61 protein-coding genes and 1 other annotated feature (1 of these 62 running past the window's edge) are annotated in these 57,671 nt (G+C 42.4%); of the genes, 9 read left to right on the plus strand and 52 right to left on the minus strand.

What is annotated here, in order from left to right; translation table 11 throughout:
- On the plus strand, positions 1-347 hold the end of the coding sequence (locus ACFQ2J_RS03905; RefSeq protein ID WP_386056759.1) for a citrate/2-methylcitrate synthase. 730 nt of this gene lie to the left of the window's left edge; only the last 347 of its 1,077 coding nucleotides appear in the window; its start codon lies beyond the left edge, outside the window; the stop codon is at positions 345-347.
- A gap of 272 nt (positions 348-619) precedes the next feature.
- On the opposite strand, the gene ACFQ2J_RS03910 is transcribed toward ACFQ2J_RS03905, so the two are convergent.
- Positions 620-1,114 carry a lactoylglutathione lyase family protein gene (locus tag ACFQ2J_RS03910; RefSeq protein ID WP_386056761.1) on the minus strand — a complete coding sequence of 165 codons (495 nt, stop codon included), beginning with the start codon at positions 1,112-1,114 and terminating at the stop codon, positions 620-622.
- 119 nt (positions 1,115-1,233) lie between these two features.
- Between ACFQ2J_RS03910 and ACFQ2J_RS03915 the strand changes: the two genes are divergently transcribed.
- Complete coding sequence (locus tag ACFQ2J_RS03915; protein ID WP_386056763.1) at positions 1,234-1,569, plus strand: winged helix-turn-helix transcriptional regulator; 336 nt, start codon at positions 1,234-1,236, stop codon at positions 1,567-1,569.
- Positions 1,570-1,688: 119 nt separating this feature from the next.
- On the plus strand, positions 1,689-2,357 hold the full coding sequence (locus ACFQ2J_RS03920; protein WP_386056765.1) for a class I SAM-dependent methyltransferase: 669 nt from the start codon (positions 1,689-1,691) through the stop codon (positions 2,355-2,357).
- A 40-nt stretch (positions 2,358-2,397) separates the two neighbouring features.
- Here ACFQ2J_RS03920 and ACFQ2J_RS03925 read toward each other — a convergent pair whose 3' ends face one another.
- From ACFQ2J_RS03925 to ACFQ2J_RS03960, 8 genes are all read right to left on the minus strand, one after another.
- A complete protein-coding gene (locus ACFQ2J_RS03925) occupies positions 2,398-3,423 on the minus strand; it encodes an ABC transporter ATP-binding protein (RefSeq protein WP_386056767.1) in 1,026 nt (341 codons plus the stop codon).
- The gene (locus tag ACFQ2J_RS03930; RefSeq protein WP_386056770.1) at positions 3,416-4,411 is read right to left on the minus strand and encodes an ABC transporter ATP-binding protein; all 996 of its coding nucleotides are present in this window, start codon (positions 4,409-4,411) and stop codon (positions 3,416-3,418) included. Before ACFQ2J_RS03930 ends, ACFQ2J_RS03925 begins: the two co-directional genes overlap by 8 nt.
- Before the next feature lie 45 nt (positions 4,412-4,456).
- Positions 4,457-5,287: an ABC transporter permease gene (locus ACFQ2J_RS03935; protein ID WP_386056772.1), complete on the minus strand. Its 831-nt coding sequence runs from the start codon at positions 5,285-5,287 to the stop codon at positions 4,457-4,459.
- A gap of 27 nt (positions 5,288-5,314) precedes the next feature.
- Positions 5,315-6,259 carry an ABC transporter permease gene (locus ACFQ2J_RS03940; RefSeq protein WP_386056774.1) on the minus strand — a complete coding sequence of 315 codons (945 nt, stop codon included), beginning with the start codon at positions 6,257-6,259 and terminating at the stop codon, positions 5,315-5,317.
- A 50-nt stretch (positions 6,260-6,309) separates the two neighbouring features.
- Entirely contained in the window at positions 6,310-7,860 is a 1,551-nt protein-coding gene (locus ACFQ2J_RS03945; RefSeq protein ID WP_386056776.1) for an ABC transporter substrate-binding protein, read from the minus strand.
- A 16-nt stretch (positions 7,861-7,876) separates the two neighbouring features.
- Entirely contained in the window at positions 7,877-8,947 is a 1,071-nt protein-coding gene (locus ACFQ2J_RS03950; protein WP_386056778.1) for a serine hydrolase domain-containing protein, read from the minus strand.
- Positions 8,948-9,042: 95 nt separating this feature from the next.
- The gene (gene murQ, locus ACFQ2J_RS03955; RefSeq protein ID WP_386056780.1) at positions 9,043-9,960 is read right to left on the minus strand and encodes an N-acetylmuramic acid 6-phosphate etherase; all 918 of its coding nucleotides are present in this window, start codon (positions 9,958-9,960) and stop codon (positions 9,043-9,045) included.
- A gap of 46 nt (positions 9,961-10,006) precedes the next feature.
- Complete coding sequence (locus ACFQ2J_RS03960) at positions 10,007-11,179, minus strand: anhydro-N-acetylmuramic acid kinase (RefSeq protein WP_386056781.1); 1,173 nt, start codon at positions 11,177-11,179, stop codon at positions 10,007-10,009.
- Positions 11,180-11,387: 208 nt separating this feature from the next.
- Here ACFQ2J_RS03960 and ACFQ2J_RS03965 point away from each other — a divergent pair, with 208 nt between their 5' ends.
- Positions 11,388-12,713: an amino acid permease gene (locus ACFQ2J_RS03965; RefSeq protein ID WP_386056782.1), complete on the plus strand. Its 1,326-nt coding sequence runs from the start codon at positions 11,388-11,390 to the stop codon at positions 12,711-12,713.
- Between the two features lie 5 nt (positions 12,714-12,718).
- Here the strand turns inward: ACFQ2J_RS03965 and argS are convergent, their stop codons facing one another.
- The 10 genes from argS to ACFQ2J_RS04015 all read right to left on the minus strand — a co-directional run bounded on the left by argS (position 12,719) and on the right by ACFQ2J_RS04015 (position 23,373).
- Positions 12,719-14,392 (minus strand): arginine--tRNA ligase, encoded by a 1,674-nt coding sequence (gene argS / locus ACFQ2J_RS03970; protein ID WP_386056784.1) that lies wholly within the window; start codon positions 14,390-14,392, stop codon positions 12,719-12,721.
- A gap of 34 nt (positions 14,393-14,426) precedes the next feature.
- Positions 14,427-14,651 (minus strand) — a binding site (T-box leader).
- Positions 14,652-14,696: 45 nt separating this feature from the next.
- On the minus strand, positions 14,697-15,230 hold the full coding sequence (locus ACFQ2J_RS03975; RefSeq protein ID WP_386056786.1) for a histidine phosphatase family protein: 534 nt from the start codon (positions 15,228-15,230) through the stop codon (positions 14,697-14,699).
- A 22-nt stretch (positions 15,231-15,252) separates the two neighbouring features.
- Complete coding sequence (locus tag ACFQ2J_RS03980) at positions 15,253-15,690, minus strand: NUDIX hydrolase (RefSeq protein ID WP_386056788.1); 438 nt, start codon at positions 15,688-15,690, stop codon at positions 15,253-15,255.
- 11 nt (positions 15,691-15,701) lie between these two features.
- Positions 15,702-15,848, minus strand: a complete 147-nt coding sequence (locus tag ACFQ2J_RS03985) for a hypothetical protein (RefSeq protein ID WP_386056790.1) — start codon at positions 15,846-15,848, stop codon at positions 15,702-15,704.
- A 99-nt stretch (positions 15,849-15,947) separates the two neighbouring features.
- A complete protein-coding gene (locus ACFQ2J_RS03990) occupies positions 15,948-17,375 on the minus strand; it encodes an aldehyde dehydrogenase family protein (RefSeq protein ID WP_386056792.1) in 1,428 nt (475 codons plus the stop codon).
- Between the two features lie 67 nt (positions 17,376-17,442).
- Complete coding sequence (locus ACFQ2J_RS03995) at positions 17,443-17,949, minus strand: GyrI-like domain-containing protein (protein ID WP_386056794.1); 507 nt, start codon at positions 17,947-17,949, stop codon at positions 17,443-17,445.
- Positions 17,950-18,092: 143 nt separating this feature from the next.
- Positions 18,093-21,389 (minus strand): ABC transporter permease, encoded by a 3,297-nt coding sequence (locus ACFQ2J_RS04000; protein WP_386056795.1) that lies wholly within the window; start codon positions 21,387-21,389, stop codon positions 18,093-18,095.
- The gene (locus tag ACFQ2J_RS04005) at positions 21,382-22,077 is read right to left on the minus strand and encodes an ABC transporter ATP-binding protein (protein ID WP_386056797.1); all 696 of its coding nucleotides are present in this window, start codon (positions 22,075-22,077) and stop codon (positions 21,382-21,384) included. Before ACFQ2J_RS04005 ends, ACFQ2J_RS04000 begins: the two co-directional genes overlap by 8 nt.
- A 20-nt stretch (positions 22,078-22,097) precedes the next feature.
- On the minus strand, positions 22,098-22,808 hold the full coding sequence (locus tag ACFQ2J_RS04010) for a hypothetical protein (RefSeq protein ID WP_386056799.1): 711 nt from the start codon (positions 22,806-22,808) through the stop codon (positions 22,098-22,100).
- 4 nt (positions 22,809-22,812) lie between these two features.
- On the minus strand, positions 22,813-23,373 hold the full coding sequence (locus tag ACFQ2J_RS04015; protein ID WP_386056801.1) for a sigma-70 family RNA polymerase sigma factor: 561 nt from the start codon (positions 23,371-23,373) through the stop codon (positions 22,813-22,815).
- 245 nt (positions 23,374-23,618) lie between these two features.
- Between ACFQ2J_RS04015 and ACFQ2J_RS04020 the strand changes: the two genes are divergently transcribed.
- Positions 23,619-24,074, plus strand: coding sequence for a hypothetical protein (locus ACFQ2J_RS04020; protein WP_386056803.1), 456 nt, complete (start codon positions 23,619-23,621; stop codon positions 24,072-24,074).
- A 32-nt stretch (positions 24,075-24,106) separates the two neighbouring features.
- Here ACFQ2J_RS04020 and msrB read toward each other — a convergent pair whose 3' ends face one another.
- Positions 24,107-24,679, minus strand: coding sequence for a peptide-methionine (R)-S-oxide reductase MsrB (gene msrB / locus ACFQ2J_RS04025; RefSeq protein WP_386056805.1), 573 nt, complete (start codon positions 24,677-24,679; stop codon positions 24,107-24,109).
- 134 nt (positions 24,680-24,813) lie between these two features.
- On the opposite strand from msrB, the gene ACFQ2J_RS04030 reads away from it, so the two are divergent.
- Positions 24,814-25,095 carry a hypothetical protein gene (locus ACFQ2J_RS04030; RefSeq protein ID WP_386056806.1) on the plus strand — a complete coding sequence of 94 codons (282 nt, stop codon included), beginning with the start codon at positions 24,814-24,816 and terminating at the stop codon, positions 25,093-25,095.
- Between the two features lie 62 nt (positions 25,096-25,157).
- On the opposite strand, the gene ACFQ2J_RS04035 is transcribed toward ACFQ2J_RS04030, so the two are convergent.
- Genes ACFQ2J_RS04035 through ACFQ2J_RS04045 form a run of 3 tightly spaced genes read right to left on the minus strand, consistent with a single transcriptional unit; the run spans position 25,158 to position 27,417 of the window.
- Complete coding sequence (locus ACFQ2J_RS04035; protein WP_386056808.1) at positions 25,158-25,895, minus strand: amino acid ABC transporter ATP-binding protein; 738 nt, start codon at positions 25,893-25,895, stop codon at positions 25,158-25,160.
- A gap of 12 nt (positions 25,896-25,907) precedes the next feature.
- Positions 25,908-26,615 (minus strand): amino acid ABC transporter permease, encoded by a 708-nt coding sequence (locus tag ACFQ2J_RS04040; RefSeq protein ID WP_386056810.1) that lies wholly within the window; start codon positions 26,613-26,615, stop codon positions 25,908-25,910.
- A complete protein-coding gene (locus ACFQ2J_RS04045; RefSeq protein WP_386056812.1) occupies positions 26,599-27,417 on the minus strand; it encodes an amino acid ABC transporter substrate-binding protein in 819 nt (272 codons plus the stop codon). Before ACFQ2J_RS04045 ends, ACFQ2J_RS04040 begins: the two co-directional genes overlap by 17 nt.
- A gap of 190 nt (positions 27,418-27,607) precedes the next feature.
- Here ACFQ2J_RS04045 and ACFQ2J_RS04050 point away from each other — a divergent pair, with 190 nt between their 5' ends.
- A complete protein-coding gene (locus tag ACFQ2J_RS04050; protein WP_386056814.1) occupies positions 27,608-27,838 on the plus strand; it encodes a hypothetical protein in 231 nt (76 codons plus the stop codon).
- A 90-nt stretch (positions 27,839-27,928) separates the two neighbouring features.
- Positions 27,929-28,177, plus strand: a complete 249-nt coding sequence (locus ACFQ2J_RS04055) for a DNA alkylation repair protein (RefSeq protein WP_386056816.1) — start codon at positions 27,929-27,931, stop codon at positions 28,175-28,177.
- A 13-nt stretch (positions 28,178-28,190) separates the two neighbouring features.
- Here ACFQ2J_RS04055 and ACFQ2J_RS04060 read toward each other — a convergent pair whose 3' ends face one another.
- The 25 genes from ACFQ2J_RS04060 to ACFQ2J_RS04180 all read right to left on the minus strand — a co-directional run bounded on the left by ACFQ2J_RS04060 (position 28,191) and on the right by ACFQ2J_RS04180 (position 50,237).
- Positions 28,191-29,057 carry a CvfB family protein gene (locus ACFQ2J_RS04060; protein ID WP_386056818.1) on the minus strand — a complete coding sequence of 289 codons (867 nt, stop codon included), beginning with the start codon at positions 29,055-29,057 and terminating at the stop codon, positions 28,191-28,193.
- A 69-nt stretch (positions 29,058-29,126) separates the two neighbouring features.
- The gene (locus ACFQ2J_RS04065) at positions 29,127-29,846 is read right to left on the minus strand and encodes an SGNH/GDSL hydrolase family protein (protein WP_386056820.1); all 720 of its coding nucleotides are present in this window, start codon (positions 29,844-29,846) and stop codon (positions 29,127-29,129) included.
- An 89-nt stretch (positions 29,847-29,935) separates the two neighbouring features.
- A complete protein-coding gene (locus ACFQ2J_RS04070) occupies positions 29,936-30,028 on the minus strand; it encodes a putative holin-like toxin (RefSeq protein ID WP_386056822.1) in 93 nt (30 codons plus the stop codon).
- Between the two features lie 164 nt (positions 30,029-30,192).
- Positions 30,193-30,636 carry a hydrogenase maturation protease gene (locus ACFQ2J_RS04075; RefSeq protein ID WP_386056824.1) on the minus strand — a complete coding sequence of 148 codons (444 nt, stop codon included), beginning with the start codon at positions 30,634-30,636 and terminating at the stop codon, positions 30,193-30,195.
- Complete coding sequence (locus tag ACFQ2J_RS04080) at positions 30,636-32,045, minus strand: nickel-dependent hydrogenase large subunit (protein ID WP_386056826.1); 1,410 nt, start codon at positions 32,043-32,045, stop codon at positions 30,636-30,638. The genes ACFQ2J_RS04075 and ACFQ2J_RS04080 overlap by 1 nt, the downstream gene beginning before the upstream one ends.
- Positions 32,038-32,949, minus strand: coding sequence for a hydrogenase small subunit (locus tag ACFQ2J_RS04085; protein ID WP_386056828.1), 912 nt, complete (start codon positions 32,947-32,949; stop codon positions 32,038-32,040). The genes ACFQ2J_RS04080 and ACFQ2J_RS04085 overlap by 8 nt, the downstream gene beginning before the upstream one ends.
- Positions 32,946-33,449, minus strand: coding sequence for a cytochrome b5 (locus ACFQ2J_RS04090; protein ID WP_386056830.1), 504 nt, complete (start codon positions 33,447-33,449; stop codon positions 32,946-32,948). The genes ACFQ2J_RS04085 and ACFQ2J_RS04090 overlap by 4 nt, the downstream gene beginning before the upstream one ends.
- 52 nt (positions 33,450-33,501) lie before the next feature.
- The gene (locus tag ACFQ2J_RS04095; RefSeq protein WP_386056831.1) at positions 33,502-33,777 is read right to left on the minus strand and encodes a hypothetical protein; all 276 of its coding nucleotides are present in this window, start codon (positions 33,775-33,777) and stop codon (positions 33,502-33,504) included.
- A complete protein-coding gene (hypE, locus tag ACFQ2J_RS04100; protein WP_386056833.1) occupies positions 33,777-34,775 on the minus strand; it encodes a hydrogenase expression/formation protein HypE in 999 nt (332 codons plus the stop codon). Before hypE ends, ACFQ2J_RS04095 begins: the two co-directional genes overlap by 1 nt.
- An 11-nt stretch (positions 34,776-34,786) precedes the next feature.
- The gene (gene hypD, locus ACFQ2J_RS04105; protein WP_386056835.1) at positions 34,787-35,905 is read right to left on the minus strand and encodes a hydrogenase formation protein HypD; all 1,119 of its coding nucleotides are present in this window, start codon (positions 35,903-35,905) and stop codon (positions 34,787-34,789) included.
- Positions 35,902-36,123 carry a HypC/HybG/HupF family hydrogenase formation chaperone gene (locus tag ACFQ2J_RS04110; RefSeq protein ID WP_386056836.1) on the minus strand — a complete coding sequence of 74 codons (222 nt, stop codon included), beginning with the start codon at positions 36,121-36,123 and terminating at the stop codon, positions 35,902-35,904. Before ACFQ2J_RS04110 ends, hypD begins: the two co-directional genes overlap by 4 nt.
- Complete coding sequence (gene hypF / locus ACFQ2J_RS04115; RefSeq protein ID WP_386056838.1) at positions 36,092-38,458, minus strand: carbamoyltransferase HypF; 2,367 nt, start codon at positions 38,456-38,458, stop codon at positions 36,092-36,094. Before hypF ends, ACFQ2J_RS04110 begins: the two co-directional genes overlap by 32 nt.
- Entirely contained in the window at positions 38,401-39,084 is a 684-nt protein-coding gene (gene hypB, locus ACFQ2J_RS04120; protein ID WP_386056840.1) for a hydrogenase nickel incorporation protein HypB, read from the minus strand. Before hypB ends, hypF begins: the two co-directional genes overlap by 58 nt.
- Positions 39,077-39,328 (minus strand): hydrogenase/urease maturation nickel metallochaperone HypA, encoded by a 252-nt coding sequence (locus tag ACFQ2J_RS04125; protein WP_386056842.1) that lies wholly within the window; start codon positions 39,326-39,328, stop codon positions 39,077-39,079. The genes hypB and ACFQ2J_RS04125 overlap by 8 nt, the downstream gene beginning before the upstream one ends.
- A gap of 147 nt (positions 39,329-39,475) precedes the next feature.
- Complete coding sequence (locus tag ACFQ2J_RS04130; RefSeq protein WP_386056844.1) at positions 39,476-40,468, minus strand: LLM class flavin-dependent oxidoreductase; 993 nt, start codon at positions 40,466-40,468, stop codon at positions 39,476-39,478.
- A 14-nt stretch (positions 40,469-40,482) separates the two neighbouring features.
- Entirely contained in the window at positions 40,483-40,860 is a 378-nt protein-coding gene (locus ACFQ2J_RS04135) for a PadR family transcriptional regulator (protein ID WP_386056846.1), read from the minus strand.
- Between the two features lie 225 nt (positions 40,861-41,085).
- Positions 41,086-41,559, minus strand: coding sequence for an 8-oxo-dGTP diphosphatase (locus tag ACFQ2J_RS04140; protein ID WP_386056848.1), 474 nt, complete (start codon positions 41,557-41,559; stop codon positions 41,086-41,088).
- Positions 41,560-41,616: 57 nt separating this feature from the next.
- Positions 41,617-43,602 carry a S9 family peptidase gene (locus tag ACFQ2J_RS04145; protein ID WP_386056850.1) on the minus strand — a complete coding sequence of 662 codons (1,986 nt, stop codon included), beginning with the start codon at positions 43,600-43,602 and terminating at the stop codon, positions 41,617-41,619.
- A gap of 200 nt (positions 43,603-43,802) precedes the next feature.
- A complete protein-coding gene (locus tag ACFQ2J_RS04150; protein ID WP_386056852.1) occupies positions 43,803-44,795 on the minus strand; it encodes a zinc-binding dehydrogenase in 993 nt (330 codons plus the stop codon).
- 368 nt (positions 44,796-45,163) lie between these two features.
- Positions 45,164-45,973, minus strand: coding sequence for a LysM peptidoglycan-binding and 3D domain-containing protein (locus ACFQ2J_RS04155; RefSeq protein ID WP_386056854.1), 810 nt, complete (start codon positions 45,971-45,973; stop codon positions 45,164-45,166).
- A 248-nt stretch (positions 45,974-46,221) separates the two neighbouring features.
- Entirely contained in the window at positions 46,222-47,064 is an 843-nt protein-coding gene (locus ACFQ2J_RS04160; RefSeq protein WP_386056856.1) for a DUF1206 domain-containing protein, read from the minus strand.
- Positions 47,065-47,172: 108 nt separating this feature from the next.
- Positions 47,173-48,789: an ABC-F family ATP-binding cassette domain-containing protein gene (locus tag ACFQ2J_RS04165; RefSeq protein ID WP_386056857.1), complete on the minus strand. Its 1,617-nt coding sequence runs from the start codon at positions 48,787-48,789 to the stop codon at positions 47,173-47,175.
- Between the two features lie 137 nt (positions 48,790-48,926).
- A complete protein-coding gene (locus ACFQ2J_RS04170; RefSeq protein WP_386056859.1) occupies positions 48,927-49,130 on the minus strand; it encodes a cold-shock protein in 204 nt (67 codons plus the stop codon).
- A gap of 80 nt (positions 49,131-49,210) precedes the next feature.
- The gene (cspD, locus tag ACFQ2J_RS04175) at positions 49,211-49,411 is read right to left on the minus strand and encodes a cold-shock protein CspD (protein WP_386056861.1); all 201 of its coding nucleotides are present in this window, start codon (positions 49,409-49,411) and stop codon (positions 49,211-49,213) included.
- 277 nt (positions 49,412-49,688) lie between these two features.
- Entirely contained in the window at positions 49,689-50,237 is a 549-nt protein-coding gene (locus ACFQ2J_RS04180; protein ID WP_386056863.1) for a superoxide dismutase family protein, read from the minus strand.
- 151 nt (positions 50,238-50,388) lie between these two features.
- On the opposite strand from ACFQ2J_RS04180, the gene ACFQ2J_RS04185 reads away from it, so the two are divergent.
- Positions 50,389-51,114: a SurA N-terminal domain-containing protein gene (locus ACFQ2J_RS04185; protein ID WP_386056864.1), complete on the plus strand. Its 726-nt coding sequence runs from the start codon at positions 50,389-50,391 to the stop codon at positions 51,112-51,114.
- Positions 51,115-51,176: 62 nt separating this feature from the next.
- On the opposite strand, the gene ACFQ2J_RS04190 is transcribed toward ACFQ2J_RS04185, so the two are convergent.
- From ACFQ2J_RS04190 to ACFQ2J_RS04205, 4 genes are all read right to left on the minus strand, one after another.
- A complete protein-coding gene (locus ACFQ2J_RS04190; RefSeq protein ID WP_386056866.1) occupies positions 51,177-54,833 on the minus strand; it encodes a dynamin family protein in 3,657 nt (1,218 codons plus the stop codon).
- Between the two features lie 81 nt (positions 54,834-54,914).
- Positions 54,915-55,754 carry an alpha/beta hydrolase gene (locus ACFQ2J_RS04195; RefSeq protein ID WP_386056867.1) on the minus strand — a complete coding sequence of 280 codons (840 nt, stop codon included), beginning with the start codon at positions 55,752-55,754 and terminating at the stop codon, positions 54,915-54,917.
- Positions 55,751-56,659, minus strand: coding sequence for a gamma-glutamylcyclotransferase (locus tag ACFQ2J_RS04200; protein ID WP_386056868.1), 909 nt, complete (start codon positions 56,657-56,659; stop codon positions 55,751-55,753). The genes ACFQ2J_RS04195 and ACFQ2J_RS04200 overlap by 4 nt, the downstream gene beginning before the upstream one ends.
- Before the next feature lie 2 nt (positions 56,660-56,661).
- The gene (locus ACFQ2J_RS04205) at positions 56,662-57,642 is read right to left on the minus strand and encodes a P1 family peptidase (protein ID WP_386056870.1); all 981 of its coding nucleotides are present in this window, start codon (positions 57,640-57,642) and stop codon (positions 56,662-56,664) included.
- Between the last annotated feature and the right edge of the window lie 29 nt (positions 57,643-57,671).

The following is a 57,671-nucleotide window of genomic DNA, read 5'->3' on the forward strand; positions in this document are numbered from 1 at the left end:
GAGAAAAAATCATGGGATTCGGACATCGAGTATATAAAACGACAGATCCAAGAGCTGATGCTTTAAAAGAAGTATTAGTAAATGGTGAAAATCAGCCGGAATGGATCCAATTGGCTTTAAAAACGGAACAAGAAACCATTGAATTGCTAAAAAAACATAAACCAGGCCGAGATTTGTATGCAAACGTAGAATATTATGCTGCAGCTGTAATGAAAGCTCTGGAAATTGAACCTGAATTATTTACAGCAATATTCAGTTCAAGTCGAGTCGTTGGCTGGTGTGCGCATAGTAAAGAACAGTCGGAGAACAATGTCATATTCAGACCTAAAGCAAAATATATCGGATAATATTTAAAACCAGTAAAATTCTATACAGATTTTTACTGGTATTTTCTCATAAAATATCTCAATAACTTAAGTATACTTATATATTGAGACATGAATAAGTAATAATCAATGACTCGGTATAATAAATATTATGTAAACTAGGAAGTGGAATTGAAGGTAGGGTGCTATTTTTAGATTATTTATACTACTCCTCTCCTCTAGTTTAGAAAATTTTCAATGCAAAAAATCCGCACTACTATATAGTGCGGATTTAATAAGCGACTTATCTTCTGTTAATAAGCACCTTCAGAATAAGTCAGTTCATAACTGTGTGTGTATATTTCAAAGATATTTCCGAATGGATCTTCTACATAAACCATTTTAAAAGGCTTTTCTCCTGGATAATACTCTCGAATCGGCATTCGTTGCTTGCCACCGTGCTGCTTTATTTTCTCAACGATCCCTTCTATATCCGGGTCTTGCACACAGAAATGGAATATTCCTGTCTTCCAGTATTCAAAGTTGTTTTCTGGCTGTTCGTTCTCAGGGAATTCGAACATCTCTATTCCAATTTTATCCCCTGTAGATAAGTGAGCAATTCGGAATGCTTCCCAATCATCCCCGAAAACATCACGGCACATTTGGCCAATTGGAGTGTCGTCATTTTTTACTTCTGATGGTTGCATAATGACATACCAGCCAAACACTTCTGTATAAAATTCGATCGCCTGCTTCAAATTTGGGACAGATAATCCTATATGAGAAAATGTTCTTGGAAATGGTTGCATAAATAGATTTCCTCCTTATTAATCGTTACAACATACATTATAATGGGTGGTAAATGACTTCGTAAGTATGCACTTTTCTGTAAGACACTAACCAAAAAGTAAGAAAGGAATGGTTGCAAGTGGATGCACCATTAGATAAAGACGGAAAGTTGAAATGTTCCATTGAATATACACTCAATAAAGTTGGTGGTAAGTGGAAACCGGTCATTCTATGGCACTTAGGTGTGGATGGAACTCTGAGATATAACGAACTGAGAAGATTGCTTCCTGGCGTCTCCCATAAAGTGATGAGTCAGCAATTAAAAGAGCTGGAAAAGGATCAGTTTATCGATCGCATACAATATAATACGATCCCCCCAAAAGTTGAATATTCGATCACAGACCTCGGTAAGACCCTGATGCCTATACTTAAGTTGATGCATGATTGGGGAACGGAGCATGGATCTGAAGCTTAAATGCTAATTACCCCGTCTTCCCTCATAATCTATCGTTAAAGCGTCAACTTGCATTCTGATATATTATTTTATGTTATAATATTACTATATAAAATAATATTTCGGTTAGAGGTGATTTGATGAATGATTTTGAAAAGCGTCTGATGGATAGTTGGGATAGCAACAGCCATGCCTGGACGGAATCGATTCGCAAGGAAAAGATCGAAAGCAGAAATAAAGTGACGAATCCTGCTATCTTCCACGAAGTTCTTGCTCACAGCCCACAGAGAGTGTTGGATATAGGTTGTGGTGAAGGATGGTTGGCAAGAAAACTTGCCCAGGAAGGAATTCAGGTCGTAGGCATCGATGGCAGTAAAACTTTGATTGAGGAAGCATCTAAAGCTGGCGGGGGTACGTTCAAGACTCTTACATATGAAGCATTTGCAACAGACCCTGCTCAACTAGAATCAAAATTCGATGTAGTCCTATGCAATTTTTCTTTGCTATCAGAAGATATCCAGCCTGTGTTGAAAGCTGCAAGAGAAGTTCTCGCTGAAAACGGAACAGTGATCATTCAGACGCTGCATCCTATAACTGTCATCCAAAATGAACCTTATGAAAATGGATGGAAAATCGAGAATTTTGATGGCATGGGTGAGCGATATGTTTCTTCCATGCCATGGTATTACCGGACATTGGGGTCCTGGATTAATGAATTCAACTATGCTGGTTTGAACATCGTAGACTGTAAAGAACCAATCAATGAAGTCGGCGTCCCCCTCTCTATCCTTTTTTCGTTAAAAAGATAGAAAAAAGCTCGGCGTATGAAGTTTCCATACGCCGAGTTTTTTAATTTACAGTCTCAGGTTGCTGTTGCTTCTCTCTCTGATGTTCGAAACGTTCATCAAATAAATGGCAAGCTACCCAATGCCCTTCTTCCTTTTCCAGGAATGAAGGTTTTTCTTTTGCGCAATGATCAAACGCCATCGGACATCGCAGTCTGAACGGACAACCTGAAGGTGGATCAGATGGATCCGGTACATCACCTTGCAGGATGATTCTTTCCTTCTTCTCATCGACATCCAGTGAAGGAATCGCAGATAGCAGTGCCTGGGTGTATGGGTGCATCGGATTTTCATAAAGGACATCTGTTTCTGCAAGCTCCATCATCTGCCCGAGATACATCACGCCGACACGGTCACTCAAATGTTTGACGACATTCAAGTCATGGGAGATGAAAATGTAGGTCAAATCGAATTCTTTCTGCAATTTGATGAGCAAGTTTAAAATCTGGGATTGAATCGAAACATCCAATGCAGAGACGGATTCATCCAGAATGACGACTTTCGGTTTAAGTATAAGCGCACGGGCGATACTTATCCGTTGACGCTGTCCCCCACTGAATTCATGAGGATAACGATTCAGCTGCTCTTTGGATAAACCGACAGTCTCGATCATTTCTTCCACCATACGCAGTGCTTCTTTCCGGCCAGCAAGCTTATGTGTCATGATCGGCTCCAACAGTAGGTCACGCACCTTCATTCTTGGGTTAAGTGAACTGAAAGGATCCTGGAAGATCATTTGAATGTTCCTACGCAAGGAACGGAATTTATTTTTAGGAAGCTCCATGATATTCTCGCCATTCAAAATGACTTCTCCATCCGTTGCTTCATAGAGACGCATGATTGTACGGCCTGTGGTGGATTTTCCACAACCACTTTCTCCGACAAGTGACAATGTCTCCGTTTCTTTCACTTTGAAACTGATGTCATCTACTGCCTTCACATGCCCGACAGTACGTTTGAACACGCCGCCTTTGATTGGGAAGTACTTCTTAAGATGGTTCACTTCCAACACATATGTAGAATCATTCATGAACAGCATCCTCCTCTACATGAAGCCAGCACTTGCTTTTATGGTCGTGTTCCACTTCAATCATATCGGGTTCTTTCGTTTTACAAATATCCATAGCATAAGGGCAGCGTGTAGCAAATCTGCATCCCATCTCCTGGTATTGTGGTGGTGTCGGCACATTGCCTGGAATAGAATACAAAGATTTCCCTCTGTCTCCCAACGTCTTGATCGATTCCAATAGCCCTTGTGTATAAGGGTGCTTCGGATTTTTGAATAATTCCCTTACCGTGGTTTCTTCAACCACCTGGCCGGCGTACATGACAGCGACGCGTTCACACGTTTCGAGGATGACCCCAAGATCGTGGGTAATCATCAGAATCGATGTATCATTCGTTTCAGATAAATCGTTCATCAAGTCGAGGATCTGCGCCTGAATTGTCACGTCCAATGCAGTCGTGGGCTCATCGGCAATCAGAAGTTTCGGTTTGCAGATCAACGCCATTGCGATCATGACACGCTGTCTCATCCCACCGGATAACTGGTGAGGGTAACTTTTGAAGATTTCTTTACCTCTTGAAATTCCGACTTTTTCAAGCATTTCAAGCCCCAAGTCTCTCATTTCTTTCTTACTCAGCTTCGTATGGAAGCGAAGCACCTCCAACAGCTGATGTTCGATCGTGTACAGTGGATCGAGCGCTGTCATCGGCTCCTGGAAGATCATCGAAATTTCATTTCCGCGGACATGCTGCATTTGTCGCTTTGTCAAAGCAGTCAGGTCTTTTTCATTTTCCGTCTTCAAGGTAATGCTTCCTTCGGAAATGTTCAGAACATCGGGAAGCAGGTTCATGATTGCGAGTGATGTCAGACTCTTACCACTGCCAGATTCCCCTACGATGCCATATTTCATTTTTTTTCCTATTTTCAAATCGATGCCCTTAATGATATTGAAGTTTTGCTTTTTGGTTTTCACATCAATCGATAGATTTTCGATATCCAATACAGTACTCACATTTACTCTCTCCTTAAGAATAGCGCATTTACCTGAACCCTTCAGTTACTGTTTCAATTTAGGATCCAGAATGTCACGGAGGCTGTCACCTAGTAGGTTAAAGCAGAAAATGGTGAAAACGATCGCTCCTACCGGAAACAGGATCGTCCATGGTGCAAATTCCATGTAGGTACGGGATGCATTCAGCATGACACCCCATGATGGATTCGGCGGTTGGACTCCAAGCCCGAGGAAACTCAATGCGGCTTCTGTCAAAATTGCTCCAGATAGCGCAAGTGTCACCTGTACGATGAACGGTGCCATGATATTCGGTGTAATGTGTCTGATTATGATTTTGACTGGATGGACTCCGATTGCTACGGCGCTAGTCAAATATTCATTTTCTTTCACCGACATGACTGCAGAACGTACCAGCCTTGTGAATACAGGGGTAAATACGATTCCGATTGCAATCATCGTATTTCTCAAGTTCGGTCCCAGCACTGCGATGATTGTCAGCGCCAAAAGAATATCAGGGAAGGCAAAGAATACATCCATGACGCGCATAATGATCTGATCAATCTTCCCTTGGAAATAACCACTGATGACACCGAAGAATAAACCGGCAAGCGCTCCGATGCCTACTGCGATCAAGCCAACTTTCAAGGAGACTTGTGCGCCAAAGACGATTCTCGAGAAGATATCCCTGCCAAATTCATCGGTACCGAATAAAAACTGACTGCTAGGGGCTTCCAATGTGTGTTCTGTGAACATTTTTTCAGGTCCGTATGGTGCGATCACAGGTGCAAACACAGCGATGATGATGACGATCAACATACCAATGAAACCTGACAGCCCTACCTTGTCTTCAATTAATCGTTGTACGAATTCTTTCACGAAGATCACACTTCCTTATTTAATCACTTATTTATACGTAATTCTCGGATCCAGATAAGAATAAAGCAGATCGACAATCAGGTTGATGACGACGAATACGAATGCGATGAATAATACCGATCCCTGTACCACCGTGAAATCCCTCTGATTGATTCCTGTCAGCACGAGCTGCCCTAGACCAGGTAAAGAAAAAATTTGTTCAATGATCACAGTTCCGCCAAGCAGAACGCCTATTTGCATACCGATGATCGTCAGAATCGGGATCATTGCATTACGCAGCGCATGGTTGAAGATGACGACCCTCTCTCTTGCACCTTTAGCACGGATGGTCCGAATGAAGTCCTGTCTGAGGATTTCAAGGATGGATGAGCGAGTCATCCGCATTACCGCACCAGCCATCGATGTACCCAATACGAAGGATGGCAGGAACAATATTTGGAGATTCGTGATCGGATCTTCGAAGAAACCTACATAACCTACTGGAGGACTATAGGAGAACCATAGCGCGAGTACAAGAATCAGCACCGTCGCCAATGCGAAGTTCGGTACGGACACCCCAAGTAAAGAAACGATACGTACGGAAAAATCAGTTTTCGAGTTCCGTTTCAAACCTGCGATGATACCGAGTGGAATTGCAATGATCCATGAGATGATCGCAGCAAACAGTGTCAATTCGAACGTAAGTGCAAATCTATTCAGGATATCTGGTAGCACTTCCTTGCCAGTACGCATGGATTCACCGAAATCTCCTGTCAGAACCCCGCCGATCCAACTTAAATATTGTTCATAGATAGGCAGATTCAGACCAAATTCTTTCCTTAGCTGGGCCAGTGCTTCTGGAGTTGCATCTGTTCCCAGAATAGTGATTGCCACATCACCCGGAATGACTCTCAAGGCGAAAAAGATGACGACGGAAACTCCGAATAATACTGGTATCAACATGAAAAGTCTTCTTAAAATATATGCATACATCGTATTCACCCTTAATAAGATACGAGGCTGCCTAGGCAGCCTCGACTGTGTTATTTTTTAGTGACTTCCAAAATATCTTCTCCATCATGCGGGTATGGAGTGAACCCTTCAACAGAGTTGGAAACAGCAACATATTTCATTGGAGAAACAAGGAATAGGTTTGGAGAGTCTTCCAATAGAAGTTCCTGTGCTTCTGTATAGATTTCTTTGCGTTTTTCTTTATCAGTTGTTACTTTACCTTTTTCGACTAGTTCATCAAAATTAGTATTAGAGTAGTTCCATACGTTGGCAGATCCTTCTGTGTGGAAGAAGTAGCTCAATGCACGGTCTGGGTCTGTACCGGAACCGTTACGACCGATCAGAACATCTGCAGAAGTATTCAACCATGTATCGATGTACGCGCCCCACTCGACTTGTTCAATATCTGCATTCACACCGATTTCTGCCCACTGCTGCTTAAGGATTTGAGCTGTATCGACCATATCTGCATAAGTGGAAGCAGTAGTGATCGTGATATCAAAGCCATCAGCATAACCTGCTTCTTCAAGCAGTTGCTTCGCTTTATCCAGGTTATTGCTGTAAAGCTCATGCTCTTTTACATCAATAGACCAGTCACCCATGGAAGGAGCAACAGGCCCTGATACGACAGCGTCACCATTCCATACGATATCAGCGATGCTTTCGCGGTTTGTAGCAAGGCTCAATGCCTGTCTCACTTTTGCATCATTCAATGGTTCTACATCTACGTTGAAGCCTACGTAACTGTATTCAAGAGATTGATAGTCCTTGACAGTAAGGTTGTCCTGATTTTCCAGCAAAGATGAAGATTTCGCTGTAAGCGTTGTCAAATCTACTTCGCCAGTACGGATTGCAGATAGTCTCGCTGACTCGTCTTTCATCGTGTAGTATTCCACTTTCGAAAGCTTCGGCAGATCTTCATTGTAATAGTCTTCATTCTTTTCCAGTACGACTTTGTTGTCCGGTACCCACTCTACGAACTTGAAAGGACCAGTTCCGACAGCAACCTGCTGAAGGTCTTCATTTTCTTCTACAACTGTCTGATCCACTACTGCAGCACTTGCATTCGTCAGGTTGGATAGGAACGTTGCATCGGCAGATTTAAGATTGAACTGCACTTGATAATCTCCCAGCACTTCGATGCTTTCTACATTCGAGAAGTAGGAAGCGATGTGAGAAGCAGTTTCCTCAGCCATGATACGCTCGAAGCTGTACTTGACGTCTTCTGCAGTCATTTCATTGCCATTGTGGAAAGTAACGCCTTCACGAAGATTGAAAATATATGTACTTTCGTCTGGTTGTTCCCAATCTTTCGCAAGGTCTCCCTGTACTTCCATGTTTTCATCGAACTGAACAAGTCCACTGTACACTTGAGAATAGATTCTTACAGAGGAATGAGCTGGAGTCTTGTGTGGATCCAACCCGGCAGGTTCCTGATCGTTTGCAATCTTAAGCACTTGTTCGACAGATGAATCTCCGTCTGATTCAGCATCTGCATTATTTCCCTCATCATTGGAGCAAGCGAACAACAATGCAGCCACACTAACTAACATAAAAGTTAAAAGAAAACTTCTTTTCTTCATGATAATTTCCTCCCCCTTAATAGTAAACGATATGTTGCATAATTACTTCATGCACTTTTTTCCTGACAGGATTGATATTCTTCGGATCGGCTACATGCAAACGATTAGTCAACAACGTTACATGAAGATCTTTTTCAGGATAAAGCCATAAGGAAGTACCTGTAAAACCGGTATGCCCCACGCCTGCTGGAAATGGGTCTCCCGAGTGCCATCCGAGTCCACGATTACCTGCAATCGCTTCCATAGAAGCATGGATCAAACGTGAATCAATCAATCTCTTATCCCCCACCAAGCCCCCTTTCAAATAGATGCTTGCTAATCCTTCAAGGTCTTCTGCAGTTCCGAATAACCCTGCATGACCGGATTCTCCACCGAAAAAATAGAAAGCGTTTCCATCATTGACCTTTCCAATGATCGGTTGATCCTGAATGCGCCATGAATCGAATGTTCGATTGCGTTCGTTGCACATCTGCATTTCAATTTGATTGCCATATTCCGTAGCTGCAACGTTTTCAGTGTAAGCTACTTTATAGGATAGTTTTTTTAACTGCAACGGTTCAACCAATTCTTTCAATACAATCGCTTGAAGACTCTTTCCTTCAAGTTCCTTCAGTATTTCACCAAGCAGGATATAATTCAGATCACTATATACAACCGAGTGTTGTTCATGATGCAAAACATCCATAGAATCGAGGATGTTGAAAACAGATTTGTCTGAATGGGTGTAGAACGGTTCCCACGCCTTAAGTCCGGAAGAATGAGTGAGCAATGACTGAATGGTGATGGATGCCAGTGCTTCATTATTTTTCAAAGAAGTCAGCAGATCTCCTACCATTCCGTTTAGCTGCAGCTTCCCCTCAGTAACTTTTTTCAAGATCAGCGAGGAAGTGATGATCTTTGTCACGCTTGCCAAATCGAACACAGTGTCTTTTTCGACCGGCTCATCCGTTTCTCGATTTCTCCATCCATAGGCTTTATGAAAAATGCGTTCACCTCTATAGTTGACCAACACTACGGCACCAGGAAACGATTCATTCTGGATTTCATTTTCAAAGAGTTCATCAAGACTCGATTCAAGCGTATTCACAGCAATCCTCCTTTAATAGCGGATAAATTGTTGCACTTTTCTCAATTATATAAAATATTATGACAGAATAATAGATTAATTGTTAAAAAAATCTTTTACATCGTTTCCTTTTGACTTGTCTGGTTGACTGCATGTCGGACAAAACCACCAGCACCATCAAGCAAATCCAGTGCCTCTTTATAAGTGACATGTGTTAAAAGCATGACGATTGCAGGTTTGACGGAAAAGCTTGTTTCTTCCAGTACGGTTTCCGCTGTTTCATAATCTGCTCCGGTCGCTTCACAGACGATCTTTTTGGCACGTTCTTTCAATTTGTAGTTCGATGCGTGAACATCGACCATCAAATTACGGTAAACCTTCCCCAAACGCACCATGGATGCGGTGGAAATCATATTAAGAATCATCTTGTGTGCAGTAGCTGCTTTAAGTCTTGTAGAACCAGTCAAAATTTCAGGACCTGTCTCTACTTCGAGAGCAATGTTCACTTGCTTGCTGATTTCTGCATTGGCGTTACTCGTCAAGCTTACCGTTGTAGCTCCCAGGGAGTTCGCATAGTCCAACGCACCTTTAACGAATGGCGTCCTTCCACTAGCTGCAATACCTATGACAACATCTTTACTCGTCAGTCCTCGTTCTTTCATTTCTACCTCAGCAAGCTGTTCGTCGTCTTCCGCTCCTTCGACTGCTACCATGACCGCTCTATTTCCACCAGCTAGTACAGCCTGGACAAGATCCGCTTTAGTTGAGAATGTTGGTGGACATTCCACTGCATCCAATAAACCAATACGTCCACTCGTCCCTGCCCCTGTGTAGAACAATCTTCCTCCGGAACTGATGGAATCACATACAGCCTCTACAGTCTTTTCGATTTCAGGGAGGATCTGCTTGATCGCTTTGGGAATGAGAGTATCTTCCTCATTCATCAATGTCAATATTTCTTTGATCGACATTTGGTCCAGGTTTGCCGATTTAGGATTATACATTTCTGTTGTAAGCTTCGTAAGGTTATCCATAATCATACCATCCTATTTTTTAAAATTACTTTTTACTAGTACAGGGTCAATTGCTTCCCCAGCAAATCTTTCCCATGATCACTTCTTTATTAGCTCCTGTTGCAGAAGGTAAATTATTCGGCTGGCGATGAAAGCCTAAATATCCGAATAGCGCGAATGCAATCGCTTCTTTTGCATCACTATCGACACCAAGTTCTTTGGATGAGCCGATATGAACGTGTTCTGGTATGGAGGTTTTCATCCATTTCATCATCGTCTTGTTATGCCATCCTCCACCACTGATGTAAATTTCTCTGACATCCTCATGGTCAATATGTCTTCTCAACGAACCGCTTAATGTAAATGAAGTAAGTGCGGTGACCGTGGCCAGACGATCTTCATAGGAAAGTTCCCGCATGTCTGCTTCCGACCACAACCTCTTTGCATAATCGATGCCGAACAATTCGCGACCGGTACTCTTAGGTGGTAAAGCTGCATAATAAGGATGTTCCATCAATTCCTGTAGCCATTCGTAATCGATGGCTCCGCTTGCTGCGACCTTTCCACCTTCATCGTACGAATGCTCCCCATCGGTCATCCATGAAATGAACGCATCGATGATCATATTGCCAGGCCCTGTATCGTAAGCGACTACATCGCTTCCATCAGAATTTTTCGGAATGACCGTAAAATTAGAAATACCTCCGATATTGACGAGGATTCTTCCTGTTGAATCAGACTTCAACAATTGGTAATCAAGAAACGGTACCAGTGGAGCGCCTTGTCCATCGACAGCCATGTCCCTCGTCCGGAAATCACCGATTGTTGTTATTCCTGTTCTTTCGGCAATCACGCCGATATCTCCGATTTGTAATGTGTTCGGTCGATAATATGGATCATCTGATTTTGAAAGTGGGTCATGGAAAATCGTCTGTCCGTGTGTGCTGATCAAATCGACCTGATCCGCTTCTAGCCCAACCTCATCCAAGGCAGTAAGTATCCCATCGGCGTAAACCTCTCCTAACAGCATGTTCATCGAGGATATTTCAGGACTCTGACTGCTCGGTTTGACGATAACCTCCAGCCGCGCTTTCACTTCAGGATCATATGGAATGGTAGTGAAATGCTTAAGCTTCATGTCTATGGTATTATCTTTCATTACATCGATTACAGCGATATCCATACCGTCCAGTGATGTACCGGACATTAACCCGACTACTGTCATTTTTGGTAAGTGCATCGTCCCTCCCACCTTTCTGTTTTGATTTTCTGTAAGCGCTTTTACCTATGTATGCGACCATTATAACATAATATTTCTTAATCATTAACTAAAAATTGAAATAATATTTCAAATTAGGTTTTTGGTTTGGAATTAAAGTCATGCATGAGGATTGTAAACAAACCTCATACTGAATAGAAGAATGCTTCGAGGAAAAGGAAGGGCTGCAATGACTGAATCTGGAACAAACCAACAGAATAAAGGCTCGAAGGATTCCAGCAATGGCATGAACTGGTGGCAATTGTCGCTTATAGGAATCGGATGTACAATCGGAACCGGATTCTTTCTCGGTTCAAGCATCGGTATATTGCAGGCTGGACCATTGATTATTCTCGCTTTTCTGCTTGCAGCTACCGGAACGTATTTCATTTATGGGTTGCTTGCTGAAATGACGGCACTTGATCCGCAGGAAGGTTCATTCTGCACTTACGCTGGCAAAGCATTCGGGAGATGGGCTTCCTTCAGCAGCGGTTGGAATTATTGGTGTTCCAATGTACTGGTGATGGGAAGTCAATTGATTGCTTTGGCGACATTGACCCAATACTGGTTTCCGAACATCGAGCTTTGGATGCTTGCTGCTTTGTATGCCTCCCTTGCAACTGGAATTCTATTTCTCGGCACAGGTGGATTCGATAAGGCGGAGGATGTTTTCGCTATAATTAAAATCGCAGCTATTTTCATGTTCATCATCTTCGGAGTGCTTCTTCTCTCTGGAATGATAGACATCGAAAGACAGCCCAATTCTATTGGCAGTTCATTCTTCTTGAAGGGATTAACAGGCTTAATTACTTCGCTTCTGTTTGCATATTATGCATTCGGTGGAATTGAAGTAATTGGTATGATGGCGGTTCGATTAAAAAATACAGCAGATGCTGCAAAAGCTGGGAAAATCATGATTGTGCTGCTCGCTATAATCTATATCGCTTCGTTAAGCCTTGCAGTCCTACTGGTTCCTTTGAGTCGTTTCAATACGAACGAAAGTCCGTTCATGACCGTGTTCCGCATGTTCGACCTTCCGATCCTTCTGCACTTGTTTAATGGTGCCATCATCATTGCAGGCTTTTCGACGATGACCGCCGTGTTATACAGTGTGACCAATCTATTATTGAATTTAGCTAAAGATAAAGAAGCCCCATCCATGTTCGCGAAAAGATCGGAACACTTCAAGGGGCTTCCTCTTCATTCTTTAGTTTTGTCCGTGATAGGACTTTCCATATCCGTGGTTGCTGCATTATTGCTTCCAGGGAAGGTGTATGAGTATATTACAACCGCTGCTGGAATCCTTCTGTTATACAATTGGGTATTCATCACAGCATCATCATTCAAATTGTTGACTGGATCATTGAGAGTTTATGGATCAGGTATCACAGGTCTCCTTCTTATCATTTGTGCAATCATTGGAACAGTAGTGGAGCCTACACTTCGACCAGGCTTTTACATCAGTATGGCAGTAGTCCTTCTGATCAGCGCTATTACATGGAAGGTGCATAAGTGATTTCTTTACATGGCGTCAGGTGCTTTGATTCCCAATAAGCGTAATCCTTCTTTCAAGACTGTTTTGATCGCGAAAACGACGTTCAGTCTTTCAGGATCTTCCAGAATACGTACATTTGCATAGTACTTGTTGAATGCTTTGGATAAATCAAACAGGTACTTTGCAATTAAAGAAGGATCATAATCATTCAGCGACCGTTGAACGGCCTCCGGGAAGTCTGCCAAATATTTGATGATGCTCCAAGCTTCGTCTTCGTCGTTTAATGAGACGACATCCGTTGTAGTATAGCCACCTTTATTAAGAAGTGATGCTGCTCTGGCATGTGTATATTGGATATATGGACCTGTGTTGCCCTCGAACTTCAGCATATCTTCCAGTGAGAACTCGACATCTCCCATGCGGTGATGTTTCAGATCATGAAATATGACTGCACCTGTACCGACCTGTCTGGCAACAGCGCCTTTATCTTCAAGCTCAGGATTCTTCTCATCGATGCTTGCTTTTGCGAGCTCGATGGCGTCGTTCAGAACATCCTCCAATAACACGACCTTTCCCTTACGAGTGGACATTTTCTTGCCGTCTTTCAACATCATTCCGAATGGTACATGTTTCATTTCACTTGCCCACTCATAGCCCATTTTTTCGAGTACGACTTTGAGCTGCTGGAAGTGCAGTGTCTGTTCATTGCCGACCACATACAATGACTTTGAAAAATGGTACGTTTGGTGACGATAGATTGCTGCTGCCAAATCACGGGTTGCGTAAAGCGTCGTCCCATCCTTTTTCTTGATCAGGCAAGGTGGGTGATTTTCGCCGACAGGTACGACCATTGCGCCTTCGGAAGGTTCCAATAGCTGCTTTTCTTCCAGTTGCTTAACGACAGCTGCCATTTTATCGTTATAAAAAGCCTCACCTTGTACCGCATCAAAGGAAACGCCAAGTAGTTCATAAATTTTATTGAATTCCTTCAATGATTCCTCTCTGAACCATTTCCATAGCTTCAGTGCTTCTGCATCACCAGCTTCAAGGTCTTTGAATGCTTTTCTTCCTTCATCTTCTAGACTCGAGTTACTTTCCGCTTCTTTATGGAATTTGATGTAAAGCTCCAGTAGTTCCTTGATCGGCTGTGCTCTGACCTTTTCTGGATCTCCCCATTTCTGATAAGCAACGATCAGCTTGCCGAATTGAGTTCCCCAGTCTCCCAAGTGGTTGATACGGATAGGCTTGTACCCACACTTTTCTGCGATCAGCGCTATCGCATTTCCTATGACTGTTGAACGGAGATGCCCCATCGAAAAAGGTTTCGCGATATTCGGAGAGGATAAATCGAGCGTCATCACTTCCCCCTGACCGATATTCGCTTCACCGTAGCTTGACTGCTTAGTAGCAATTTCCTTTAACACCGCTTCTGCTATCGGTTTTCTTTTCAAGTGGATATTCAAATAACCGTTGACACTCTCTGCTTCCTCCACCCAGAGTGCATCCAAGTCTTGTGCCAGTTCTTCAGCAATTTCCTTGGGCGGTTTGCGGAACGTTTTAGCAAGCACGAAACAAGGAAATGCAAGATCACCCATATCCTCCTGTTTCGGCTTTTCAATCATCGTAAGAATGGTTTCAAAGTTCAGGCTGTCTTTCAGCTTCTTTTCAAGTTCCTCAGCAAATAAGTGTTTCACATCCATCATTATCCCTCCAAATAAAAAACTCCCGTCTCAATAAAGAGACGAGAGTTCATTTTCCCGTGGTACCACTCTAATTGATCCTATATGAATCCATACAGAATCGCTCGATTTGTTAACGAGGCAGTCCCCGGTATTTCCTACATTCATTCAGAAATACATCTCATAAGTCCGTTTCGCCATCCATCCTGTACCAGGCTTCCACCAAACCCTGATTCGCTTTGACATTCCAGGTGACTACTCTCTTAATCATCGATTGTCGTTATCGTGTTTTTAACATTATACACAATCATCTAAAAAATACCAATCAAATTTCGATTTTTTTCCATCGATAAGTTTGAACTTCTCCATTGGATAGACTATATTTCATCAGATTCCCATCCGTAGGGATTCCATTGAAATAAGCTCCAATTGCACTTGTAGTACATTTATGACCGCAAATCAATACATTTTTTTCATCACCCATGGATGATGCTTCTTCTAAAAGGTGAAAAATCCTCTTAAGAAATGTATCGATTTTCTCTACACCTCTGTAGTGTGATGTGTCGGGCAATGCTCCTTTTCGGATGACCGCTTCTTTTGGTAAGCCATCCGCTTCTCCTATATCAAAGACATCCAACCTCGCATCTACGATTGGACTTAGACCAGAAGCAATCGCTGCTGTTTGGATGGCCCTTTCCTGCGGGGAAGAGTAAACGAAATCAAAGGAGGTGGCACTCAGCAATTGCTTTAAGGTTTCCGCCTGCACCTCTCCTGCTTTATTCAATGGCAGTCCATTTCTCCCTTGCATCCTGCCAAGTCGGTTAAGTTCTGTTTCCCCATGTCTGATTACATAAATCATCGACACATCTCCGTTCCATTTCCTAGATAGTGAGTTTAAGTTGCTTTGCTGCCAATTGGACACTTTGCTTCGTCCAAGATGGGATTTCTGTCGAGTGTTGAATCTCTTCATTGGACAGCCATTTGATTTCTGATACTTCATCAGGACTTTTGATGAAGGGAGTACCTTCGAATGATAGACTCAAGAACACGACATTCAATACTTGGGTATCTTCGACTTTAAAAGCTGTACTATGTATATACTCCAGTTGATCATCCAGCCTGATACCGATTTCCTCTTCTACTTCACGGATAAGGTTTTCTTTCATAATCAGAGATGTATCTTCATCATAGTCGATCTTGCCTCCAACAAGCGAATATAGACCCCATGCATGCTCTTCTTTTTCCGATCGTTTGATGATCAGAAACTTTCCCTCGTAGTAAATTGCTGCTTCTACGTTCACTATATACAAATAATCCATTTGACCTCTCCTCACATGTCACCAATGATTTTAATCCAACCGAGAATTGAAAGGATCAGCACCACGTTCCAGAAGCCACCGAGACGATAGACCCTGGGAATAGGCAGCCATTTGGAAGCAATGTGCATCATCTTGTGTTCCCATTCCGATTTTTTCATCACAACTCCTCCTGCTAACCTATACGCGATGCTTACCTGTTTTGTTTCAAAAAAATAGAACAGGAGAAAAATCTCCTGTTCTATCAATCTGATTGTAATTTATTCTGCAGATGGCATACCTAGGATCGACTTGATTTCAAGGTATTCCTCTATACCGAAGTCGCCCCACTCACGTCCAAGCCCAGATTGTTTGTAACCTCCGAATGGTGCAGAGAAGTCAGGGCCTGCATTATTTATTTGAATACGGCCAGCTTCGATCGATGTTGCAACTTTGCGCAAGTTTTCCTGATCATAACCTACGACATAGCCTGCAAGACCATATACAGTGTCGTTCGCAATTTCAATCGCTTCATCAAGCGTATCATACGTAATCAACGTAGTCACAGGTCCGAAGATTTCTTCCTGTGCAATCACCATGTCATTTTTAACATCTGTGAATACAGTCGGTTTTGCGAAGTAACCTTTGTCGATTCCTTCAGGCTTACCAGGGCCACCGACTAATAGCGTAGCTTCTTCTGTTCCTTTTTCAATGTAAGATTGTACACGATCCCATTGTTTCTTCGAAATGATCGGTCCTACAAAGTTCTTTCCTCGTGGATCTCCGACTGGAGTGTTTTCCACTGCTGTTTTGATTGCTTCTTCAAAGTCCTTTTTCATGGAAGTAGGAATCAGTACACGAGTAGCTGCGGAACATACTTGACCACTGTTCATCGTAATGTGACCAAGTGCTGCTTTCGCTGCTTTTTCTACGTCTGCATCCTCAAGGACAACCAATGGAGACTTGCCTCCAAGTTCCAATGCGAAGTTCTTAATCGTTTCAGAAGCGTTCTGCATGATTTTCTTACCGACACCGACAGAACCTGTGAAGGAAACAAAGTCGATATCAGGATGGGAGCTGATGCCGTCACCGATTACTTCTCCAGAACCGTTGACAAGGTTGAAGACACCTTTAGGTACTCCAGCTGCATCCAATACTTCAGTAAGGATGATGGAAGCGAATGGCGTCAACTCAGAAGGTTTGACAACCATAGGGCTACCAGCAGCTAATGCACTGGCTATTTTTGTTGAAATTTGGTTCGTAGGGAAGTTCCAAGGTGTAATCAATCCGCTTACGCCTACTGTTTCTTTAACGATTACGTGATTGCCGCGGTCTTCCATGAAAGAGAAGTCTTTCAAAGATTTTGCAGCTTGTGAGAAGTGCATGTATCCCATGTTGTAATGGACTCTTTCAGAAATCTTAAGTGGAGAACCAAGTTCATCTGTGATCGTTTCAATGAAGTCGTCTTTGCGCTTTTCATATTCCTGGGCGATTCTCTCCAGCAATTCGATACGTTCTTCCTTGGAAGTCTTAGAGAAAGACGGCAATGCTGCTTTTGCTGCTTCAACCGCTTTGTCCAAATCTTCCTTCGTACCTAGACTGATCGTTCCCATGACTTCTTCCGTCGCAGGATTGATCACGTCTTCTGTCTCGTTACCTGTAGATTCTACCCATTCACCATTGATGTAGTGTTTAAGATGTTTTCTCATATGAACATAGCTCCTTTATAAAAAATTGTTAGTTTGCATTGACCTTGATAGAGCATGTAACCGATTATTACTGATTTGAAACCTGACTGATCTTCTCAATAGGAATCAGTATTTCAAAGTGAGGATCTTCCAAATCCCTGTTATGGGGATAGCGTTCGTGCTTGACCGGCAGCTTATCGAACACCTTTCCATCCACATGGACGTATGGCTTGTAACCGTTTTCACCCATCCATAAAAAAATAGATTCATAGGTTTGGCCGATATTCTGTCCTTTTTGGTGCTGGACAGTAAGATACGTCATTCTGGGTACGAAGAATTCAACCATATCCTCAGGGACATGTTGATCTTCGGTAACTTCATACGCAGAATAGTGAACAAAACCATCCGGACGCAGATGATAGGATAAACCGAGCTGCGTCTCGGGATTTACAGCAAAGTCGAGTTCATTTACGCGGTCACTCATACGATAAATGACTTCCTTCAATGAACCTACCTCTGCATAACTTCCTTCCCACTTGTACCCTAATGCACGATAGCCTGGGATTTCTGCTATTTTCCAATCTTGGGATTCCATGCCCTCACCCCTTACAATACACATTTTTCACGCAAAGGTCAAAAAGCGTCATACATCAGTTTCTACATAAGTTACTTATTTCCCTTCAAAAATTCTAATTTTCTAAAAAAAATGACACACCTCTATGTGATGTGTCGAATCAATCAATTGAATTCGATGACAGTTGGATCATAGATACCTGCTGTTTCATGGTCCAAATAAAGTACATATTCATCAACGTTCTCTGGAATTTCATAAGTCAATTCACCAATGAACGTCGTTTCACCTATAAGAACAGTGCTATTCCACGTTCCGCGCTCAATAATGTTTACGGTTTTTCTGATGTATTTCTCCCCTTTACTATCAATGACAAGGAAGTGGTTCGGAATGAAGTTCATACGTCCTGTACTTGTTTTAGTAAACTCTATTTTCACACTAAGAAGTTTATTCGTGTCCTTCTCAGGTGCCAGAGCTTCAGGAGGGCTGACCTCTTCTACCGTGAAATGATAACTGCTTTCCACTTCTCTGTCCCCAAAAGATTTTGCAGGATCCACTACTTCCTCTCCAGCTTTGAAAGTATCTGCAGTTTCTTTAAGTAAGTCTATTGCATTAGCGTCTTCATTAATAGACTCCTCTTTATTCTGATCCTCAACTTCCTCTTCATCCTCTTTCGTTTTTTCATCCTGGAAGACTTCTACATCTCCGCTTGTACCCTGGACACTTGTGCTGTCTGATGTTTCTGATTTCGCTGACTGATTACTGATATCAGGTATTGCGAAAACAAGCAGTGCAACGATTCCTGCGCTTAAAGCCGCTCCTCCAGCGCCAAGCACATAGCGGATAATCTTTTCAGATCGCTTAGAATTGCTTATTCCACCATGGAAGCCTTGACCAGGTGTAATTCTCATTGCACCAATTGCCGGCAAAAGAGCTCCGATCATTCCGGTAATGATCGGTATCAGCGTTGTAGCTGATAGGAATAGCCATGAGTCCTGAGGGTATTGCCCATACACGAGTCGGATCATACCGATTGCAAGCGTGAATCCTACGACGGCAGCAATGATTCCATTTGCTGCACCTTCCCATACAATCAATCTGCTGATCGTTCCATTCCGCCACCCCAGCGATTTAAGGACTGCAAATTCCGGTCGCCTTTCAGCAACATTCTGCCACATGATTTCTGTCGTGGTAAGGATCGCGATCAACAGTGCTACACCCATCGCCAAATAATGCATCGAACCTACTTCCATCGCGGTGAACTCACCGAGCCACGTCGTGTACATAACTCCCTGCAGACGGAAGGTGATGAATAGAAGTACGATCAACATACTTGTCGGCAGTGCAATAGAAATGACAGAAAGACAGGTACGTTTCCATTGCGTCAGCATCTGGTTGATTCCCATACCAATCAGTGATGACGAACCGACGAATCTCCGCTTCCTTTTCGAAACTTCTCCTGATTTCATCGCTTCCGTAGGAGAAATTCTTCGGACGAGAATCGCAGGGATGACGGAACCTGATAAGTAGATGATCAGACCGAACAATGCAATGAATATCAATCTGGCAATCGATGTTTGTATGTCTTCAGTAGCGTAAATCACTCCTAAGATGGACCAGCTTACCATCGATACGAAAACACCTAGAATGAGTGCTTCGATCATCAGCATCCGGCTCAGCTTATCAGGTCTCCATCCTAGGGATAGGAGAACTGCAAACTCCTTTTTCCTCGCATACATCATAATGAGGTTGGAAGAGAACACATAAACGACTGCTACCGCAATGACACAGGCAATCAGATTGGACAACCCGAATTTGGATTCTTTGAAAATCGTGATGGAAGAACCGAGTTTGATCCATGGCTGTTCCACCCAGCCAATCGAAGGCTGTTCTCCAGATGCAGGAATGTGAGTGACTGCAGGTTGTGGAGACGAACCGAGTGTGATATCCACGATTAATCCGGTTTCCTTTTCAATCTTTGTGGCGATGGCATTCAGCTTCTTCTCATTTTCTTCACTGATCACGTCTACACCAGCCACTTTCACCCGTATGGAAGAAATCGGATCCTCCCCAAGTATTTCAGCAGCGGCATCAAGCGTTGTCAGCATCAATGGTGGCTTAGTCAGAAAACCATACGGATTATCCAAAGGCTTCAATTGGGTTGGCGGATTAACAGGCTGCTGGTTCTTATCCATCACCAATTTGGCTGTTGATGGGAAGTAGGTTTCCATTGGAAGCTCATTCAATGGATCCTTGGAAATATCAAGCTTAGAAGGGTCGAATACACCTTTGAAGTCAAAACGAACTCTTGGCATGTCTCTTGTAGATGCACCATTCCCTTTTCCAAAAAACTCTACAGGTCGATATGCATGTTCAACAGGGTGCATAGACTCCTCAGGAAGTGTAAATGGTCGTACCTGATAAGCATATGGCCAGCGTTCGTTGAAGGGGCTGGTCACTTCCTGGTAGTCTACTGGTGTAGGTTTGTAAACGATCCAGCTGAAATCATCAGAGCTTGATACTTCGCTTGAGTTCTGCTTAATCATTTCGATGCGCTGTTCATGAACGTCCTCACTGGTAAAAGTAAATTCATCTACTACGTTAGCTTCAATATCATCTAAATAAGCCTTGCCACCGTTATCCTCCATTTTTTTAACTGTTTCCTGGCTTTCTTCAGCGCCGAAAGGAAGGTTCAACCGGGCGATTTTATATGAAGATGAATTATCAACAAAAGACTTACTGCTCAATATGACAGGTATTCGGTTATCTACCAACCCGTCCCCTACATCTCTTTTACTGATTTCGGTACTTCCTTCAAAAAATGCATTCGTCTCATCCGTTTCTGTAATCATGGAATCATCAAGTCCAACGAGGGCTGCTTCAGCCTCTGGGTCTACCGCTGCGATCAGAACTTCGATTGACGATCCAAGTTCACCTGAAAAGCGGCTGATACCGTATTCCCTCGTATAAGCTGCTAAAGGCTCATCAATGCCGCCTCCAACTGCAAAATAAGAATCCACTTCAATTTTATGAACGTTGGCACCATTTGAGGTCTCATGTGTTCTCGTAAACCGGTAAATGCCTGGCTCCTTGTAGTCCACTTTTTTGACTGTCGTGCCATACATTGTATAACCGATCATTGAAATTGGAGCGGCAATTGCAATGTCTTCCATGTTCTTGATTGATTCATATTGATCTAAAGAAATTCCTTCATGTAGACCACTCAAATAATTGGGCTCAAGAAGGTTCCTATCTTCGGTGACACTTCTTGAACCTGGAGGACGGATGACCATGTCATAGGAAGATTTCCATCTTTTCTGAAGTTCTTCAGTGACCGTCGCATTAGTGGCCTGTGAAATTCCCACTAAATAACTCAATCCGATACTGACGATTAATGCACCGATAAGGAGGAGAATGAACCGCTGTTTATTGCGCCACCATGAATTCCAAATGAATCTAAGCATGGACGACACTCCTCGAATCCTTCACAATCACACCATCCTTCATTTCAATCGTCCGATCCGCCCTTGCGGCAAGCTCGGGTTCATGGGTGACGAAGATGACACCACAGCCTTGTTCCTGATTCAGTGTCTTCAATATGTCGTAAATGATTTCACTCGTTTCCGTATCCAGATTACCAGTAGGTTCATCTGCAAGCAGCCACTTCGGCTGATGGACAAGTGCTCTTGCTATTGCAACCCTTTGCTGCTGTCCCCCTGACAATTGAGAAGGTAAAGAATGGAGCTTATCTCCAAGTCCTACACTGGCAAGCAGTTCCTCTGCACGTTCTTTTTTCTTATAGGGTACTTTTCGTGAAAATAGCGGAGCGAGTACATTTTCGATTGCTGTAAGCGTAGGCAAGAGATGATATTGCTGGAAAATGAATCCGATATTTTCAAATCGGAAGTCCGCCAACGCTTTGGCCTTCATCTTTTCCAAAGCTGCATCACCGTAATGGATGGTTCCTTTAGAAGGAGAATCCAAAGTGCCGATCAGACTTAACAGTGTCGACTTTCCTGATCCGGAAGGTCCGACGATCGATACGAACTCACCTTCTCTGAAAGTCACATCCACTTCCTTCAATGCAATCGTAGTTACACCGTCACCTTTATATTCTTTTTGAATGTTTTTACATACGAGATCATTTTTCAAAGAAATTCAACTCCTTTTCTTTAAAATTCCGTAAGTTTGACAACTACCTTCCCGGTAACCCAGTGCTCAGGGATGATGAAGGCATAATCCTGTTCATCATCTGGGATTTCGAAGGTCATGTCAGCAATGACGTTTCCGCTTACCGTTCGGTAAATTCCATTCCACCTTGGGTTATCGACAACTTTCGGTTCTCTCCACCATGTGGAATCTTTCACTTTAAAGTCAATGTTGGAATAGCTTGCTCCATTACTGCTCACGATTTTATAGGCTTCCGGTTCATATTTGTTTTTAGCGATATTCGTTTTATTTTCAAATGTCATTCGTACAGTAATCAGTTTATGTCCGTGCTTTTTTGGATGGAGATCTGCAGGAGCATCGACGATATCTACAGAAACCTTCTCATCCAATGAATCTTTGATGACGGAACCAGCAGGCACGACTTTATAGGCTGAAAGGATATGTGACTCCAGTGCATCATTCGATGACGATTGTTTAAACAACGTATCAGAAAAGCCGGTCAGCAGGATGAATATAAGCAGGATTGCAATCCCGAGCATACTTACACTCGCTCTGAACATCCGCTTCATTCTCGCTTCATACGTTGACCAGTTGAATGAAGGCTTTCCTTGCACTACATTTCGCTTCAGCTTCGTTTTGTCTAATTTGATTGATTTGTGAGTGGTAGAAGTCATCGATTCTTTCAAATTCTTTAATCGATTATCCATGTCCATCGTTTCACTCCTCCCCTCCATACATTTTTTTCAGTAAGTTCCTTCCACGGTTCAAGCGTGTCTTGACAGTGTTCTGTTTCACATCCAGAATGTCACTGATTTCGTTGATCTTCATATCTTCGAAATAAAACATATAAATGACTTCTTTGAACTTAGCAGGTAATGCCATCACGTTATTGGCAAGATTCTCACGTTCGAGTTTTTCAACGAGGATCAGTTCTGGATACTTGTCGTCTTGCCGATTCTTTTCCTGTTCTTCCCTCTTGAGCGAAAGGAATGATTTCAGGGATTTCTTTCTCAATTGGTCTTTGCAGCGATTGGCTGTAATACTGTATAACCATGTCTTTATTGAGGATTGATTCTTGAACTGATCGATTTTTTGAAAACATGTAAGGAAGACATCCTGGGTAATTTCTTCTGCAAGCTGCTGATCTTTCACATATGTATAGGTAAACCAGAGGATACCCTGGCTGTAGTCATCGATCAATTGTTCGATGAAGCTCTCCTTCAGGTTTTCATCCGATTGAATCGCTCTTAGTTGTGTATCAGATAAATGATCCGTCATCGTCACTCTAGCCTCCTTTCACCCACTTAGACGTAAACTATTTGAAATGGTTCCCGAAATATTCATTTAAAACAAAGAAGACCCCTCATCGGGGGCCTTGTATTAATCGTAAACGGTAAATGGCAATTTATTTCTTTGTTCGGCAATATCCCCAAGAATCCTTCTTTTTGATAGAATTATAGGATATTCAGTTCTGCAAAATATGGGGATGATGTATAATATATCCAGAAAGCAGAAGGATGGGAGTGGAAGTATTGGTTAAACAAGTGTTGAAACTATTAGTTGCCATCGTATTGATCAGCTTTGCATTACTGATGACAGCGGGATTGTCTGTAAATATATCAGAAGGGGATACGACCTTCGCAGAAGACTTCTGGCTCTGGGTGATCATTTGCCTTATTCCATTCCTTGTTGGGGTTTTTCTTATTTATTCCTATATGAAAGTCGGTAAACACACGAAATCCCAGGCGATCGAAAACGAAATACTTAAAATCGTGAAGAAGCACCATGGCCGTATTACATCAGGTGAACTTGCGATGGATACATCATTGACAATCAGCCAGTCAGAGCAAATACTTGAAGATTTTGTCTTGAAAGGAGTTGCATCGCGGAATATAGCTGAAGGAGGCATTTTCGTCTACGACTTCCCGATGGTCTCGAACAAGGATAAGGAAGCGGCTAAAAGTATATATGACCTATAAAAAAAGACGTTGGACGATCCAACGTCTTTCATTTATTTTTGGAACAGGCTCACATATTCAGAATAGCCTCTTTTCTCCAACTCTTCTGCAGGGATGAACTCCATAGCAGCGGAATTCATGCAATATCGCAACCCTGTTGGTTCCGGACCATCGTTGAATACATGACCAAGGTGTGAATCGGCATCTTTACTTCTCACTTCTGTCCTCGTACCGAATATTCCACGGTCTTCTGTGGTATAAATATTTGCTTCCTCTAGTGGTTTGGTAAAGCTCGGCCAGCCTGTTCCAGATTTATATTTATCTTTCGAGCTGAATAAAGGCTCCCCAGAAATGACATCTACATAGATACCTTCCTGCTTGTTATCCCAGTACGCGTTGTTGAAAGCCTCTTCTGTGCCATCTTCCTGAGTTACTTTGAATTGAATGTCTGAGAGCATCTCTTTCAATTCACCGACCGAATAACTGACTTTCTCTCCACTTCGATTCGTAAAATCCACTGTTGTTCCGTTTGCAGCCTGGCCATTCAGTTTACTGCTTAAAAAAGGTACACTGATGACTCCCAAAATGACTACACCGATTAACGTAAACAGGATATACTTATTCATCCACTCACTCCTATTCAATGTTACTTGAGTGATTTTTTCTTACACCTTTATTGTAACAGGTGTGCGATGCTCGACAGAACGATATGCTCCCTAGTAGGATGAGAGTAGATACGTTAATGGATGGAGCTGACCTTATGAGCGAAGATAGAGAAAAGCAAGTGATCGAGCAATACCGCAGAGGCGAAAAGATGATGATTCTGATTTTTGCCCAGTGGTGTGTCAACAATGAGTTGAATGCTGTGGAATTGTATGAACATGCCTATCCTCAGCAGAAAGGAAATAAAGAACTTTTGGAAGCAATGGAATTGACCGTTCCTAAGAAGGAGTCTGAGGAAATTGCGAATGACACATTACTGGAGGCACTTTCTGTCTATGGGAATGAAGACCTTGCATTTGTCGTCACTCAATATATGTAAAAGCAAAACCAGTCATCTTGATCGCTCAAGATGACTGGTTTTGCTTTTTTTGCAGACACGTATCAATCTTTTATCAAGTTCAAGAATTGTGCAGTACGTTCATGCTTAGGATTGGAGAATATCTCCTCAGGATGTCCACGTTCAACAATATGGCCACCTTCCATGAACAGCACTTCATCAGCGACCTCTCTCGCAAATCCCATCTCATGGGTGACGACAACCATGGTCATCCCCTCATCAGCAAGTTCTTTCATGGCATTCAGCACTTCACCAATGAGTTCAGGATCAAGAGCGGAAGTCGGTTCATCGAACAGCATGACTTCAGGGTCCATCGCAAGGGCTCTGGCAATACCGACCCTTTGCTGCTGACCACCTGAGAGCTGAAATGGATAATAATCGATTTTATCTGCAAGACCGACTTTCTCCAACAGGCGTTTTGCTTGTTCATAGGCCTGCTTTTTGTTCATTTTCTTAACAATGACAGGTCCTTCCATGACATTTTCAATCGCTGTCTTATGCGGAAACAGATTGTAGGTTTGAAAGACCATCCCAGTTTGCTTCCGGAAAGCCTGGACTTGTTTTTTCGTTACTTTGTTTGAAAAATCAAGTGTCTGATCATTGATCTGCATGACTCCTTGATTTGGTGTCTCAAGTATGTTGAGACAGCGCAACAGCGTGGTCTTCCCTGATCCTGATGGGCCTACAACGACAATCACGTTCCCTTTTTCAACATCCAGATCGATTCCATCCAGGACTACCAAATCATCAAATTGTTTATGAAGATTATTTATTGTAAGCATTTCATACGCTCCTTACGTCTGTACATATCGGTTCAAATGTTTTTCAATGGCATCCTGGCCAAGTGATAGGACGAAACAGATGACCCAGTACAGGAGTGCTGCTTCCGTATAGAGCAGAAGCGGTTCATAGGTCGTCGCAACGATTTCCTGGGATTTACGGAACATTTCCGTCACCATGATTGTCGATGCGAGTGACGTGTTTTTGACTAGTCCGATAAATGAATTCGATAACGGCGGAATTGAAACTCTTGTCGCCTGTGGCAGGATAATTCTCCTCAACGCCTGACCATAGCTCATGCTGATGGAATGCGCAGCTTCCCATTGTCCTTTAGGAATCGACAGGATGGCAGCTCGGATGATTTCTGAAGCATATGCACCTGTGTTCAATGAAAATCCGATAATCGCTGCCGGGAAAGGATCGATTTCTATCCCGACGGATCCAAGACCAAAGAAAATGATATACAACTGGACCAATAAAGGCGTCCCGCGAATGATGGAGACATATACCCGTGCGATTCCTGCCAGGATTCTGCTGCCTGATAATCGGAACAGTGCCGTGATGACAGCTAGGATCAATCCGATTGTAAAAGCGATCAGTGTAAGTGGTATTGTACGTGTCAAAGCTCCTTTCAACAAAGGAAAAAAGGAGCTTTGAAAAATTTCAATATAGCGATCCATGCCAGGAACGGCAGTGAACAGGATACTACTTAGTTGATACATCTTCGCCAAACCATTTTTCAGAGATTTCTGCTAGCGTACCATCTTCTTTCATTTCTTTTAACGCACCACTTACAGCTTCAACAAGCTCTTCATTGCCTTTACGGAACATCATGGCACTTTCAGAAGCGTCATCTTCACGATCTACGATTTCAACTGGGGCATCTGGCTTCGTGTTAAGGAAATCCAGTACTGCAAGGCGGTCGTTGACGGTAGCTTCAACACGACCAGTAGAAATCAATTGGATGGATTCATTGAACCCTTCGACAGACTGTATTTCACCACCATATCCTTTGGCAATATCCGCATAGTTACTCGTCAAGGATTGAGCGACTGGCTGACCTTCAATATCTTCGAATGTCTGAATGTTTTCATTTCCTTTTTTCGCTACCAGTACTGCAGATGAAACAGTATAAGGCTCTGAAAAGTCATATTTCTCTTCACGGTCCGGACGGATACCTACCTGGTTCGCAATCATATCGAAACGATCGGAATTCAGACCGGCAAACATAGCGTCCCACTTTGTCTCATTGAATTCAATTTCAAGATCCAGACGTTTTCCGATTTCTTCAGCGACCTCTACATCATATCCTGTCAATTTCCCTTCGTCATTATGGAAGGTGAATGGCGGGTATGTGCCTTCTGTACCTACGACTAGCGTTCCTTCTTCTTTTATCTGTTCATATAGATTCTGATCGCCGGAAGTTTCTGTGTTATCACCGGAATCAGATTCTTCGTTTCCTCCGCATGCAACTAACAATGCTGCTGTGAAAGCAAGGGTCAAAAGTAAAAATGCTTTTTTCATTAAGTATTCCTCCTATGTTTAATTCCTACTAAGTTGATAAGAATTATTGTGAATGCATTTTTCATAATAAACGTTCCTATGTTTGTCTGTCAACAAAATAGTTTAATATAGAAAGTAGTTCGAAGAGGTGTCTCAAAAAAGCTGTTTTAATGCTATAATTAAAATACAGGTTTAAGAGGGGGAGGATGAAATGTATCCAATCTTAATTGGCATCATCATTCTGGTAAGTATTATTGCACTCATTGGAACACTTTATGTTGGAAAAGATGTAAATCAGACGATCAAAAAGTATGAACAAAATGGGGATAGCGGCAGCTCCCTGACTACTTATAAAGGGAAATCAAGTATAACAGTACTGTCTGTCATCTATTTGATCACGTTGATAGTAACCATTGCTTTAGTTGCTGTTTTCATATTCTGATGAGAGAAGCGCTCCTGACGAGGGGCGCTTTTGTTGTTTCGATGAATGAAAATAAGATCAGAAGTCATACTAAACATGGAGGTGTATCAAATGAAGCCATATTGCTGTCCGAACTGTAAAACAAACCGTTCAAGATTCAATTTGATCGAACAAAATGCATCCTCAGTGAAAATCGATCCGAAAAGCGGAGAGGTTCTGAATGTTTTTAATGAAGAAAATATTGATGCATTCCACATGCAGTATAAAGGCCCATCCTACAAAGTACAGTGTGCTTCCTGCGGATTGATCGAAGACGAACACACATTTATAAAATTCGCTGAACATAATAAAAAACAGTAAACCCGATACGGATTTACTGTTTTTTCTGTTTAAGGGATGTGATGCCATCCTTTTGCTCGATCTTACCTGCTTTCATCAGCATTCCCAAAGCTCGTTTGAATGCAGCTTTACTGATTGAGAAGGTGTTTCTAATTTCATCAGGGTCACTTTTATCATGAAATGCCATCTCTCCACCATTTCGTTCCAGATACTCCAGGATTGCATCTGCATCTTCACTCATACTATCCTGCTTCAAAGGACGAAGGGAAATGTTCACTGTCCCGTCTTCCTTTACATCAATGATTCTTCCATTTACCGTTTCCCCGAGTCTCGGTTCCTGTTTTCGCTCAGTCGGATGGATGAACCCTCGATGGCCCTCTTCCGTAAGTACGAAGCTTCCTGCTTTTGTTGTACCGTACACCCTTGCAACCGTTTCTTTGTGCAACAGTTCCTTTGGCGCTGCTTCGAGGTCCTCCATTACTTCACCTTCTTTGATCGGCTTTGCAAGCAGGCGTCCTTTTTTGTCTTCTTCAAGACTGACGAACAGCATGTCCCCAACTTGTGGCCATACTTTTTCCATATAAGGTAGGTCATCCTTTGATACAAGCATTTCCTTTTCAATTCCGATATCGACGAAAACACCGAGATTCTTCACAACTTCGGTTACTTCACCCCAGTCATAGGAATCCAGTGTGGCATCAGGAAGCGTCGATGTTGCTACGATTCCCCGCTTTTTATCGTTATATAGGAACACATCAATCTGCTCGTTGAGTTCAATGTTATCCGGAGCCTCTTCATCACTAAGGAAAACTTCGTGATCGTCATGCTTCAGTACGAACCCCTCAGCGATTTTCTTTTCGACCGTCATTTTCTGAATCGAGCCAAGCTTTAACTTCTTCAATTTCTATGCCAACTTTCTTTAAGTAATAGAGATAGTATACCTTATCAGCTCTTCAAATCATACCTGTTCTTACGGCAGCGTGTTCTTCATTGCTTTCCAAAATTCTTTGGCGACTGCTTCATATCCATCTGTTGTCAAATGCACGTCGATCGGAAGAAAGCGTTTGTGGTTATCCTCAATGGATTGATAAGTGGGGATGAAAAAAGCACCATTCGTCTCCGTGGTCATGCGGAGCGAATCATTGAATTTATGGAGGATAGGAAGGAAACGTGCTTTTGTTTCATTAGAAAAATTCAACGGATGCAATGCATTATAATAACCCATCACATACACATTTGCATCTGGGTTCCATTCGTCAATCACTTTCAACATACGGTCCATGTTGCTAATCGCTGCAATTGATGCACCAAGGGGATCGAAAGGAAGGTTGTTCTGAAGTTTTTTCAGTTCATTTAACAAATCATTTGCACCTGCATCAATCGTAATGTAATCCGCATGCTTGACTGCATCGATGGTAATCGGATTCGTTTGCAGATCTGAAAGCACATCATCACTTGTAGCACCACTTTTCGCCTGGTTCAAGTAATGGACGTCTATCCCCTCTTCAATAAAAAAGTCTCGGATATAGTGTGGGTATCCGTAGACGATGGATCGATCCGCTGTCAGCCCATAAGCAAGGGAGTCCCCTAGAGCCAGATAGTTTACTTCTTCTTTAGCAGCAAAAGTTGCAAGCGGCTGACACAAGATTAATAAGATAAGAACTTGAAACAGCAGTATTATCCTCTTCATCCGTACCCCTCCATCGTTTATTATGGAGATAGTTTGCGTAGAACGGACAATTTTAAAAATGCAAAAAAAGAAACACGCAGAGTGCGTGCTCAAGAGTTCTTGTCATGATCATGAAATTTCAGTACAGCGATAACGAACAATCCGAAGCTGATCATCAAGGACAATACTTCAAATGTCTCCACTGAATCGCCTCCCTTTATCCTTAGCGTCCCCAAATTGAAGGTTGTCCCATACTAGGTCCATTCTTCTAAATTGGTATGAATAAAAAGGATGACTTTGCTTTGATGATATTTGAATTCTGTTAGTCAACTGAAGAAAGTCTGAGCAACATTCAGCTGCTCAGACTTTAGATTGATTTTATGGTTGATTTAATATTTCGTTTAACTTTCTTGATGATCATTGGTAGAGAATCGTTCAATTCTTCGCTTAATCCCCAGTGAAAAGAAACCATAAAAGGTTCGATTCCTATCAATACCCCAGGACTCCCTTGGCATTTGAGCTGGTGAAAGAGGTGAATATTATGAGCCGAGATTCCTAAACTTCCCGGATTGATGTTTTTTAAGTCAACCATACTGACAGCACCATAATCACTTCCACTTTCTACTGCATCAATGACTATCAAATAATCCGTTTCTTCTATAACTTCCAGACAGTAGTCGACATCTGTTTCGCCGATGCTATAATTAACATCTAGAATTCGTTCCTTCATCAATTCCTCTACGATATAAATTCCAATTCCATCATCCTTCATTAATCTGTTCCCAATCCCAAGTATTGTAATCTTTTTCATTAAAACACCTGTATCGTTGTTGTATTTTTTCCATGTTGGTAAACATGTGTTGCACACGACATACAAGGGTCGAAAGAACGTAAAATTCTTCCCAATTCATTCGGTTGAGCTGGATTAAGAAGTTTTGTACCTATTACAGCTTGCTCTGCTGTACCCTTGAAGTTTCCATCTGAAGCGGAAAAATCCCATGCAGATGGGGTGATGATCTGATAAAACGAAATCATTCCGTTTTCGATTTTCAACCAATGGCCAAGTGTCCCTCGCGTCGTTTCCACCAGACCGTATCCTTCAGCCGAGTTTGGTAGTTCCCACTCTTTCTGTACCATATAATCCGGAACGATTTGTTCCAATAATGTTGAGATGATCTTTCCAATATCCCTAGCCTCAAGGCTTCTTGCTATTGTCCGATCCATTGCTGATATTCCATTTCGATACCTTCCACTTAACCACTGCCTTGCCAGAGGTCCTACTTCCATAGGTAATCCATCATATCGCGGAGCTTTCACCCAAGTGTAGGCATTTTCTTTTTCCATATCCGGTTCGGGCATCGTCTCGAATGGTTTATACGTACCTTTACCTTCATACCAGGCATAATTGATATTTTCTGTAATTAAGTCAGCATTGAAATCCAATGTTTCATTTGTCTTATCCAGATAAACAAGGGGTTTTGTATATAGCGTCCCTAATGCTTCATACCCATGAAAGGCACCACAGGACATAAGATTCCCTGGTCCCTTGCCCATTTCGAAATATTCGGGATAATACTGCGCAATTAAAAATGTATCGGGAATCATTACACCTTCTATGAATCCCCGTATCTTTTGTAAAATTGATTTCGCTTCGATCAACTTCATCGCATTGGCTGGAGTTGTGTATCCTCCTACATATACTCCGTGATTATGCGGAGCTTTTCCTCCGAATAAGGCCAGCATCTGATGGGCTAATCTGCTGTATGCAAGCGAATCAAAATAGTGGTTTACCATATCGGCATTTATGTGTTCAGGAAGTCTATAATCTCCGCTATCCGATGTGAACAATGGATGATCTTGAGGCATTTTAACAAAATCCGGCACAGCATATTGATAAAAATGACGAAGATGGTTCTGCAGGAACTCACATCCATGGATGATGTCCCGTAAATACTTCCCTTGCTCTTCGACTTGTACTTTCATCGCTGACTCCAAAGCAAGCGACGAACCGACAGAATGAGCGGTAGAACAAATGCCGCATATCCTTTGCGTAAGGTATATTGCATCAAATGGTTTGCGACCTTTCATCATTTGTTCGAATCCGCGGAACATCATGCCTTTTGTTTTTGCATCCGTAACTGAGTCTTCTTCTACAGTAACATCCAATTCTAAAAACCCGCTGATACGCGTCACTGGATTAATGATGATCTTTCTACCCATTCTCATCATCCCTTGTTGCTTCGTAAGAGGTGAACGGTTCCATTCGATCAGGAAATCCGAATTGCGCGCAACCAATGCAGGTACTTGCCCCAATCGGCCAGTTGACATGATCATTCCATTTACGCGTAGGACAATCTGTACGTGTAACTGGACCACGACACCCGATTTTGAAAAGACAGTATGGTTCACCAAGAGTCTTTGAAAAGATTCCTTGATCAAAGTAAGGACGTCTTGGGCACCGGTCGTGGATAAGTGTACTGTAGAATAATAACGGACGATTCATATCATCAAGTTTTGGCTGACCGAACATAAGCAGGTGGGCAAGTGTTCCAAGAAACCAATCCGGATTTACGGGACAGCCAGGTAGCTTGATGATCGTCCTGTTCAAAACCCTTTGGATTCCCACAGACTGTGATAGATTCGGCCGTGCAGCAGAAGGACCTCCATCCACAGCACATGCCCCGACAGCAATGACATGTTCCGCTTTTTTCCCAAGAAGTTCTACGATTTCCTGACCTGTTACAGGGCGATCTCCTACCTTACCGACAAGGTGATACATCCCCTTGTTTTTTAACGCTACAGCTCCTTCTACTGCCAAAATGAATTTCTCACCCGACTCCGCAAGATTAAAGAGCCGTTCGACTGCATTTTCTCCTTCAGCTGCCATCAGACTGTTGCTATAGAGAAGGTCTACCATCGATGTAATCGCATATTCGAAATCAGGATTGGAACCATTTAAAACAGAAATGATGTTACCCGAGCAGCCATTCAACTCCAAGTAGACCAATTTCTGTTTGGTCATTTGCCCCTCTTGGATCTGACGTTGCGCTTCTAAAGAAAGTCGTTCTGCGACTGATCGATTATCCGTTGGTTCTGGAGGCAAAATAGTCTTATCATTACTCAAGTAATCAACCTCCCAACAGGTGGTAATGTCTCAAGGATCCATTGCTGACCTGTATGACAGGAAGCGAATTCCTGTGAAAGGTCCTCTCCTGCAGTCAAACCGAAATGACTAGCAACGGACCAGGCGGCATTGTTCGTAACATCATAAATGATCTCATCGACCGCCACATAGGCGGGCTTACCATTCATTCCTGTAAATTCAGATAACTGTTCTCTTGTGATTTCTATTTGAGGAGTATTCGTTTGGTTTTGCTGCGTTATTGCTTCAGGTATAGAAGGTTGTGATGCTTGAAGAGTGGTAGGAGTACTCATGTGACTTTGAAAACATTCATTATATAATAATTGATTGATGAATTGCAGGTGAGAAAATTTATTCCACAACTGGTTAAGGGTAAGGTTTTTGGTTTCTTGATCATTTGTTGCATATAGCAGTCGGATCAAGTAGTTTATTTCAGAATAGGTAAGGTCCATTTGTCTGCGGTACATATCAATATTGGACATTCGTGATCACTCCCGGCGCATTATCCTCTAATGAACTTCACGATGTCCTAGCTCAACTCAACTTAGTTATTTGAATCCTGTCATTTCTTTGTGTTTCCTCCGTTATGATGTCCATTAGACTGCTTAGTTCTTCCATCAGTTCTTTAGCTGAAGCTTCAGCTCTATTTAAACTTTCAGAACTGTTTTTCAATCCCTTTTCATCAAGCAGCTCTTTCCAATGACCTATATAAATGCGGCTGTTATCAATCGTTGATTGTATGTGGCTCAATGCTAATGCAATCTCGTCAGTGTTGACACTATTTTTACAGATAAGAATCCCTCCATTCATTAACAAATTCTAGGCAAGGGTTCACCAGAAAGCATATCTAATATCCGTGTGCCGCCCGTTGATGTCTTCAGGAAGACACTCCCTTCTCCGTTAGATACATGACCGATAACAGAGGCATTTTCCTGTCCTGGAATTGCCTTGAGGAAATCGACAATTCTCTCTGATTCTTCTTCCGAGGCAATAAGTAAAACTTTTCCTTCATTTGCCATATAATAAGGTTCTAACCCCATCAACTCCAATGTTCCTCTGACTTCAGGCAATATCGGAATACTTTCTTCTTCAAGCCAAATATCAATTTCAGCGTGTTCAGCAATTTCTTTTAACGTGGTCGCAATTCCACCTCGGGTAGGATCCCGCATGAACCTGATCGTATGGAATTCAGTTAAAAGTTGATCAATGATTCCATTCAAAATCCTGCAGTCACTCGAAACGTTTGATGAAAGTGGCACATCCATCCGTTCTGCCAATACTGAAGTTGCATGCTCAGCGATCCCTCCATTAATAATTACTCGGTCACCTTGTTTAATATGTTGATAGGACAGTTTAATGTATTCATTACAGAAACCGATTCCGGTTGTATTCACATAGAGTTGATCACATTTCCCTTTCTCGACCACTTTCGTATCACCTGCTACGATTCTGACACCTGCTTCTTCCGCGGTTCTTGCCATTGACTGGACAATCTGCTTCAATGTATCCAGCTCCAACCCCTCTTCTAGAATGAATCCCACCGTAATAAATGCAGGCCGAGCTCCGCTTACTGCCAAGTCATTGATTGTACCAGTTACTGCAAGTTTTCCGATGTCTCCACCTGGAAAAAATAAAGGTCTGATTACAAAAGTATCTGTGGTTATTGCCATTCTGCCACCTTGTTGATCCAAAATTGCTGCATCCAGTTCTTTATCCAATTCGACATCGTTGAAAGATGCTTGAAAAACTTCCTTGATCAGTTGGTGTGTAGCTCTGCCGCCATCACCGTGTGACAATAGTACCTTCAATTTTCTCCCTCCTACAAACTAACTTTTTTATTGGCACGTTCGTAATTAAAATAGGTGGAGCATGTTCCCTCTGAAGATACCATGCACGGACCAAGAGGCCGATCGGGATTACATGCTTTCCCAAACAGTTTACAGTCAAATGGGGTTTCTTTACCTTTGACAATCTCCCCACATCGGCAACCTTTTACAACCCTTGATTTTGGCGTCTCACAAAGTATTCTTTTGCTTGCATCAAATTCTTCATAGGCAGAATTAATTTCCATTCCGCTAAACGGTAAACTTCCAAAGCCTCTCCATTTGGGCGAAGAAATTGTAAAAACTTCTTCAAGAATTGATTTTGCTTTTTCATTTCCTGCTTCTTTTACATTCCTAGTGTAATTGTTCTTTATCGTATAGTCTGATTGCTCCATTTCTTTCGTGAGCAGATAAGTGGACGTCAAAAGATCGATCGGCTCAAATCCACTGATTACTGCCGGTATTTGATGTTCTTCAAGAAGACGCCATCCTTCACGTCCGATTATGACAGAGACATGGCCAGGTAAAATGAATCCATCAATTTTATGATTGTCATCGTTAATCAAGGATTTGACTGCTGGTGGCGTCAATTTATGTGCAGCATATACAAAAAAATTCTTGACGCCTTCATCCTTTGCACGCATGATACTCAATGCAATACTTGGTGCTGTAGTTTCAAAGCCTACTCCGAGTAGGAGAACTTGTTTGTGTGGATGCTCTTGTGCAATCTGGAGTGCTTGAGATGCTGAATACACAACACGAATGTCGGCTCCTTCTGCACGCTCTTTGTAGAGGTTGGTACGTGTGCCCGGAACCTTCATCATATCTCCAAAGGTGGTGATGATGACATTTTCCTTCTTGGCATAAGCGATCATTTGATCGATGTCAGCCTGATCAGTGACACATACCGGGCACCCAGGACCACTGGTCAGGTCTATATATGGGGAAAGCAGGTCTCGGACCCCGGTTTTGGAAAAAGAAACGGTATGGGTGCCACATACTTCCATGAATCTGAACTTTCTTCCCAACGACTCACGTTTTTCTATAAAAAAAGGTTCAAACTTCCTGAATAATTGATTGAACAATGTTCCATCTCGATAAGCTAGTACGTTCACCCCTGCGTCAACTCCTTCCAATATCGTATAGACTGTATCGCTTCTTCCTCATTGATCAATTGAATGGCTTCTCCTGCATGGACAAGAACAAACTGTCCTGTTTCCACCTTTTCTAACAGCTCAATTCCAACCTGCAGTTGACTTCCTAAATAATCGACTTTAGCAGTGCGCCTTTGTTCATCAATTTCAATCACCTTTGCTGGCATGGATAGACACATTTTCTTTTGACCACCTCCATAAAGATGAAACAGCCTGGCCTAATGAGATGCCGCCATCACCCGTTGGCACTTTCTCGTGAGAAAATACGCTGAATCCTTCTTTTTCTAGAAGAGCTTTTGAGCATGAAAGCAAGTGACGATTGTTCCAAACCCCGCCACTGAAAACTACTGTATTCAAATTTGTCTGTTTATATGTTTCGATTACTCCTTTGAGAATCATCTCAGCCAAAGTCTGATGAAATTTTTTAATGATCGTATAAGACGATTGGAGGTGATCAATATCATCAAGAACCCCTTCAATCATACTTTCATATTTTATTACACCATCCTCTATATCGAAGGTGTAAGATGGGTGGGCAGTAGGATCAAAATCTGTCTCCTCCAATTTTTCACTCATGATCATTGCAGCTTCTCCGTCATAGGCACTTTCTGTACATAACTGTAGTATCGCAGAAATCCCATCGAACAATCGGCCTGCACTGCTGGCTGTAACCATAGTTGAAGACCCTCGTAGTTGTGACAGAACTAAAGGTATTTGATGTTCATATTGAGGGAAGAGCTTCGAGACTATCTTACCCGTTGCACCAATATCTTTTGTAAATCTGTGAATTAATGAAATAGCTATCATCCATGGATTTTTTATACTTGCCTCTCCACCAGGTAGGGCTATGGGCTGAAGATGAATATGGCGTTTGAAAGCAATGTAATCTCCAGTTAAAATTTCAAATCCCCAAAGATTACCGTCCTTCCCATAACCAGTGCCGTCCAGAATACAGGCGATTACAGGGGAAGTCAGCTGATGTTCTGCCATACATGCAGCCATATGGGCATGGTGATGATAGATCGGTTGGAAGTTCACATCTTTCCTGGCTTTCAATTGTTTTGAAATCATGTATTCAGGGTGTGGGTCAAAGCCAATTACATCAATCTTAGCATTCAATAATCCTGACAAGTGTTGAAGAGAACTGTGAAAAGCTTCAAGGGTTTCAAGATTTTCAATGTCTCCAATATGCTGACTCAATACAGCGTCCTTACCTGTTACTACACAGAAGGTATTCTTCATGTCACCACCAGCACCTAAGATGACCGGCACTTTATCTATATTGAGATCCTTTGGCAGGGGGATGGGGATGGTACTTGGTACATAACCCCTGGAACGCCTGATGATACGCAGCTTACCATCAGAAACATATGTTACGGAATCATCCGTCTGTGTGACAATTTCACGGTCATGTAAAAGGAACCCATCACTCAACCCCTTAAGCTGGTCAAGGGCTTCTTCATTGGTGCGCGAAATTGGAAGTCCGCTAAGGTTACCGCTAGTAGCAATCAGAAGATCAGGCCCATCTGCAAAAAGAAGATGATGAAGGGCTGTATATGGCAGCATAACACCGACTCTTTGCAAGCCGGGTGCAATGGAATGTAGTGGTAAGTGATTTATTGCATACGCATTAGGACGTAGAAGAACAATTGGGGCTATAGTAGATTTTAAGTGATGCCTTTCAGTTTCATTGATTTCAAAGTACCTTTCAACTGCATTAATGTCTCTTGCCATTAATGCGAATGGTTTTCTTGAACGCTTTTTTCTTTTTCTAAGCAATGTAATTGCTTCGCTTTTGGTAGCATCACATATCAAATGGAAGCCACCTATTCCTTTGACAGCAATAGTGCCATGATGTGCAATGATTTCATTACTCCACTTCAACCATTGCTTTTGAAGCTTGTTTCCTTTGCCGTCGACCGCTATTACGTTAGGTCCACATACAGGACATGCGATCGGCTGAGCATGAAACCTTCGATCCATGGGGTTTTTATATTCTTCATTACAAGCTTCACATAATTGATAAGCAGCCATTGAGGTTTTCTCTCTATCATAAGGGAGTGCACGAATGATAGAGTATCGTGGCCCGCAAAAGGTACAACTGGTGAGTGGGTAGCTATTGAAACGAGTGCTTCCTTTTATATCTGTCAAACACTCTTCACAGACTGCAAGATCAGCAGGGAATACCGTTTTCAATTTTCCATTACTCACACTTTCTTTGATGACAAAATCTGTATCTCCTATTTGCTCTATATATGTTTCATTTATACGATCGATCGAACCAGGTGGTTTTAATTTAGAGGGCAAGTCCATCGTAAATCCTTTAATATTATAGGGATCTCCTTCAATCTCGATGGTCACATTACCAGAACAATTAGAGACAAATCCATTCAATTTATGGGTTTTGGCCAATCTGAATACATAAGGACGGAACCCTACCCCCTGCACCACTCCTGTTACGTCCAGTCGAACCCTTTTATTTGAGTGTGTTCCACCCAATTTTCTGTCAGCCATTTTGTCCATCTCCCCATTCCTAGTCCATTGATGGAAGAAACTTCAAATACAGTAGCATCCGGATTGATCTGCTGGATATCTGATCTGAACCGTGACAGTTCAAAAGATACATATGGAAGTAAATCTATCTTGTTCAAGATAATTACATCAGCCTGTGCAAATACGTTGGGATACTTTTGTACTTTCTCAGACCCTTCTGTTGTACTCAAAATAACGATTTTTGCATGTTCACCCAAATCAAACTCTGCCGGGCATACTAGATTTCCCACATTTTCTACAACTAATAAATCCGTATCTTCCAATGAGAAATGAGTCAGGACCTCTTCAACCATTTTCGCATCCAAGTGGCAGGCACCATGGGTATTGATCTGCACTGCTTTGACATTCATGCTTGCGATACGTTCTGCATCAATAGTTGTCGCGATATCACCTTCAATTACCCCTATTTCCAAGTCGTCCTTCAATTGTCCGATCGTCTTTTCTAGAAATGTAGTTTTACCCGATCCAGGGCTGCTGATTAAATTGAGTGTATAGACGTTGTTTTCCTGGAACCTGCTTCTGTTTTTGTCGGCGTATTCCATATTGTGTTTAAGAACGTTATGACCCAATGTAATATGCTTATTCATCCTCTTCCTCCCCTTCAATATAATCGATATGAATTGATCTACCTTCAACTATTTCATAAGATAGAATTGCACTTTCACTCCTGCCTTGCTTCAAGGTTTCAAAGGCAAAAAGAAGAGCATCCGGCATAACCAGCATCTGCTTACCAATACTCAGTTTTATTTTTTCTACTTTTTCAACATGATTCTTAACTGCTTCTTCTTCAATTAGTTTGAGAACTTCAAACATTATGCTTACTTCATGCATCGCCCACCATCCTTCATAAACAACCTATCCCTATCTAAAGCTATGAAAATGAGGAAATCTTTATTACATATGGAAAAGAGAACAAAAAAAGCCAGCAAGCTGCTGACTTTAAAAAGTTGGTTCATTTGGATTTATAATATCTCCTAATTACAAGAGTGCTTCGGCTAGGAGTTCATATGATCTGATTTTAGCTTGAAAATCAAATATATTCGTGATGATTAAAAATTCATCCGTCCCATAATGATCTTTTAATCTTGTTAATTGTTCTTTCACTTCTTTAGGGTCGCCAATAATGGCTCGCCGACGGTTCATTTTCATTTTTTCTATTTCTTTAGGTGTGAATTTTTGGTTAAAAAGATCTTCATGAGAAAATACTCTAGTTTCCAAACCTTTTTCAACTTGCAATAACCATACATCCTGACTGAGGGCCAACTTTTCAGCCTGCTCCTTTGTTTCTGCACAAATCACAAAAATACATACATTCACTTTAGGTTCATCATTGTCAACTACAGGGTGGAATTGTTCCCTGTAGGCTGATATTGCACTTTTCCCATTGGTAGGATCGATGAAATGTCCGAATGTGAAGCCAGTTCCATTATTAGCAGCATGTCTTGCACCCCGCTCTGAAATACCTAATACCCATACATCCGGATTAGAGGTAGTCAGCGGTGTTGCTTTTACACCAAAATGGTCATGCCCCTTAGGGATGGTACCCTGTAAAAACTGCCTGAGCTCCTTCACTTGCCTAGGAAATGCACTCAACGTCTTTTTATATCCATCAGTCAAAGCTAATCGTGTTTTCTGTGAGCCTCCTGGAGATCTGCCAAGCCCGAGATCAATCCTGCCTGGAAACATCGCTTCAAGCATTTTGAAATTTTCAGCGACCTTCAAAGGACTGTATTGTGGCAATAACACACCACCGGAACCGATTCGGATGCGGCTCGTTTCTGTTGCCAATCTGGTCATAAGTATTTCCGGCGAACTGCTCGCAAGTCCATTCGTATTATGATGCTCTGCGATCCAGTATCTTGAATATCCCCATTCTTCCGCTTTTTTGGCAAGGGTGATTGTTTGATTGATGGCATCAGCTGACGTACTGCCAACCGATATCGGTGATTGGTCTAAGATGCTCAGTTTCATTTTTCTCATCCGTTCTAATAGATTTCTTTCATGATTTTATTCAGTATTTCCAGCTGTTCTTCAAATAAATACTTATATCTTTTCTTCAGAATGTCAAATTCTTCTTTTCCTTCATCCGTTAGCGAATACCAATATACTTTCTGGCGCTGTTTATCATAGGATTTATAGTCTTCCTTACGCTTCAGTAAGCCTTCTTCTGTCATCTGATGAAGGGTATCCAATAATGTGGATGGTGCAGGAATCCAGTTGGTTGTGAGTTTTTGAAACTCTTTTTTGAAATGCTCACTGATCATAGGCGGATGGACTTGTAAAAGATGCATGATATAAAATTTCGTAAATTGCGCCGCACTCATGTTCAGTGCGAACTTTTTAGGGTTGTTTTTATGCGACATACATTACTCCTCCTAATTCCAATGTTCATTAAATACTGGATTTCGACAAGAAATTGCTTTATTGTATATAAATGTACATACCCTTGAAAAATGTGTCTAAAAAGTTCCTATTTATCTATTTTCTCCTTGATCCCCTTGACTTCCTGCTTTAAAGGATTATTATGATGAATTTTACTGATGTTTTATGCAGGGTTCGGAGTTGCTACTATGTATGAAGTTGAATAATTATGTGTTGCTTACCTGAATTCTTCCTTCTCGGTTGTTTTCTTCATCCCACTCGACTTGAATTTCAAATGTTCCTTCTTTTAATAAATATGGTATTCGCCTTCTAAAGGATTCCTGCATCGGCAGCTCTTCCAGGCTTTCGATCGGATACCAGTCGACTTTCCCTTCTGGAGGATACTCAAGGATTTTGCCTTCGAAATCCTTCGTATAATAGTGAAAGATGATGAAACGATCCTTTTTCACTTCATTTACATATTCATATAAGCCTTTATATGTAAGGTTTCGAACCGTCAATCCTGTTTCTTCTTTCACTTCTCTTTTCGCTGAATCGACGAAGCTTTCTGGAAAATCCACCTTACCTCCCGGTGGCAGAAACCCCTTGAAGTTCCCATGCTGACGATCGAGCAGTAAAATCTTCCCTTCCTTTTCAATGATGCAGATCGTCCAGAATTTATAATTGATTGGTCCGCTCACCTTTCCCACCCTTCCTTTCATTAAAATAAGACCGGGATTATCCCCCGGCCTTACTTGTTAAAGTTTTTCTTCAAACCAGCGTGTAATATGATCGAGCCGTTCCAACCTTAAAGACGGCTTCCCGGATCTTGAGAGGTTATGATCTGCATCAGGTACACGCACGAACTGTGCTGTCTTCCCTTTCCGCTTCATTGCTATGAACAATTGTTCCGATTGTTCAATTGGGCAGCGATGATCATTTTCACTATGGATGATCAACAATGGTGTATTCATATCATCGACATATGCAATCGGAGAATGGCGCCACAACGTTTCAATATCATCCAGTTCTGCTTTGATCTGCCACTCACTGAAGTAATAGCCGATATCACTGACTCCGTAAAAACTGATCCAGTTCGAAATACAGCGCTGCGTCACTGCTGTTTTAAAGCGGCCTGTATGACCGATGATCCAGTTAGTCATAAAGCCTCCATAGCTTCCTCCGGTCAAACCTAAACGTTCTTCATCAATAAAGTCGTAGCATTCCAGAATATAATCGAGGCCATTCATGATATCCTGATAGTCCTTGCCTCCATAATCTCCTCGAACTGCATCGACAAATGCCTGATTATACCCTTGAGACCCTCTAGGGTTGATATAAGCAACCGCGTAACCATTCGCTGCAAGCAGCTGCATTTCATGCATGAAACCGTAGCCGTACATCATATGTGGACCACCATGGACTTGATAGACCAGAGGATATTTCTTTCCTTCTTCAAAATTAGCAGGCTTCATTATCCAGCCTTGGACATCCCAACTATCGACACTTTTGAAAACGAAACTTTCTGGAATGCTTAACTGTACTTCATCCAGCCAGTCTGCATGATACGTTGTAAGCTGTTCTGTTTCTCCTGTAGGTACGTTAAGCATATAAAGTTCTCCAGGAGATGTCGGAGTGGAAACTGTCGCTGCAATCGTTTGCGTCTCCTGATCCAGGTCGTATCCATAAATATAGTGATCTTCCTGCCATGCGGGATAGATTTCTCCATCCAGATTGGCGAAATAAAGGACGGTACTACCGCTTTGACTAGCGGTAAAATAGAGGCTTTCTTCATTCTGCCAGATTATGCCCGGCAGGCTTGCACCTTGTTGGACATCGGCAGACATGAAGTCCCCAATCGGTACTTCAAAGGCTTCAGTCAAATTATGTACAGCATCCGTCTCCATATCAAATAGGAGAATATCCGCATGCGTGGCATTCTCATACGTCCTGCCATGGAACGTGACAGCCAGTTTCTGTCCATTCGGGGACCAGGATGCACCGCTTATGTAACCAGGTTCCGTATGCAGCTGAATACGCTCATTTTGGTCAAGTTGATGGAGGAATAACTCAGAGTTAAAGGAAAAGTCCTTATCCTCCGCCTCATCTCCGGCATAGATAAGTGCATTTCCATCCGGGGACCATGCGAATAAATGGTAACTATGCCCGCTGTCTGTCAACGGTACAAACGTTCTGTTATGTAAATCGAATAATGCAATCCTGCTATCCTGATCATTCAATAATCCACTGCCATCTGCTTTATATTTCATTCGGTCAATGACAACGGAAGAAGGTTCATCCTTTTTATCTTCTTTTTTTTCAGTTGTTGAATCGAATCCCTCATCCGGCTTCAAGGACGCCTGAACCGCCAGTTTTTTTCCATCCGGGGACCAAATAAAGTTCGTGATCCCATTCGGCAAGTCGGTTACTTTTTCAGCCTCTCCACCACTGACGGGCAACAGATAAAGTTGAGCAGAATCACTTCTAGTAGATATGAAAGCAATTGACTCCCCGTCAGGAGACCATTTCGGACAGAAATTCTTATCCTTTCCGAACGTCCATTGTTTCATTGCTCGGCTGTTTTTATCATAATGAAAGAGATTGGAAAAATAGTTGTCAGCTTCTTTGTCCATCTCCGTAATCACAGTCAACATGCCCTTTCCATCCGGTGACCAAACTGGGTTCGTAATGGATCTTATTTCAAACAGATCTTCCTTTGTAATCGTACGTTTGTCTTTACTCATAGCTGTTCCTCCTTTTGGCTGTTTCCTAACATTCGATAAATCAGGACATATTCCTTCCAAATATATGGATTTTTTCATAAATTTCGTTAAAATGTATACTTTTCCTCATCTTGATAAGCATATAGACCCACATATTATGATGGATGACCTACCTAAAAAAGGACCGCAGAAGCGCTGGCTCCTACGGTCGATAAGGCTCTCTATTCAATTGTGAAGCCGATTTTGCCGAAGTTTTTCGTTTTCTGGATGTATTCGAATGCCTCTTTAAATTGTTCTAAAGAAAATACTTGATCCAGTTGAGGTTTGATTTCATGTTCACTTACGAATGCAAGCATCTCCCGGAATTCTTCTGCACTGCCCATCGTCGAGCCAAGCAGATTATACTGTCCATAGAAGAATTGTCGGATATTGAAGGTCACTTCATCTTCAGTCGTAGAACCAAATGTCACAATCGTGCCACCTTTACGGATGATGTTCATTGATTTCTCGAATGTTGCATTGCCGATGCTTTCAACAAGCAGGTCTACGCTTTCTGATTTCAGTTCTTCATTCCAATCCGCATTGGTCGATACTGTAACATCCGCCCCAAGTGCTTTTGCTGCTTCGAGCTTTTCCTGGCTGCGGGAAGTTACAATCACTCGCGCGCCGACAGCTTTAGCGAATAAAAGTGCAAAAGTCAGCACGCCGCTTCCGATTCCTGGAAGCATGACGGTCATGCCTTCTGATAACTTTCCTCTAGTGAAAAGTACACGATACGCTGTCAATGCAGCAAGAGGAAGTACACCAGCTTCTTCCCACGACAAATGCTTCGGCTTCGGTTCAATATTCGCTGCAGGAACTGTAATGAATTCCGCGAATGTCCCATGGTCTGGTAACCCAACGATTTCAAACCCCTCAGGTGGTGCATCGCTATTGTTCTCCCAGCCTAGTCCAGGATTGATGACAACTTCATCCCCTATGTTTATTCCATCTACATCCGACCCTAGATCTTCTACTACTCCTGCACCGTCGGATCCTGGAATTAGTGGTGGCTGATCAGTTTTATGACGGACCGTCACCATCAAATCCCGTCGGTTCATGCCTGCTGCTTTCAACTTCACTAATACGTGCCCCTGTGGAACTTCAGGTCTCTCGTAATCTCGTAAAGCTAAACCTTCCAATCCTTCCACTTTTTCATGAATGATCGCTTTCATAAAGTCCCCTCCTTATGATTGTATCCTTATTCAAACATACCGAATTCTCGCTTAAAACACAAAGAATTGAATGGCTTCAATAGTTGAGAAAAAGATTCTGTCAATGCTAAATCAGTGGAAAGGGCGGCTGGGAAACTACTCGCTTTCCTGTGGGGGAGCTGGCGAGCCTCCTCGGTCGTTTTACTCCCTGTGGGGTCTCGCCTAGCCCCTTCTCCCACGGGAGTCGAGTAGTTTCCCAGCCACCTTATGTATCTTTTCACGCAAATAAAACATTACCAAGTTAGAATGACTATAGAATTAAAAAAGCTGCCGGGAAATTCCCGGCAGCCTTACTGCCTTAAAATGAATGGCAGTTTCGTACGAATCTATTAGTCTAGAACTTTTACGTTTACTGTTTTCACACCCCAGTTAAGTGCATCGGACTTGTTAGGGATGAAGACATCGATTTTGTTTCCTTGGATTGCTGATCCAATGTCACCAGCTACTGCATATCCGTAGCCTTCTACATATACTTCAGAACCTAGTGGGATGACATCCGGATCGACAGCGATCACTTTTTTATCAGGGTTTGCTTTCAGGTCGATTCCAGTGTAAGTCGTACCTGAGCAACCTGTGCAATTTGCTGTATATGCTGTAGCGATCATGTTCATTTCCTTAGCAACATCGTCCTGACCTGAATCAGAAGATGTCGTTGCGGCTGTAGTCACTGCTTCACCTTGTTCTTTGCTTTCAGACTTTTCGGTGGAAGCTTCTGCCTTCGCTGTTGTTTCTTTTTCAGCAGACGCCTGTGCTTGTCCGTTTCCACTTACTGCGAAAGTGTCGCCAGGGAAGATGGTAGTAGAAGAAAGATTATTCCAAGCCATCAACTGATCGACAGTCACACCATACTCTTGGGAAATTCCCCAAAGCGTATCACCGGATTTGACGGTGTATTTAGAGCTTTGGTTTGCTTCTGCATTATTCGTTGCTGATACAGTTAGTTTATCGTTTGGATATATTAGATTGGAATCTAAATTGTTCCATTGTTTAAGTTGATTTACTGTTACGCCATTATCCTGTGAAATTCCCCAAAGAGTATCCCCTTTGTTCACCACATAATCGTCCGCAGCATGAGCCTGAGCCGCAAGTCCACCAGAGATAGTTGCTACAGCAGCAAATGATAGTAATTGTTTCTTCATACAAGAAGACCTCCTTGGTTTGTTTTCATTATTTTTACCACGTTTCCTAATTTATCACATAGAGGAAATATGTTAAGAACAAAGCGTTAACATTAACATTTCAGTATTAACAACAATATGACGATAGAATTACAAACTGGTATATATTACTCATAACAATGGAATTTAAATCAAAAAACCCCTGAATTGGTAGATTCAGGGGTCAAAATAATACAAATTTCAATATATTTTTTATTATTGATATAAAATTAAAACATCATATGTTTGTTTTTTCCGGTCAGTACTTGATAGATACCATATAAGATTAGTCCTGCAGCAACAATGATCAGCAACACTTTTCCGTAAGGCTGTTGTGCAATCTCACCCAATGCGGCATCCACACCTGTCGCATTACTGCTTGAAGCAGTCATTGCCATTTGTATGAAAAAGTATCCGATAATCGAAAATACGATTCCTCTTGCAAAAAGACCCAACTTACCTGAAATACGGACCATCTTCTTTTCCTTCATACTCATTCCACCAGTTTTAAACCGTTCCATGTAGGTTCCCTGCTTTGCCCGGTAGAGCTGATAGATACCGTATCCGATGATCCCAAGGCCTACTGCGCCGATTACAAACTGTCCAAAAGGCTGTTGAAGTACTTTGGCAATCATTGTCTGTTTCTGTCCGCCGCCTGAACTTCCGGCATGCATTGCAATCGTCACTGCTTTGTAGGCGATTCCTATATGGATGACGAAACTGATAAGAAATCCTGCGCGTTTACCGAGTCCTTTTTTGCCGGTTCCATTGTTCTCAGGGTCGATCAGCGCCTGAATCAATTTCCATATTGCATAGAAGCTTAATCCTGCCGCTACAATGTACAGCATGATTTCACCAAGCGGCATTGCAGCTACAGATGCAAATGCTCCGCTCGATCCCGTCACTTTCCCGCCGATTCCCGCGGCAGCCATAAAGGATAACGCTCCAATCAGGATGTACATCACCCCTTTGGTTATATATCCGGCGCGCGCCATTTTTTTGATGCCGCCTTTCAATTCATGACTTGTAGCTTTACTGGACGATGGTGCCCACTTATTTACAACATCACTCAATGTCTTCCACTCCTTTAGTGTTATGTTCTTGCATTTCCCTTATAAGAAGTGACAAAAACCTTCCATACGAAAAAAAGCCGCCCATTTTAAAGGGCGGCTTCTGAGTACTTATTTTAAAGCTTGCAGTTGTTTTTGCACTTTTGGATCTTCCAAATATTCATCATACGTCATTTCTGCATCCACGATTCCATTCGGAGTGAGTTCGATGATGCGATTCGCAATCGTCTGGATGAACTGATGGTCATGCGATGCGAACAGGATCGAGCCTTTGAAACGGATTAGACCATTGTTCAATGCAGTGATCGACTCCAAATCAAGGTGGTTCGTCGGTTCATCGAGAATCAATACGTTCGCTTCACTCAGCATCATTTTAGAAAGCATACAACGAACTTTCTCACCACCGGATAACACACTCGCTTTTTTCAAAGCTTCTTCTCCGGAGAAAAGCATTCTTCCCAGGAATCCGCGAAGGAACGTTTCTGTTTCATCCTCCGGTGAATACTGACGCAGCCATTCGACAAGCGTCTTGTCAGAGCCTTCGAAGAATTCGGAGTTATCTTTCGGGAAATAGCTCTGGGATGTAGTGACGCCCCACTTGTATTCACCTTCGTCCGGTTCGATTTCACCAGTCAGAATTCGGAATAGCGTCGTTTTGGCAATTTCATTGTCACCGACGAATGCTACCTTATCATCTTTATTCAATGTGAAAGAAACATTATCCAAAACTTTCTCGCCTTCAATGGTTTTAGAAAGACCCTTGACCGTCAGTAAGTCGTTTCCGATCTCACGCCCCGGCTTGAACGCAATGTAAGGATAACGTCTTGACGATGGCTGGATATCATCAAGCGTGATCTTATCCAACAGTTTCTTCCTTGAAGTCGCTTGTCGTGATTTAGAGGCGTTCGCACTGAATCGCGCTACGAATTCCTTCAAATCTTTGATTTTTTCTTCTTTTTTCTTGTTCTGTTCTTCTGCCATACGCTGGGCAAGCTGGCTGGATTCATACCAGAAATCATAGTTTCCTACATAAATCTGAAGCTTTCCAAAATCCAGGTCGGCAATATGCGTACACACATTGTTCAGGAAGTGACGGTCATGAGATACGACAATCACTGTATTTTCGAAGTTGATAAGGAATTCTTCCAGCCACTGGATCGCTTTGATGTCCAAGTGGTTGGTAGGCTCATCCAAAAGCAATACGTCAGGATTTCCGAACAACGCCTGCGCAAGCAATACTTTCACTTTTTCAGAACCGGTCAGATCCTTGACATGTTTGTAGTGCAAATCTTCGCCGATACCAAGACCTTTCAATAGACGGGCAGCTTCACCTTCCGCTTCCCATCCATTCATTTCTGCGAACTCCCCTTCAAGTTCCGCAGCTTTGATACCATCTTCATCACTGAAATCAGGCTTCATGTAGATGGCATCTTTCTCCTGCATGACTTCATAAAGACGCGTATGTCCCATGATTACCGTCTGCAATACTTCATATTCATCGTATTCGAAATGGTTCTGCTTCAAAACAGCGAGACGCTGTCCCGGTTTCATCGATACTTCTCCTACCTGAGGTTCGATTTCACCGCTGAGGATTTTCAGGAAAGTGGATTTACCAGCACCGTTCGCACCGATCAGCCCGTAACAGTTACCGGGCGTGAATTTTATATTAACGTCTTCAAAAAGCTTCTGGTCGCCATAGCGAAGACCAACATTATGCACATTAATCATCTAAAGTCCTCCATTTAAAAATGTTTATCAGAAAGATTATATCATTGATCGAACTGTAACGATATATATTGCGCCCATTTTATAGCAGGGTGCATACAAAAAGACCACACCATGACTTGAGGTGTGATCCTTAGGGGTTACTTATGATAAATGCTGTTATTGTCTACTACTTGCAGGACCTTCGTGGAGGATGTCATGTCACTGCCACATACTGGACAGCTTGGAGTTTCCTCGATCTTGAAATTATCTCTCATCCAGCAGTTACAATCTTCAGACTGACAGACCCATATTTTCGTCTCTTCTTTGACAATCTCTTCCTGGTTCTTTTTTCCGAATGCCATTCTCAAAGATACCTCCTCTGGAATTGAACTTATGTAAAAGAGACTGACTTACATGAAGCCAGTCTCTCTTTCATAATTAATTATAGCTTAACTACATTTGCAGCTTGTGGTCCACGGTTACCTTCAGTGATTTCGAATTCAACCGCTTGGCCTTCTTCAAGAGTCTTGAAGCCATCGCCCTGGATCGCACTGAAATGTACGAATACGTCGTCTTCGCCTTGTACTTCGATGAAACCGAAGCCTTTTTCTGCGTTAAACCATTTTACTGTACCATTTTTCATTTGTTGGTCCTCCAATGTTTCTAAAAAATTAATATGTGTTACTTAAAAAGTAAAAAATCACATATTATAAAAAGTATCATAATGAATCGATGATCACTCTTTATAATAGGTGATTCCTTTTCATGTGCAGAATACTTATTTATAACAAAGATATTCGAGCCCTTGATGAGCTTAATCTAAGATTACTATGCAGTTGCCTAAAAGTCAAGTGAACGCCCTTACCACCCCCACTTCTACCATTATACGCAGCGTTTACCATTTTATACATGGATTTTTCTCACTCGTTCGGGACACCGATCCGGATGACCCCGCATGCCAGACGTTTACCTGCATTACCACTCGGCTGGGATTGGAAGTCATCAGGGCTTTCATGAATGATGACAGCTTTCCCTTCGATCTGATCAAGGGTAAACCGGTTTGTGTAAAAAAGCATCTGTGCAACACCATTATTGGAGAACAAGACGGGAAAATCCCCTGCATGGTTTCCATGAGGCTGATCGTCAGGATTCCAATGGCCACCGGCTGCTTGAAAAGGATCGTTTTCATCCCCGATATCACATGCTCCATTCTCATGGATATGGAAGCCGTGTGGTCCTACCTGACTTTTGCCATTCGTTGCAGGCTGAAATGCAGGAAGTCCTTCTACTTGTACGAATACTTGCACACCATTCGGTAATTCATAGAAATAAACGATCCCCTTCAGGTCAGGAGCCAACGGACCACCTTCAACAACTGCATATGCCTGGCGAAACGGCTGTTGACGGACATAAGAATATGGATATGGAGATGGATAATAATAGGAATAAGGGTTGTAAGTATAATACATGAAACCGAACTCCTCCTTTCTATTCCAACTTATGCGCTCGTGTGCTTCGCTATGTCACAAAGTTGTAATGTCCGTGAAGATTTACATTTCTTCTACGGGTGTGCTACACTCCGAATGTATTGAGCTTTGACAACAAAGGAGAGATACAGAAATGAATAAAAAACTAATGACGCTGGTCTTCGGACTACTTCTTCTTGTCGGTTTGACAGCCTGTGGTGGTAATGGAGAAGAAGCGAAAAAAGATAACAAGAAAAACAATGGTCCCGCTGCCGTCGTCAACGGTGAAGAAATTCCAAGAAAGGAATTCGAGAAGAATTATGACATGGCCAAGTCCCAATATGAACAAATGGGAATGGATCTCAAAGGAAAAGAGAAACAAATCAAGAAGTCCGTAGTGGATCAAATGATCGATTCCGAGCTGCTTGTCCAGTATGCGAAAGATTCCGGAATCAAAGTTGATGATAATAAAGTGGATGAAGAATACAAGAAGTTCACCGATCAGTTTGAAAAAGAAGAACAGATGGACAAGTTTCTAAAGCAGAACAACCTGAAAAAGGACGAACTGAAACCACTATTGAAAGAAAGCCTGATGGTTCAGAAATATATCGATGAAAACACAGAAGAACCTAAAGTATCAGAAGAAGAATTGAAAAAACAGTACGATCAATATGTAGAACAGCAAAAACAGATGCAGAAACAAGCAGAGAAAAAGGCTGAAGAAAGTGGCCAGGAAGGTCAACAGCAACAGGAAATTCCTGAATATGAAGAAATGAAAGATTCTTTGAAACAACAGATGGTTCAGTCTAAAAAAGATGAGCAAGTCCAAAAACTTGTTCAGGAGCTTCGTGATGACAGTGAGATCGAAGTGAATGTATAATAGCTCTTTATGCAGCGAAAACCCGAACAATTCTAATGAATTGTTCGGGTTTTCTGTTTAAGTCATTTGTCAGTCCGATACCCGCTGTTCACTGAAGCAACTATTTCTTTAAGCTGATGCTGGATCGTTTTCCATTCATCGATATCAGTTATACTTTCCAATTGGTTCAACAACGTATCGTAATAGTCATCTACATCAACTGTCCACTTTTCTTTTATTTGTGGTACGTGGGTAATCCATTCTTCGTGATGGAGATCGGAAAGCGTATGATGAGCCGCTTCCAGTTGATTTTTCAGTAGTGGGTCCACCACTTGCTTGTACTCTTCCTTCATTGCTTCCCTGTCACTACCTTCAAAGAACCGTTTCGTATTCTTGAAATGATTCAGTACCTTTTGTTCAGCTTGCTTCTCTAATGAAAACCTCTGTTTATCAAGCTCCAGATCAAGAGCAATGGCGTCAATGTGGTCCATTTCGAAAGAGTCATCTACCTGCTTCAATTGGCGGAGCACCTCTTTTTGCAATTGGTCCAGAGTTTCATTGAAGAAGGATTGCATTCTGAGCAGCACAGCGCGAAGCTCCTGGTTCAGTTCATCATTCAATTCTTTCATCAAACCTGCTGAAGCACTTTCCAGCTGTTCTTTACCAGCTTTACCGTTCTCATTGATTGTTGCTGGATTGATGTGTTGTTTGAAAAAGTCATTGAAATTCAACAGCATCCTCTGGTGGATATAAAACACTTGTTTTTCCAACTTTTGCTGCACATTCTTTTCGTACTTTGCCTCATTGACTGCATCGATATGCTTTCGCATCGTTTGTTTGTTCTCTTTGTAAAGCGTAAGCTTCTCAGCTCGAGCACCTTCATCCAGTTCAGCATCGGCAATAAAGTTTTCAAGTAAAGCATCCACCCGGTTGATGTCATGGGTGATCGAAGCGATCAGAACTTCAGAAAGTTCATTGTCAATGAAGTTATAGAACTCCTCTTCGAATTTTTCCATCTCCGAAATTCGGACATGTTGCCCGTCTACCCTCGCTTTCAATGCCTCCAGGCTGGAAACTGGATAGATGCGCGGGTTCCTGATATCAAAAGCAAGCAATTGATCTCTAATATAGTTCTGTACCTGATTCAGTTCTTCGTCTGATTGTGCGAGATCCGCTGCATTGATGAGGAAGAACATCTTATCAAGGCTGAACACATCTTTTACCCTACCGAGCTGTCGAAGGAAACTCTGGTCTGCTTTGGAAAATGGATGATTGTAATAGGTAATGAAAAGAATTGCATCTGCATTCTTTATATATTCAAACGAAACATCCGTATGGCGCGCATTCACAGAATCTGCACCCGGTGTGTCCACGAGCGTGATCCCTTTTCTCGTAATAGGACAATCATAATGCACCTTCATCGACTCGACGAAACAGGAACGTTTCTCCTCTGCTACATAAGAGGCGAACATCTCGAATGGGATCTGTGTTTCGCTTCCGAGATATCCTTTAGCTTCTTCGTACCCCGCTATTACCGCTTCAACAAAAGCAACCTGTTTGTGTGGAAGCTGCTGTTTGTTTTCTTGAGACATTCCCATCAGTTTATCAATCAATGTTACTGTATCATTTACATTCCAATCAAAGGTTGCGATGATATCAGTGAAATCATCAATCAATTGCTGTTCTGATTTGAACTGGACCGTCACGGTTCCATGTGAATTCTCCTCATCTACAGGTGCGATCTGATTGATTGCTGCTGTAGTCGGATTCGGTGAAACCGGCAGGAGGCGATCCCCCATCACTGCATTTGCAAAAGAAGATTTCCCCGCACTGAAGGCTCCAAATAAAGCTACAGTATACGTGCGATTTTCCAGACGGTTCTTTTTCATCTCCAATTGTGCCAACAGCGAACGGAATGCGTCCGATTCGTCAAGCAGCTGATGGATACGGTCGATATGCTGGACCATTTCTTCTGGGTTGGTTCCCGCTTCCCCTGTCTGGTGTGTAGTTTCTCTACTTTGTACTTCGGATATTGCTTCATCCGTGCTGTTGTGTACTTCAGTGATAAGACCGGAGTCCACGCTCTCGTTCCTCTCCTCAAGCGCACGCATGGATGATTTCATAACATCCACATGTACCTTCAGTGTCAGGGCCTCCCAAAGCAGCAATCTGTATGTTTCTATTTCCTCTTCTTTGCGATCGATGGCTTCTTTGATTTCCTGATGTTGTTCAAAGTCCTTTGTAATTTTCGAGTGACTTTGTGATTGTGCAGAAGCAATCGCTTCCAATTCAGCTTTGATTTCCTCCCACAACCCTAGGACATGCGATTTATAGGATTGCTTTATATCCTGAGCCAACTTCTCCGTATAGACGAGTACATATTGTCCTGTCATTCCTGCGCCTGATTCCACCAGCTGCTCCAAACGTTCTGAAGGATAGTCTACATCCAACGATTGTATTTTCTTCGTAATCGTCTCACTCTCGACAGGATATGCTTCCAGCAATTCGAGCATCCGATCTCTTAGTGGCCATTTCAAATTCTTTTCGACTACTTCCATCAGATGATCATAGAATGTCTGCTTCCTCAATCTTCTTTCTTCTTCCGTCTTCTTTTTTGAAAGAAGGAGACCAACTTTGAAACCTGGCTGTTGCGATTGAAGAAAGTGCTCTGCATCATCCCTGAGTTTTGACGGCATCAGATATGCGTTCTTGAATAGACTAAGCACGCGGTCTTCGAATTTATCCCTTGCATTTGAACTGTAATCTTCCCAGTAGGCAAGTGCTTGTTCCGCCTCATCGACGTTGGAGCTGGTATCAAAGCTGTATGCACTCATGCGGCTTTCAAGCTCGGATATTTCGTTCTGTTTTTCTACTGTATAGTGATCGACCGCTTCAGCTAACACCATTTGAGCACGTTGGAAAATGCTTTGCTTTCGTACATCTTCTGACTGATGAAACCGTTTCTTCAAATAGGATTGCAGCTGATCGAATTCATTACCCGATACTTGTTTATTCATCAAAGAAGTATAGAAAATATCTTCTGGATGAATATTCCACGTTTCCAAAGCCTGCATAATGCTTGATTTAAAGCCATCAAACGACAGTTCCTGGTCCTGGTGCTTATCGATCTGATTAATGATGATCGTAAATGGAATTCCTTTGTTCTGCATTTCCTGCAGGAACGTCAGGTTCACTTCCGACTGGACATGATTGTAATCCATCACATAAAACAGATGGTCCATCACATGTAACGATGACTCCGTGATGATCCGATCGGCATCATTTGTCGAGTCTACTCCAGGTGTATCAAGCAGGATAACATTATCTGGAAGTTCCGTTGCAGGCTGGCTGATATCCATCGATAATATATCTTCTCCATCTTTACATAGCCTTTTTATCGTGTCTGTATCCCATTCCCCTTCATAATGGACGGTAGATCGATTCCTGTGATAGACCCTTATAAAGGGTTCCCCTGCATGCAGCCTCACCACATTGGCGCTTGTCGGGATCGGACTGGATGGGAGAATTTCCTGTTTCAAGAGACGATTGATCATCGTCGATTTACCTGCTGAAAAATGGCCGGCAAAGCCGATCATGACTTGCTGCTTTTCCCATTTATCGATCAAGTCGAGCACCTTATCGGCTAGTGAATATTGATTATCTTTATAAAATTGTTGAAGAAGATTCTCCAACCCTCGTTTCAATTCTTCTGTTCGCAAATCTTTTATGAGTGAATCCATGACTGCGGCTCCTTTTGTATCTGAATCATTCTTATTGTAAGCAATCTGAATCGTTTTGACCATCCTTTTTATGGGTCAGGTTCAATCATCGAGCCATTCATTGATGATTCTTAGTGCTCGCTCATCGTGAAGGATATGGTTGTGATCTGTTCCATCAATAATATGGAATGGCTGATCGCACCTTTCTTCATACCAGTCTTTCAACTTTTCCGGATGTGTCACTTCATCATCAGAACCTATCAGTGTAACCATCGGCACGGATACTTGTGAAAAGTGATCCTTCGATGGCAGTTCCTTCATGAAACGCGATGCCAGCAGACGAAAGCTCAGTTTCAGCTTGCCATCGCCCTCAAATTCATCCGGAATGGTCGCGACAGACGCTTTCGGAGCAAGATTTAAATTCATTCTGTAAAGTGTAGTCAGCACGAATACTCGTTTCGTATCAATATCATAGTCGACGTCGGTTTCAGGTTTATCCTGTTTGGTGGAATCTCTCTTATAAACAGGTAAAGCTGGATGGAAAAATGGCGAAATGAAGAGGTATCCATCCACTAAATTCGGTTTACCAATCAGTCGAAGGATATTTCCACACCCCATAGAATGACCTGCCAGTACTATTTTTTGATAGCCTTTCTTACGCAGGAAATGGATGAAGTCCAGAATATCTTCATCAAATTGACCCATATGATCAATATCTCCTCGACCGGATGACGCTTTATCGTATCCCCTTAACACTGGGAATAAGACATCCCACCCGGAGGCAATATTGGCCCCGAATTGTTCGTGATGATGTAGCTCTGCCGTTATTCCATGGATCATGATGATTGCTTTCACATTATTGTCTGATGATGAGAGATTGAAATAGCGATTTTCATGAAGGTCTCTGCATATGAAAGATTTGGATGTTAGGTCCATCTTCATTTGTCCTCTCCTGTCTGCTCTCGATTGGCCTGACTGAGATATTTTTCAAACCCTTCTACCTTGAACGTTTCTGTAAACCTCTTTTCCAGCATCGTTATATACGCTTCAGAAAGGTGAGGAAGCCCTCCACGGTGGATTTCCCTTGCGTAATGCAAAGGTGGAGCTTTATCCGGTTGTTTATCCTTCACGTAGAAAGTAAGTACATTCGGGAGAACACCATCTGAATGCGCTACACTGACCACCGTTGGACGGTAGCTGTCCGTGTGTACACCTTCCCGTTGGAAAAGGTAATCGATTGCGCCCATGGGTACTTTGTATAAGATTCCTTCTACTTCACTTCCCTCAGCTTCGATGATGTCCGCCCTTCCCCCATCGTGGACATGGAACGAAAATTGCAAGCCGTACCCTTTTAATACTCCTCTACCCACTTTTTCCTGAAAATATCCTTCTACTCCGGCCAGCCGGAAGCGTTCATCATCCATACATGACCCGTACGCAAAATAATAGAGGTCATCTTCGAGTAACAATTGATGAAGCCGCCAGTCGCCATGCTCGATTTCTTTGCCTGCCAATTCATCGTTTCTGCTTGAAAGATAGTAGACGAATGCTTCTTTCTCCCCTGTTTCTGTATGTATTGTCCGTATTTCCCTGTCATAAAGGTTCGATTCACCACCGACAACAAACCCTTCAAGTTCATCGACTTTTTTCAGGATTTCTTCATTAATTCCATACAATTCTCCATAAACGACAGCCTCTTCATCTTTCAGGACGGGGTAATAACTCGGACTGGTATAGAGTCTCCCTTTCGTCCAGGCCTGTTCTGTGATCAATTCAGCTTCATCAAGATAGAAATGATTCGCTTCTTGATTTCTTAATGTTCCGTATACAAATAGTAAATCCGTCATTGCTAACCTTCTCCTTTTTCCAAATGTTTCGCAGCTGGCAGCCCATAACACGACTCTGCCTGCTTCACGGCCTGGATGACAGCTCTTTCGACAACATATGCTGCCAGACTTGCCACTGCATTCAAATCAGCCTCGACTTCACACGTGCTCATGGTGAAGATCGTATCTCCATCAAGAAATGTGTGGGAAGGCCGCATCGTCCTTGCAAATCCATCATGGGAGATGGAGGCGATCTTTTTCGCCTGTGCTTTTGACCATTTGACATTGGTCATGACTACTCCAAGTGAAGTATTTCCGGAAAAGCCCGGATCTTCTTTTTTGAATAATTGATTTCTCAGAATCGATTCGGTATTCATCAGTTTACCGGATTTATGATCATAGACACCAGCTATGACATTTCCTGTATCAGGATCGATGATATCACCGAAACTGTTCACAACAACGATTGCTCCGATAAAAAACGTGTCGATTTTTACGCCGAAATAACCGATTCCGCCTTTCATAGCATAAGTCGGACCGAGTATTTTACCGACAGAAGCTCCTGTCCCCGCTCCTGCATTGCCTTGTTTTAGTGGTTCTCGATTGTAGGCGTTCATACATGCCATGTAGCCCATCTCTTTATCCGGACGGATATCCGGATCACCTACTGTTAGGTCATAGAGGATGGCACTTGGTACAATCGGGACTTTCCCACCTGGGGTCTCAAATCCGATCTGGTGCTCCTCGAGAAAAGCCATCACTCCACTTGAAGCTTCGAGTCCATAGGCACTACCTCCTGCCAGACAAACGCCGTGAATCTTTTCCACGAGGTTCTCGGGATCAAGGAGATCCGTCTCTCTCGTACCTGGAGCTCCACCTCGCACATCCACACCAGCCACCGCGCCGTTCTCACATAAAACGACTGTACCACCTGTACCTCCACGTCGATGATGACTATGACCAGTGAGAAATCCCTCAAATTCAGAAAATGAAACGTGTTTCATATTGGTCACTCCTTTGGAATGAAACTGGA

Source organism: Thalassobacillus hwangdonensis, from assembly GCF_042675915.1.
GTDB classification, from domain to species: domain Bacteria; phylum Bacillota; class Bacilli; order Bacillales; family Halobacillaceae; genus Thalassobacillus_A; species Thalassobacillus_A hwangdonensis.

What these genes read in the sequence shown, in the direction of transcription:
- ACFQ2J_RS04045 (WP_386056812.1), bottom strand. Translation starts at nt 27,417, where the DNA reads ATGAAAAAAGCATTTTTACTTTTGACCCTTGCTTTCACAGCAGCATTG.
- murQ (WP_386056780.1), bottom strand. Translation starts at nt 9,960, where the DNA reads ATGGATAACCTTACGAAGCTTACAACAGAAATGTATAATCCTAAATCG.
- ACFQ2J_RS03960 (WP_386056781.1), bottom strand. Translation starts at nt 11,179, where the DNA reads ATGCACTTACCAAAAATGACAGTAGTCGGGTTAATGTCCGGTACATCA.
- hypF (WP_386056838.1), bottom strand. Translation starts at nt 38,458, where the DNA reads ATGGCTGACAGAAAATTGGGTGGAACACACTCAAATAAAAGGGTTCGA.
- ACFQ2J_RS04095 (WP_386056831.1), bottom strand. Translation starts at nt 33,777, where the DNA reads ATGAATGGAGGGATTCTTATCTGTAAAAATAGTGTCAACACTGACGAG.
- ACFQ2J_RS04010 (WP_386056799.1), bottom strand. Translation starts at nt 22,808, where the DNA reads ATGGACATGGATAATCGATTAAAGAATTTGAAAGAATCGATGACTTCT.
- ACFQ2J_RS03980 (WP_386056788.1), bottom strand. Translation starts at nt 15,690, where the DNA reads ATGGATTATTTGTATATAGTGAACGTAGAAGCAGCAATTTACTACGAG.
- ACFQ2J_RS04135 (WP_386056846.1), bottom strand. Translation starts at nt 40,860, where the DNA reads ATGTCGCATAAAAACAACCCTAAAAAGTTCGCACTGAACATGAGTGCG.
- ACFQ2J_RS04190 (WP_386056866.1), bottom strand. Translation starts at nt 54,833, where the DNA reads ATGGATTCACTCATAAAAGATTTGCGAACAGAAGAATTGAAACGAGGG.
- ACFQ2J_RS04090 (WP_386056830.1), bottom strand. Translation starts at nt 33,449, where the DNA reads ATGTCCAATATTGATATGTACCGCAGACAAATGGACCTTACCTATTCT.
- hypB (WP_386056840.1), bottom strand. Translation starts at nt 39,084, where the DNA reads ATGAATAAGCATATTACATTGGGTCATAACGTTCTTAAACACAATATG.
- ACFQ2J_RS04200 (WP_386056868.1), bottom strand. Translation starts at nt 56,659, where the DNA reads ATGACGGATTTACTATTTGTATACGGAACATTAAGAAATCAAGAAGCG.
- ACFQ2J_RS04205 (WP_386056870.1), bottom strand. Translation starts at nt 57,642, where the DNA reads ATGAAACACGTTTCATTTTCTGAATTTGAGGGATTTCTCACTGGTCAT.
- ACFQ2J_RS04065 (WP_386056820.1), bottom strand. Translation starts at nt 29,846, where the DNA reads ATGAAGAGGATAATACTGCTGTTTCAAGTTCTTATCTTATTAATCTTG.
- ACFQ2J_RS04050 (WP_386056814.1), top strand. Translation starts at nt 27,608, where the DNA reads ATGTATCCAATCTTAATTGGCATCATCATTCTGGTAAGTATTATTGCA.
- ACFQ2J_RS04040 (WP_386056810.1), bottom strand. Translation starts at nt 26,615, where the DNA reads ATGTATCAACTAAGTAGTATCCTGTTCACTGCCGTTCCTGGCATGGAT.
- ACFQ2J_RS04110 (WP_386056836.1), bottom strand. Translation starts at nt 36,123, where the DNA reads ATGTGTCTATCCATGCCAGCAAAGGTGATTGAAATTGATGAACAAAGG.
- ACFQ2J_RS04030 (WP_386056806.1), top strand. Translation starts at nt 24,814, where the DNA reads ATGAGCGAAGATAGAGAAAAGCAAGTGATCGAGCAATACCGCAGAGGC.
- ACFQ2J_RS04015 (WP_386056801.1), bottom strand. Translation starts at nt 23,373, where the DNA reads ATGACGGATCATTTATCTGATACACAACTAAGAGCGATTCAATCGGAT.
- ACFQ2J_RS04170 (WP_386056859.1), bottom strand. Translation starts at nt 49,130, where the DNA reads ATGGCATTCGGAAAAAAGAACCAGGAAGAGATTGTCAAAGAAGAGACG.
- ACFQ2J_RS04000 (WP_386056795.1), bottom strand. Translation starts at nt 21,389, where the DNA reads ATGCTTAGATTCATTTGGAATTCATGGTGGCGCAATAAACAGCGGTTC.
- ACFQ2J_RS03945 (WP_386056776.1), bottom strand. Translation starts at nt 7,860, where the DNA reads ATGAAGAAAAGAAGTTTTCTTTTAACTTTTATGTTAGTTAGTGTGGCT.
- ACFQ2J_RS03910 (WP_386056761.1), bottom strand. Translation starts at nt 1,114, where the DNA reads ATGCAACCATTTCCAAGAACATTTTCTCATATAGGATTATCTGTCCCA.
- ACFQ2J_RS04185 (WP_386056864.1), top strand. Translation starts at nt 50,389, where the DNA reads ATGAATAAAAAACTAATGACGCTGGTCTTCGGACTACTTCTTCTTGTC.
- ACFQ2J_RS04075 (WP_386056824.1), bottom strand. Translation starts at nt 30,636, where the DNA reads ATGAAAAAGATTACAATACTTGGGATTGGGAACAGATTAATGAAGGAT.
- ACFQ2J_RS04130 (WP_386056844.1), bottom strand. Translation starts at nt 40,468, where the DNA reads ATGAAACTGAGCATCTTAGACCAATCACCGATATCGGTTGGCAGTACG.
- ACFQ2J_RS04080 (WP_386056826.1), bottom strand. Translation starts at nt 32,045, where the DNA reads ATGGGTAGAAAGATCATCATTAATCCAGTGACGCGTATCAGCGGGTTT.
- argS (WP_386056784.1), bottom strand. Translation starts at nt 14,392, where the DNA reads ATGGATGTGAAACACTTATTTGCTGAGGAACTTGAAAAGAAGCTGAAA.
- ACFQ2J_RS04165 (WP_386056857.1), bottom strand. Translation starts at nt 48,789, where the DNA reads ATGATTAATGTGCATAATGTTGGTCTTCGCTATGGCGACCAGAAGCTT.
- ACFQ2J_RS03940 (WP_386056774.1), bottom strand. Translation starts at nt 6,259, where the DNA reads ATGTATGCATATATTTTAAGAAGACTTTTCATGTTGATACCAGTATTA.
- ACFQ2J_RS04150 (WP_386056852.1), bottom strand. Translation starts at nt 44,795, where the DNA reads ATGAAAGCGATCATTCATGAAAAAGTGGAAGGATTGGAAGGTTTAGCT.
- cspD (WP_386056861.1), bottom strand. Translation starts at nt 49,411, where the DNA reads ATGAAAAATGGTACAGTAAAATGGTTTAACGCAGAAAAAGGCTTCGGT.
- ACFQ2J_RS04195 (WP_386056867.1), bottom strand. Translation starts at nt 55,754, where the DNA reads ATGAAGATGGACCTAACATCCAAATCTTTCATATGCAGAGACCTTCAT.
- msrB (WP_386056805.1), bottom strand. Translation starts at nt 24,679, where the DNA reads ATGAATAAGTATATCCTGTTTACGTTAATCGGTGTAGTCATTTTGGGA.
- ACFQ2J_RS04035 (WP_386056808.1), bottom strand. Translation starts at nt 25,895, where the DNA reads ATGCTTACAATAAATAATCTTCATAAACAATTTGATGATTTGGTAGTC.
- ACFQ2J_RS04055 (WP_386056816.1), top strand. Translation starts at nt 27,929, where the DNA reads ATGAAGCCATATTGCTGTCCGAACTGTAAAACAAACCGTTCAAGATTC.
- ACFQ2J_RS04145 (WP_386056850.1), bottom strand. Translation starts at nt 43,602, where the DNA reads ATGAGTAAAGACAAACGTACGATTACAAAGGAAGATCTGTTTGAAATA.
- ACFQ2J_RS04125 (WP_386056842.1), bottom strand. Translation starts at nt 39,328, where the DNA reads ATGCATGAAGTAAGCATAATGTTTGAAGTTCTCAAACTAATTGAAGAA.
- ACFQ2J_RS03965 (WP_386056782.1), top strand. Translation starts at nt 11,388, where the DNA reads ATGACTGAATCTGGAACAAACCAACAGAATAAAGGCTCGAAGGATTCC.
- ACFQ2J_RS03995 (WP_386056794.1), bottom strand. Translation starts at nt 17,949, where the DNA reads ATGGAATCCCAAGATTGGAAAATAGCAGAAATCCCAGGCTATCGTGCA.
- ACFQ2J_RS03990 (WP_386056792.1), bottom strand. Translation starts at nt 17,375, where the DNA reads ATGAGAAAACATCTTAAACACTACATCAATGGTGAATGGGTAGAATCT.
- ACFQ2J_RS03925 (WP_386056767.1), bottom strand. Translation starts at nt 3,423, where the DNA reads ATGAATGATTCTACATATGTGTTGGAAGTGAACCATCTTAAGAAGTAC.
- ACFQ2J_RS04180 (WP_386056863.1), bottom strand. Translation starts at nt 50,237, where the DNA reads ATGTATTATACTTACAACCCTTATTCCTATTATTATCCATCTCCATAT.
- ACFQ2J_RS03985 (WP_386056790.1), bottom strand. Translation starts at nt 15,848, where the DNA reads ATGAAAAAATCGGAATGGGAACACAAGATGATGCACATTGCTTCCAAA.
- ACFQ2J_RS03975 (WP_386056786.1), bottom strand. Translation starts at nt 15,230, where the DNA reads ATGATTTATGTAATCAGACATGGGGAAACAGAACTTAACCGACTTGGC.
- ACFQ2J_RS03920 (WP_386056765.1), top strand. Translation starts at nt 1,689, where the DNA reads ATGAATGATTTTGAAAAGCGTCTGATGGATAGTTGGGATAGCAACAGC.
- ACFQ2J_RS04155 (WP_386056854.1), bottom strand. Translation starts at nt 45,973, where the DNA reads ATGAAGAAACAATTACTATCATTTGCTGCTGTAGCAACTATCTCTGGT.